54 protein-coding genes and 1 pseudogene (1 of these 55 only partly in view) are annotated in these 57671 nt (G+C 48.2%); 4 read left to right on the top strand and 51 right to left on the bottom strand.

Features of this window, described 5'->3' with window-relative positions:
- From JJQ88_RS04040 to essC, 5 genes are all read right to left on the bottom strand, one after another.
- Positions 1-1452 carry a Tle-like phospholipase domain-containing protein gene (locus tag JJQ88_RS04040; RefSeq protein ID WP_210364453.1) on the bottom strand — a complete coding sequence of 484 codons (1452 nt, stop codon included), beginning with the start codon at positions 1450-1452 and terminating at the stop codon, positions 1-3.
- A gap of 5 nt (positions 1453-1457) precedes the next feature.
- On the bottom strand, positions 1458-2234 hold the full coding sequence (locus JJQ88_RS04035) for a hypothetical protein (protein ID WP_210364452.1): 777 nt from the start codon (positions 2232-2234) through the stop codon (positions 1458-1460).
- A gap of 53 nt (positions 2235-2287) precedes the next feature.
- On the bottom strand, positions 2288-2662 hold the full coding sequence (locus JJQ88_RS04030; protein ID WP_210364451.1) for a hypothetical protein: 375 nt from the start codon (positions 2660-2662) through the stop codon (positions 2288-2290).
- Positions 2663-2731: 69 nt separating this feature from the next.
- On the bottom strand, positions 2732-2983 hold the full coding sequence (locus tag JJQ88_RS04025; RefSeq protein ID WP_210364450.1) for a methyltransferase: 252 nt from the start codon (positions 2981-2983) through the stop codon (positions 2732-2734).
- A complete protein-coding gene (gene essC, locus JJQ88_RS04020) occupies positions 2976-7595 on the bottom strand; it encodes a type VII secretion protein EssC (RefSeq protein ID WP_210364449.1) in 4620 nt (1539 codons plus the stop codon). The genes JJQ88_RS04025 and essC overlap by 8 nt, the downstream gene beginning before the upstream one ends.
- A gap of 461 nt (positions 7596-8056) precedes the next feature.
- Here essC and JJQ88_RS04015 point away from each other — a divergent pair, with 461 nt between their 5' ends.
- Complete coding sequence (locus tag JJQ88_RS04015) at positions 8057-8395, top strand: hypothetical protein (protein ID WP_210364448.1); 339 nt, start codon at positions 8057-8059, stop codon at positions 8393-8395.
- Between the two features lie 188 nt (positions 8396-8583).
- On the opposite strand, the gene spoIIID is transcribed toward JJQ88_RS04015, so the two are convergent.
- Positions 8584-8856: a sporulation transcriptional regulator SpoIIID gene (gene spoIIID / locus JJQ88_RS04010; protein WP_079506386.1), complete on the bottom strand. Its 273-nt coding sequence runs from the start codon at positions 8854-8856 to the stop codon at positions 8584-8586.
- A 396-nt stretch (positions 8857-9252) separates the two neighbouring features.
- Here spoIIID and JJQ88_RS04005 point away from each other — a divergent pair, with 396 nt between their 5' ends.
- Positions 9253-10047, top strand: coding sequence for a LysM peptidoglycan-binding domain-containing protein (locus JJQ88_RS04005; protein ID WP_210364447.1), 795 nt, complete (start codon positions 9253-9255; stop codon positions 10045-10047).
- A 449-nt stretch (positions 10048-10496) separates the two neighbouring features.
- On the opposite strand, the gene JJQ88_RS04000 is transcribed toward JJQ88_RS04005, so the two are convergent.
- The 7 genes from JJQ88_RS04000 to spoIIQ all read right to left on the bottom strand — a co-directional run bounded on the left by JJQ88_RS04000 (position 10497) and on the right by spoIIQ (position 19475).
- The gene (locus JJQ88_RS04000; RefSeq protein ID WP_210364446.1) at positions 10497-11162 is read right to left on the bottom strand and encodes a 3'-5' exonuclease; all 666 of its coding nucleotides are present in this window, start codon (positions 11160-11162) and stop codon (positions 10497-10499) included.
- Positions 11163-11175: 13 nt separating this feature from the next.
- Positions 11176-13056, bottom strand: coding sequence for a DUF294 nucleotidyltransferase-like domain-containing protein (locus tag JJQ88_RS03995; protein WP_210364445.1), 1881 nt, complete (start codon positions 13054-13056; stop codon positions 11176-11178).
- Entirely contained in the window at positions 13037-14707 is a 1671-nt protein-coding gene (locus JJQ88_RS03990) for a sodium:solute symporter family protein (protein ID WP_210364444.1), read from the bottom strand. The genes JJQ88_RS03995 and JJQ88_RS03990 overlap by 20 nt, the downstream gene beginning before the upstream one ends.
- Positions 14708-14788: 81 nt before the next feature.
- Positions 14789-15091, bottom strand: coding sequence for a DUF4212 domain-containing protein (locus tag JJQ88_RS03985; RefSeq protein WP_210364443.1), 303 nt, complete (start codon positions 15089-15091; stop codon positions 14789-14791).
- Between the two features lie 217 nt (positions 15092-15308).
- Entirely contained in the window at positions 15309-15491 is a 183-nt protein-coding gene (locus JJQ88_RS03980) for a hypothetical protein (RefSeq protein ID WP_246860918.1), read from the bottom strand.
- 584 nt (positions 15492-16075) lie between these two features.
- A complete protein-coding gene (locus JJQ88_RS03975; protein ID WP_210364441.1) occupies positions 16076-18073 on the bottom strand; it encodes a penicillin-binding transpeptidase domain-containing protein in 1998 nt (665 codons plus the stop codon).
- A gap of 469 nt (positions 18074-18542) precedes the next feature.
- Positions 18543-19475: a stage II sporulation protein SpoIIQ gene (spoIIQ, locus tag JJQ88_RS03970; RefSeq protein ID WP_210364440.1), complete on the bottom strand. Its 933-nt coding sequence runs from the start codon at positions 19473-19475 to the stop codon at positions 18543-18545.
- 241 nt (positions 19476-19716) lie between these two features.
- On the opposite strand from spoIIQ, the gene JJQ88_RS03965 reads away from it, so the two are divergent.
- Positions 19717-20151 carry a VanZ family protein gene (locus tag JJQ88_RS03965; protein ID WP_349237093.1) on the top strand — a complete coding sequence of 145 codons (435 nt, stop codon included), beginning with the start codon at positions 19717-19719 and terminating at the stop codon, positions 20149-20151.
- 1238 nt (positions 20152-21389) lie between these two features.
- Positions 21390-22379: a nuclease-related domain-containing protein gene (locus tag JJQ88_RS03960; RefSeq protein ID WP_210364439.1), complete on the top strand. Its 990-nt coding sequence runs from the start codon at positions 21390-21392 to the stop codon at positions 22377-22379.
- Positions 22380-22572: 193 nt separating this feature from the next.
- On the opposite strand, the gene spoIID is transcribed toward JJQ88_RS03960, so the two are convergent.
- From spoIID to JJQ88_RS03780, 38 genes and pseudogenes are all read right to left on the bottom strand, one after another.
- A complete protein-coding gene (gene spoIID / locus JJQ88_RS03955; RefSeq protein ID WP_210364438.1) occupies positions 22573-23601 on the bottom strand; it encodes a stage II sporulation protein D in 1029 nt (342 codons plus the stop codon).
- Positions 23602-23783: 182 nt separating this feature from the next.
- Entirely contained in the window at positions 23784-25091 is a 1308-nt protein-coding gene (murA, locus tag JJQ88_RS03950) for a UDP-N-acetylglucosamine 1-carboxyvinyltransferase (RefSeq protein ID WP_210364437.1), read from the bottom strand.
- 32 nt (positions 25092-25123) lie between these two features.
- Positions 25124-25855, bottom strand: coding sequence for a YwmB family TATA-box binding protein (locus tag JJQ88_RS03945; RefSeq protein WP_210364436.1), 732 nt, complete (start codon positions 25853-25855; stop codon positions 25124-25126).
- Between the two features lie 213 nt (positions 25856-26068).
- Positions 26069-26305 carry a DUF1146 family protein gene (locus JJQ88_RS03940; protein ID WP_210364435.1) on the bottom strand — a complete coding sequence of 79 codons (237 nt, stop codon included), beginning with the start codon at positions 26303-26305 and terminating at the stop codon, positions 26069-26071.
- Positions 26306-26668: 363 nt separating this feature from the next.
- Complete coding sequence (gene nuoN / locus JJQ88_RS03935) at positions 26669-28165, bottom strand: NADH-quinone oxidoreductase subunit NuoN (protein WP_210364434.1); 1497 nt, start codon at positions 28163-28165, stop codon at positions 26669-26671.
- A 6-nt stretch (positions 28166-28171) separates the two neighbouring features.
- Positions 28172-29692: an NADH-quinone oxidoreductase subunit M gene (locus JJQ88_RS03930; protein WP_210364433.1), complete on the bottom strand. Its 1521-nt coding sequence runs from the start codon at positions 29690-29692 to the stop codon at positions 28172-28174.
- Positions 29692-31554, bottom strand: coding sequence for an NADH-quinone oxidoreductase subunit L (nuoL, locus tag JJQ88_RS03925; protein ID WP_210364432.1), 1863 nt, complete (start codon positions 31552-31554; stop codon positions 29692-29694). Before nuoL ends, JJQ88_RS03930 begins: the two co-directional genes overlap by 1 nt.
- 139 nt (positions 31555-31693) lie before the next feature.
- Entirely contained in the window at positions 31694-32008 is a 315-nt protein-coding gene (gene nuoK, locus JJQ88_RS03920) for an NADH-quinone oxidoreductase subunit NuoK (protein WP_210364431.1), read from the bottom strand.
- Positions 32005-32532: an NADH-quinone oxidoreductase subunit J gene (locus tag JJQ88_RS03915; protein WP_210364430.1), complete on the bottom strand. Its 528-nt coding sequence runs from the start codon at positions 32530-32532 to the stop codon at positions 32005-32007. The genes nuoK and JJQ88_RS03915 overlap by 4 nt, the downstream gene beginning before the upstream one ends.
- A complete protein-coding gene (gene nuoI, locus JJQ88_RS03910) occupies positions 32529-32948 on the bottom strand; it encodes an NADH-quinone oxidoreductase subunit NuoI (protein ID WP_210364429.1) in 420 nt (139 codons plus the stop codon). Before nuoI ends, JJQ88_RS03915 begins: the two co-directional genes overlap by 4 nt.
- Before the next feature lie 67 nt (positions 32949-33015).
- Entirely contained in the window at positions 33016-34026 is a 1011-nt protein-coding gene (gene nuoH, locus JJQ88_RS03905) for an NADH-quinone oxidoreductase subunit NuoH (RefSeq protein ID WP_210364428.1), read from the bottom strand.
- Positions 34026-35126: an NADH-quinone oxidoreductase subunit D gene (locus JJQ88_RS03900; RefSeq protein ID WP_210364427.1), complete on the bottom strand. Its 1101-nt coding sequence runs from the start codon at positions 35124-35126 to the stop codon at positions 34026-34028. Before JJQ88_RS03900 ends, nuoH begins: the two co-directional genes overlap by 1 nt.
- A 3-nt stretch (positions 35127-35129) precedes the next feature.
- Positions 35130-36338: an NADH-quinone oxidoreductase subunit C gene (locus tag JJQ88_RS03895; protein WP_210364426.1), complete on the bottom strand. Its 1209-nt coding sequence runs from the start codon at positions 36336-36338 to the stop codon at positions 35130-35132.
- Between the two features lie 3 nt (positions 36339-36341).
- On the bottom strand, positions 36342-36854 hold the full coding sequence (locus JJQ88_RS03890) for a NuoB/complex I 20 kDa subunit family protein (RefSeq protein ID WP_210364425.1): 513 nt from the start codon (positions 36852-36854) through the stop codon (positions 36342-36344).
- The gene (locus JJQ88_RS03885; protein ID WP_210364424.1) at positions 36845-37222 is read right to left on the bottom strand and encodes an NADH-quinone oxidoreductase subunit A; all 378 of its coding nucleotides are present in this window, start codon (positions 37220-37222) and stop codon (positions 36845-36847) included. The genes JJQ88_RS03890 and JJQ88_RS03885 overlap by 10 nt, the downstream gene beginning before the upstream one ends.
- Positions 37223-38575: 1353 nt before the next feature.
- Complete coding sequence (locus JJQ88_RS03880) at positions 38576-38983, bottom strand: F0F1 ATP synthase subunit epsilon (RefSeq protein ID WP_210364423.1); 408 nt, start codon at positions 38981-38983, stop codon at positions 38576-38578.
- A 22-nt stretch (positions 38984-39005) separates the two neighbouring features.
- Positions 39006-40427 (bottom strand): F0F1 ATP synthase subunit beta, encoded by a 1422-nt coding sequence (gene atpD / locus JJQ88_RS03875; protein WP_210364422.1) that lies wholly within the window; start codon positions 40425-40427, stop codon positions 39006-39008.
- 119 nt (positions 40428-40546) lie between these two features.
- A complete protein-coding gene (locus JJQ88_RS03870) occupies positions 40547-41404 on the bottom strand; it encodes a F0F1 ATP synthase subunit gamma (RefSeq protein WP_210364421.1) in 858 nt (285 codons plus the stop codon).
- A 136-nt stretch (positions 41405-41540) separates the two neighbouring features.
- Positions 41541-43049 (bottom strand): F0F1 ATP synthase subunit alpha, encoded by a 1509-nt coding sequence (gene atpA / locus JJQ88_RS03865; RefSeq protein ID WP_210364420.1) that lies wholly within the window; start codon positions 43047-43049, stop codon positions 41541-41543.
- 24 nt (positions 43050-43073) lie between these two features.
- Positions 43074-43610, bottom strand: a complete 537-nt coding sequence (locus JJQ88_RS03860) for a F0F1 ATP synthase subunit delta (protein WP_210364419.1) — start codon at positions 43608-43610, stop codon at positions 43074-43076.
- On the bottom strand, positions 43607-44128 hold the full coding sequence (locus JJQ88_RS03855; RefSeq protein WP_210364418.1) for a F0F1 ATP synthase subunit B: 522 nt from the start codon (positions 44126-44128) through the stop codon (positions 43607-43609). The genes JJQ88_RS03860 and JJQ88_RS03855 overlap by 4 nt, the downstream gene beginning before the upstream one ends.
- Before the next feature lie 436 nt (positions 44129-44564).
- Complete coding sequence (gene atpE, locus JJQ88_RS03850) at positions 44565-44777, bottom strand: F0F1 ATP synthase subunit C (RefSeq protein ID WP_210364417.1); 213 nt, start codon at positions 44775-44777, stop codon at positions 44565-44567.
- A gap of 70 nt (positions 44778-44847) precedes the next feature.
- Positions 44848-45558 (bottom strand): F0F1 ATP synthase subunit A, encoded by a 711-nt coding sequence (gene atpB / locus JJQ88_RS03845; RefSeq protein ID WP_210364416.1) that lies wholly within the window; start codon positions 45556-45558, stop codon positions 44848-44850.
- A 22-nt stretch (positions 45559-45580) separates the two neighbouring features.
- Positions 45581-45952 (bottom strand): ATP synthase subunit I, encoded by a 372-nt coding sequence (locus JJQ88_RS03840; protein ID WP_210364415.1) that lies wholly within the window; start codon positions 45950-45952, stop codon positions 45581-45583.
- 6 nt (positions 45953-45958) lie between these two features.
- A complete protein-coding gene (locus JJQ88_RS03835) occupies positions 45959-46180 on the bottom strand; it encodes an AtpZ/AtpI family protein (RefSeq protein WP_210364414.1) in 222 nt (73 codons plus the stop codon).
- A 252-nt stretch (positions 46181-46432) separates the two neighbouring features.
- Positions 46433-48802 (bottom strand): S8 family serine peptidase, encoded by a 2370-nt coding sequence (locus tag JJQ88_RS03830; protein WP_349237092.1) that lies wholly within the window; start codon positions 48800-48802, stop codon positions 46433-46435.
- A 235-nt stretch (positions 48803-49037) separates the two neighbouring features.
- The gene (upp, locus tag JJQ88_RS03825) at positions 49038-49667 is read right to left on the bottom strand and encodes a uracil phosphoribosyltransferase (RefSeq protein WP_210364413.1); all 630 of its coding nucleotides are present in this window, start codon (positions 49665-49667) and stop codon (positions 49038-49040) included.
- 201 nt (positions 49668-49868) lie between these two features.
- Positions 49869-51110, bottom strand: a complete 1242-nt coding sequence (locus tag JJQ88_RS03820; protein WP_210364412.1) for a serine hydroxymethyltransferase — start codon at positions 51108-51110, stop codon at positions 49869-49871.
- Between the two features lie 215 nt (positions 51111-51325).
- Positions 51326-51892 (bottom strand): TIGR01440 family protein, encoded by a 567-nt coding sequence (locus tag JJQ88_RS03815; RefSeq protein ID WP_210364411.1) that lies wholly within the window; start codon positions 51890-51892, stop codon positions 51326-51328.
- A 44-nt stretch (positions 51893-51936) separates the two neighbouring features.
- Complete coding sequence (rpiB, locus tag JJQ88_RS03810; protein ID WP_210364410.1) at positions 51937-52380, bottom strand: ribose 5-phosphate isomerase B; 444 nt, start codon at positions 52378-52380, stop codon at positions 51937-51939.
- 231 nt (positions 52381-52611) lie between these two features.
- A complete protein-coding gene (locus JJQ88_RS03805; protein ID WP_481748279.1) occupies positions 52612-53538 on the bottom strand; it encodes a methyl-accepting chemotaxis protein in 927 nt (308 codons plus the stop codon).
- Between the two features lie 12 nt (positions 53539-53550).
- A pseudogene (locus JJQ88_RS21795) lies at positions 53551-53700 on the bottom strand (HAMP domain-containing protein); the annotation flags it as partial.
- A gap of 248 nt (positions 53701-53948) precedes the next feature.
- On the bottom strand, positions 53949-54386 hold the full coding sequence (locus JJQ88_RS03800) for a low molecular weight protein arginine phosphatase (RefSeq protein WP_210364408.1): 438 nt from the start codon (positions 54384-54386) through the stop codon (positions 53949-53951).
- A 67-nt stretch (positions 54387-54453) separates the two neighbouring features.
- Positions 54454-54582, bottom strand: coding sequence for a hypothetical protein (locus JJQ88_RS21440; protein WP_282597657.1), 129 nt, complete (start codon positions 54580-54582; stop codon positions 54454-54456).
- A gap of 85 nt (positions 54583-54667) precedes the next feature.
- The gene (locus JJQ88_RS03795; protein ID WP_210364407.1) at positions 54668-55222 is read right to left on the bottom strand and encodes a manganese efflux pump MntP; all 555 of its coding nucleotides are present in this window, start codon (positions 55220-55222) and stop codon (positions 54668-54670) included.
- Positions 55223-55562: 340 nt separating this feature from the next.
- A complete protein-coding gene (locus JJQ88_RS03790; RefSeq protein ID WP_210364406.1) occupies positions 55563-56606 on the bottom strand; it encodes an L-threonylcarbamoyladenylate synthase in 1044 nt (347 codons plus the stop codon).
- A 177-nt stretch (positions 56607-56783) separates the two neighbouring features.
- Positions 56784-57227 (bottom strand): GNAT family N-acetyltransferase, encoded by a 444-nt coding sequence (locus tag JJQ88_RS03785; protein WP_210364405.1) that lies wholly within the window; start codon positions 57225-57227, stop codon positions 56784-56786.
- Between the two features lie 162 nt (positions 57228-57389).
- Positions 57390-57671, bottom strand: the 3' portion of a protein-coding gene (locus tag JJQ88_RS03780) for a KGG domain-containing protein (RefSeq protein WP_210364404.1). Its footprint extends 96 nt past the window's final position; the window shows 282 of its 378 coding nt (coding positions 97-378); its start codon lies off the right edge, out of view — the gene reads right to left on this strand; the stop codon is at positions 57390-57392.

Raw genomic sequence — 57671 nt, 5'->3', positions numbered from 1 at the left:
CTACTTTAGCGTATTGGCCATTCCAGCCAGGTACCTTTCATTACGGTCGAGGAGCTCGGCTGTACGGTTAAGGTAGGCAATGCTATCCGGGATTCTTCCATCAAATGAAAGACTGATATCCGCTTTGAGCACATTATCAAGACCCAGTATGCCTGCCTCCAAGTACAAATCATCAATCATGTCTCTAAGCTGTTGGGTGCGGCGCTGCAGCGCGCGAAGCCGATTCGAGTAGTAATATAGGCGCGAAACGTCAACTCTAATAAATGGCTCGACTGGATTGCTGCCACCTGTTATGAACTTGATGGCTCTTGAAATAATGGATCTGGTGCTCTGGGCAACGGTGTCAAAGAATCTTCTTGCATCCGCCACCAGGTCGCGGCCGAAATTTTGCAGCCTGGATATGAATTGCAGCGCCTGGTCCCTCACATAGTTGGCTGCATTCACCATTCCCTGGTAGGTGTTATAGACAATATTCAGTGCAGCGCTGCTGACTACCATCGCTGCCTCCCTTGCCCAGTTGATCGCGGTTACAGCCGTATCTCTCCCCCAATCAACGAGTGTATTTCCAATATAGGCGACTGTGCTGCCGATCGAGTAGTAAAGGTCGCGAGCAATGTCGGTGATCATCCATTCATCCGCGCCGCGTGTACTGACAAAGCTGCCATCAGGATTGAAATCGACGCTTGTTTCATAATGCGGATAAAATGGATTAGCATAGTCTCCATGATTTTTATTGAGTTTCACAATCTTATCGACATAGGGGGCATATCCAAGGTGCGATACGAAATCTCCTTCGTATGTGATGAAGGTGAAACTGTCGCCCTTCAATGCCTCTTTCTGGTCATCGGTTAGGCTGAACCACCATAAGGGTGCACCGTTGACCACGTAGGCATCCACTTTCTCCCCATAGTTATTCACATAGACATGTGAGCTGATATTGCCGCCTTTGGAGTGGCCATATATCGTGATGTGACCCGACACATCGGCCATATGGGCATCATAGAATTTCATCGCTTCCTTATGCTGCTGCGTTTCAATTCCAATCCCTGCGATAACATTCCCTGTCCAGTCTGTCTTTATATGGTCCCAATCCCCCATCGACTCACTCCCTCTGAACAGGACAGCGCCATTGCCATCACTGTCCTTGATGGAATATGCTACAAGCCCTGATTCAGACTTCCCGTTTGAATTGTTCGCTTCATTGGGGTTGTTGTTATCATAGCCTGTCACTTTAATGGAATGAAGCGGGGAGTTCTTGTTTTCTTCCAGATATGCCTGGATGTTGGCCATCCGCTCATTATCAACATCAATCCCGCTTTCTTCAATTTCATTCAGGATTACATGGATATTACGCGGCTTTGTTTCACTCACTTCAAATTTTGGAGGAATATCCAAATAGGACAGCTGCATGAGAATGTTCTTTTCCTTTTCAGTCAAGTTTTTTAAAGACATTCAAGTCACTCCTCTATCGGGACGTAGTGCTTGGAAACATCTTCAGGACTCTGCAAAAGTAAATTCTCATCTGCTCCCGCACTCGGATTTTCGCCATCGAATTCCTCATCGATATTTACATAGCCATAGAGATTTGCTTCGAGGTTCCCCCAGGGGATGTTATTGATCAGGGAAGTCCTGATATAATCACTGACATCCTCCGACTGATCAACAAACCCTACTGAGATGGTATACCTCTTCGATCCCACGCTTTTTGCTACGCCAAATAAATCATAGAGATTCTGGCTGTATCGGCTGACTTGAGGTTCACCCTCCGTTTTGATAGCGGCAACGATGACGACCCTGAAATCCTTTTCGTCTTTCATATATTCATCGAATGGCATGCTGGCCATGGAAGCGTCGTATTTCCTTGGAGAAATTTGCAGCAGTACTTTGTACGGGCTTCCTTTAGGAAGTTTTTCCTCGATCTCAGGCTCCAGTTCCGCTTTTAACTCCTCCGCCCACTTGGCAACGACATAATTATCATTGATGACATCCTTATCCTTCGCATCCTCTTGTGCCAGGAAAACCAAATCTGGATTTCCTTCAGGATGAACAGTCAGCTTATCTTTGCCGTACATCTGCGCCAGCATCTTGCTGCCTTTCTTCACGCCCTCAACTGAGAATTTCTGGTTATACTTTTTTTCCAAATGCACAATAACCTTGTTCTCTGAATTCATGCAACCCGCTCCTCCCACGATTGTAAATGCTGCCATGATCGTCAGCATTAGCCTCCTAGACAATGTCTTCACTTCCTTTTTTGCTGTTTCCCGTAAACTTCCGGCAGTCAAGTCCATCAACCTTTTATCAAAACTTTGTTGCTTTGCAAATGGCAGTTGAATTCATCTGCAGCTGATCTCTTTCTGCGGGGCTGCTGTCGCCTTCCCCGCCGGATGAGAGCCTGCTGCTGGGCACCACCTGTCCTTCTGACCCGCCAGATTAGAGCCTGCTGGGCATCTTCTGTCCTTCTGACCCGCCGGATGAGAGCCTGCTGGGCATCACCTGTCCCTCTGACCCGCCAGATGAGAGCCTGCTGGGCACCCACCTGTCCTTCTGACCCCCCGGATGAGAGCCTGCTGGGCATCTCCTGTCCTTCTGACCCCCCGGATGAGAGCCTGCTGGGCATCTCCTGTCCCTCTGACCCGCTGGAGTTTCCTACTTTCTGTTCCACTCCACACATTTCCATCCTTGCGTATGTTTACCAAAAACTTTTTTAGCAAAGAGCCTGAAAAATGGTTTTCTAAATTAACATCAGCTTCGCTCCATTGGCCAGGCCGACTTCTTCAACTGTCTGGTTGATGTTGAGGATCGTGCCGGTTTTGCGGTCGCAGAGGATGGTATCCGCTGTCGCTTTGAAATACCCCTCTGATAGTTCTGTCATCGTGCCGGAAAGCAGGTAGATAACCTCATGAAGCTTGCTTTGGGGCGGCAGGAAGACATCGTATGCCTTTTCCGAGGCAGGAATGTATACCTCGACGAGTACTTTATCCATGGAACGCTACCTCCTCTTCCATGGTTTCGATGGAGGTCAGCAGCTTGGCGAGCGTTGGCTTTCCTTTTGTGACGACGTAGCCGAAGCCATGCGGGATTTCCTGGTACATGTCATTTGTCACTTTGCCGACTTTCATGACGTACTGGTCGGTAATCCCGTTGCCGACCCAGATAAAATCGCTGAGCGAGACTTGCTGTTTGAACCAAGGCTCAAAAGAAACGGAGCTTAACTTATCTATGCTGTCCGAAATGATCAGGTTGACATTCAGGCCATTTCCTCTTTCAAGGAAGACCTTCAGCTTATCCTGGCCATCCGGCGATAAATACATCATGACGTCCGTGAAAGAATCAATGATGCATGTAATGTTTCCATATACCGGCGGCTGTTCGCCGGCTTCGATTGCATCTTTTGTTGTGTTGTTCCTGTGGACAAGCTCGTTGAACAGGTAGATGATGGTTTCCTCAAGATCGGCTGCATCGGCTATATACTTATACTCCAGCCTGCTCCCAGCCTTGAAATGCCCGTTCGGGTCCATGACAATCAATTCTTTGCCTTCCCCGGCGCTGAATAATTCAGCGAGCCCTTGCATGAAGCTTGAGCACTGGTCATTTTGCATAGCCGTGACGATGTTGAAATAGGAGCTGAGGAAATCAAATCGTGCGATTTTCAGCGAATCCTTCTCGACACCCACTGGCACCCTGTTGCTGTTCATTTTCCTTGCTTCATCACGCAGGTAATCAAGATCGACTTTTTCAGGAAGGATCGGCACCCTTACTGCGGCAGGCTGTGTCCATTCATCGCGAATCCGTTTGCAATAATCCGTGATGAATGTATACATATTGTCAATCTTGTTTGTAATATGGGCGGTCTGGAATTCATATGTTGTATCTGCTTTGAAAATTCCGCGGCCCTTGGATTTAGAAGGATACACTCCATCGACATTCCCAAGTACTCCGGAGTATTCCGTCTGGTCATTCAACTGGAGGACATACAGCTGCTTGAAGTTCTGCAGCAGCCTGTAGCGGATCGCTCCCGTATTGATGGCCGAGACAATGAAGTAGATCCCATACTTCAAGCCTTCCCTGGTGAGGAATGACACGCCTTCTTCAAGATCTTCGTATATTTCGGAAAAAGCTGCGTAATTGTGGATCACGACAATCAAGGCAGGCAGGCTTTCGCCAGACATTTCATTGTAAGTGGTAAAATCACCGCCATAATTCGACGTGACTTTTTTCCGGCGTTCGACTTCACCCGCCAGCATTTTGAACAGGTTGTTAATCTTTTCGCTTTCATGCGACAGCATCACATCCCCGACATGCGGCGCTTCGCGGAACCATGTCAGTGTTTCAGACCCGAAATCGAGCATATAAAAGTTCACTTCGTTCGGTGTGTGCTCCTCCATCAGGGAATAAATCATCGTGGTCAGGAACGTTGTTTTCCCGCTGCCCGCGATACCATAAATGACGGCGTTGCCTTCCTGTGAAATCGGCATCCTCATCACCATCTGCCTCTGGTTCGCCGGATCATCATACTCTCCGATGACCGGGTTCAGTTCAAAGCTATGCTGCGCAGGATTGTATTTCTTTTTCAAATCGTCAAGGTAGATCAATTCAGGAATTGGCTCAAGCCATAGCTGGCGTACTTTGATGTTTTCCTGTTTGGCCAGCTTCGCCAGATACTCCGTAATTTCATCGATTTGCTTAGGCGGGTTCTTGATAGCGGTCTTTCGCTTGTCAATGCGAGCGTTCTTGATGACGCGGCCAAGATCGTCGATGACCACAACGCTGTCATCTTTGTGCTTCTCGACCTTATCTGATGGGTAGTAAGGGGCTCCGGCCCATGCCGATTGCCCAAGCTCGAACAGTTCATTGAATCCAACCTGGAGATAGAATCGGCCAGTCTGCTTCAGTTCTGCCGCGTCCGGTCGTTTGATGACTTCCATGCTGTCTGCTTTTTCCTGTACCTTCAAACTGATCCTGAATTTACTGTTGCTCCAAATCTGATCGTCCACGACCCCAGACGGCTTCTGTGTCGCCAGGATCAAGTGGACGCCAAGGCTCCGGCCGATACGCGCGGCACTGACGAGCTGATCCATGAATTCTGGCTGCTGGGCCTTCAGCTCGGCAAATTCATCGGAAATGATGAACAGGTGCTGGAGCGGTTCTTTGACCATGCCCTCGCGGTACAGCTTCTGGTATTTGTAGATATCAATATTGCTCTGGTCAACGATCCGGCTTGTTTCGCTAAAAATCGCCTGTCGCCGTTTCAGTTCACTTTGGATCGAGATGAGCGAGCGATTGACAGCGGCACCGTCAAGGTTCGTGATTGTCCCCGCAAGGTGCGGCAGCTCTTCAAAAGCATTTGCCATCCCGCCGCCCTTATAGTCAATCAGGATAAAAGCCACCTCATCCGGATGATAGTTGACAGCTAGCGACAAAATGAATGTCATGATGAATTCACTTTTACCGGAACCAGTCATCCCGGCGATCAATCCATGCGGGCCATGATATTTTTCGTGCAAGTCGATTTTGAATGGTTCTCCCATCGTATCGACACCGATCTGGGTTTCAATCGTGCGCACCGGATTGTTTTCCTTCCATCTTGTCAGAGCATTCAGGTGTTCGATTTTCCCTACGCCAAACATTTCAAGGAATGTCAGCATATCAGGAAGGGTATAGGCTTTCTGCGATGTATTCAGCTGGATGTTCGCCAATTTCACGGCAAGCTCTTCAGCATCCTCATGTAAATAGATATCTGCATTGAAGCCTACATATCTTCCGGAAATGTCATCCTTGTCATAGATCTTTGAATAACTCTTATCCAGTTCTATGACATTCGTACATTCCTTCGGCAGGTTCTTCAGCTCATCGTAAAGGGCGATCAGGCTGAAACCGATATTTTTCTTTTCTTTTAAAAGCAGGTTCAGCATCTCGGCTTTTGACGCCAGGCTCTTGCTCATGGAAAACACGACATATTGCTGGGTGAGCTCATCCAGTTCTTCATCATCCAGCTCCTGGCGATACGTGATTTCTTTTTCAAAATAAGCGGAGAGCTCTTTTATTTCATTGGCATCCGTGGCAACGAAGCGAATCGTCTTTCCTTCATCCCACACATGCGGCAGCCACTTCACGAAATTCCAGGTGTCATTTTCAAATTCATCATAAATGAAGACGAGCTTGAGTTCATCGTAGCTATGTAAAGCAGTCAGCTGGAAGATCAAACCCTGGACAAAGCTTTTCACTTCTTCCCTCTTGCCAATGATTCCGCTTACCCGTTCTTCAGTCAGGTCGACCGTGACCGGGACTTCCTTCAAAATCTGCGGCTTTTCGACGATTTCGTACAGGGCGTCCTGCAGGTCATCATCCTCAAGCATGAATCGTTTCTCTGGATACTTGATTTCCGCATTCAGCGGCAGATCCCCGATCCCGAGCCGGACCTTCAGGAAATCGTTCTGCCCGAGGCCGCGTTCCCACAGGTTCCGCTGGCGCCTCTTGATCCTGGTCAGGCAGTTCTCGAGCGTGACATGGTTTTCAAGCAGGATCTCGCTCTGGTGCTTGCATTCCTCCTGGATGACCACTTTCATTTCCTCAAGGTATTTCCGGTATTTTTCCTGGCGGATGCCTTCTAGCTTGATCCTCCGCTTTTTTTCATATTTTTTCGTGAGGATCGGCCAGAGGACGGTCCCAAGCAGCATGCTGAATGACATGACGAGCATCGGCATCGCATGCATGATGTTGCCGCCCTGCGACATGACGTTGTTCAACAAGAGCAGGCCGGTGAGCAGAGAGGCCATCCCCATCGTGATGGACGGGCCAAGAAGCAGCATGAGCGGCGTCTCCTCCATGTTGGGCTGCTGCGGCGGCGGGTCGATTTTAATTGTCGCTTTTTCGATGTCGCGCTTGAAGCGGGGAGAGCGGTAAAATAGATTCGTATTCTCTTCTTCTGTATGGAATTCGTCAAGATCGACTTCTTCTTCAATGATGGGTTTTTCTGCGATGAAAGGATTAAATGCGTTGCGGTCAAGGAAGACGGATTTATGCGGATTATTCAAGGACAGCAAGCGGCCGTTAAAAATGATCTTCAAGCCCATGATGAAGATGACATCCCCAACTGCAAGCTTCTTATCCCTGATTTTCTCACCATTCACATATGTGCCATTCGAACTGTTGTAATCTTTGATTGTCGCCCCATTGCTGCTGTCAAATTCAATGACGCAGTGTGAACCGGAGACAAGTTTGTTCGAAAAACAAATCTGGCTGTCCTGGGAACGGCCGATCTTGATTGTATTCGCAGTCGCGATATGCTTCGTGTACTCGTTCCTGTCCGTTGTCTGCGGCTCAACATACAGAAGGGCTGACTGGTCTTTGTCCCGATAGATCGTATAGGTCTTGAATGGCTCAAGAAGCACCTTCGATTCAATTTCATTATGATGATTTTTCAAGAAGGCATGTTTATTCGATTTCAAATACCACTGGCCCTCATCACCTTCAATGGCCATCATATCAATCTGGTTGCCATCCTGGTCTTCTGTGTTCAATATGTATCTGCCGGTAATTCGATCAGGTAGCACTAAATCCAGCGCCCGTTCTCTGTCAAAAAGCGTGAGGATCAACTAATTCCCCTCCCTTGTCCGCACCTGGTCCTGCAGGTACTTCATAATAGTAATATATTCATTGTATGTATACTGAAAAACAAATAGCTTTTACTATTTTAGCGTGGAAGAGCTGCCGTTTCTTCCAACGTTCGAAACAGCACTAAATATATAAATATCTTACAATATCAGGCATTCACGTCAACCAGTTACCCCCTTAATTGGAAAAATAGGGAACATTGTCCTATTTTGGCTGCCGATGATTATGCGTAAAATGGTTTTAAGGTATAGGTCAATTTGAAAAAAAAGAAAAATCTGGTTCTTTTTACCCTTATTACTTCTTCCCAAACCCTGTTACCTATGTAAAATTTTTATTATTTTTTCATTAATTCTCCATTAAAAGATTGTGTGTTTTTCTGGAAATAATTACAATTCATTCATATAATCAAAGAATCTTATTTTTTCATAAGCAGGTGATCCGTATGAAAGTTGACGTAGGAGCAGCCATTTCCCAGGCAAACAGACTCAGCCAATACGCTTCCTCCCTGGATTCGATCAAAGGCAGGATGCTTGATTTCAAGGGAGATCTGAATCACGGGTGGAAAGCCAAGGAAATCACTCTTATAAACAACGCAATCGATAACATCAACAGGGAGATCTCCCAACTCCATGCTCTCCTTCTGAGGATTAGTCCCGATATTATCGAGGCCGCGTATGAAATCCGGAAAGAAGAGGAAGCAAGGGAAGCGGCGGAGCGTGCAGCCGCAGAGAAAGCGGCCGCTGAGAGGGAAGCAAGGCTGCAGAATATGAATTTGAGGTAAGGGCCAAGCGAAGTCTTGTCCCTCTTTCCATATGAAAAAGGCGGCAATCTCCGCTGATGACAAAGCAGAATTTTACCCCCTTTATTGGCGCTGCCCAGCTGTCTGATTCCTAGCTGGGCCTATTCACTTTTTGCTATTGGCCTTGATATCCTTTCCGCATTTTTAAGCGTTTTCAATGATCTTTCTCTTCATTTAACAGGTTCTTCTTCCCTTTCCTCTTTCCGATACTTCAGTTTTGTCGCTTCCCCGCCCCTTAAATGGCGGATCGATTTATGGTAATCAAGGATTTCTTTTACTTCATTTGCAAGGTCAGGGTTGATTTCAGGCAATCTTTCTGTCAGGTCTTTATGGACTGTACTTTTGGACACGCCAAACTCCTTCGCAATGACGCGAACTGTTTTCCTCGTCTCCACGATATACTTTCCAATCTTGATCGTTCTCTCTTTGATGTAATCGTGCACACCACTCGCCCTCCCTAAATTGGATGTGAGAAGTGTGAAATGAGACTCGCTTTTCAACATCGGCAAATACTGCATTCCGCAAACAAATCTCTATTGCGGCAGAAGGATGCCCTTCTGGGATTTACAAAGAATAATCATGTCCCCGGCTAAATCTCCATAGTCCTCAAACGACTCCTCACCTCAAACACTCTCTTTGTCAGGTTTGTAACATTTTATTAGCTTGGTTGAGGATATATGCACGAAAAGCATAATAGGGACAAGGTTCGGCAAAGATTTTCTGGAAAAAGCCATCAAATAGAGGAAAAACTTTCCTCTATATCCATTTCAAGGACATAAAACCAAACTTCCCTTCGAATCTATATTGGGGAGTTTATATTTTTTTTGGGGGAGATTGTTGTGACGTACAGACAGACAAGAAAACAGCGAATCCGTGAACAAAAACGGAGGGCAGCACTAAAGCGGAAAAGGCAGTTGCTTGGAGCCGTTCTGGCTGGTTCTGCTGCCACGGCTTTGCTGCTGGGGACAGGTACAAAAAAAGCGGGAGCCTGCAGTGCCATTTACACTGTACAAAAAGGCGATACGCTCTACAGCCTGGCGAAAAAATATGAGACAACCGTGGAAAAGCTGCAGATGGTCAATATGCTTACCTCTGATCGGATCAAAGTCGGCCAGCAGCTAGAGGTACCGGCCAGCGTAAATCAGCATGAAGCTGGGATCCACATTGTCCAGAAAGGCGATACTTTGTTCTCGCTAGCCAGGAAATACGGTATTTCAGTCAAGGAATTGAAAAAAGAGAACAAGCTTGTAAGCGATTCCATCTATATTGGACAGTCGTTGGAAGTCCCTGTCCACGGGCAAGACTTAAAGGTGGACCAATACACAGTCAAGCCTGGCGATACGCTATGGAGCCTAGCAAAACGCTTTGATGTAAAGGTGAAGGATCTGAAGGATGCAAACAAATTAACCAAAGATCTCGTCCTCATCGGCCAGCAGCTGACCATACCAGGCAAGATAAAATCGATGGAAGCCGTTATTTCAGGGGCTGCAGATAACTTCACAGTAGAATTCATCAACAATGGACAAGCAATCCCCTTAAAGGTTGCCTACGGTACCGCCAAAAATTACCAGGAAATGAAAGGTTCACAAGTACTGGTTTCTTATAAAAACGGCGCAGTCGTGAATATACATTAAAAAAGAACCCATCAGGGTTCTTTTTCTATGGGTAAGAATCATAGTGTTGTGCTGTTCCTTCCAATTCCAGGAATAAAGTTTAAGTTGGCAGCTGGATGATCAATCAGCGCAGCTGTCAATTTTAGGGATAAAGTATAAGGGTAACTACACCTCTGTCTTCGCCTTGCGGCTCGCCAATCGGCGAGTTTTCTTTATACTTTAAAAAATCACAAATTGGCAGCAGGGGGATCAGTCGGCGTAGCTGCCAATTTTAGGGATAAAGTATAAGGGCAACTACACCTCTGTCTTCGCCTTACGGCTCGCCAATCGGCGAGTTTTCTTTATACTTTAAAAAATCACAAATTGGCAGCAGGGGGATCAATCCGCGCAGCTGCCAATTTTAGGGATAAAGTATAAGGGCAACTACCCCTCTGTCTTCGCCTTGCGGCTCGCCAATCGGCGAGTTTTCTTTAAAATTGCAGGGCTCTGCTTTGGCTGTCGGTTGCTTTGATGAGTTCGCCCCAGGTTGTGAATCCTCTCGCTTTGAACTGCTGGAGAAGCTCGGTGAACAGATAAGCGGTGGTCAGGGCATCGCCGATCGCGCGGTGCCGGTCATAGATCCTCGTGCCGAAAGCCATTGCGTAACGTTCGAGGTCGCGCATATCGTAAGAGGGGGCAATGAAGCCGATCAGATCGAGTGTGTCAATCGTGAATAGCTTTTTCAATGACCTTTTTTCTCGTTTCAATTCACTTTTCAATACAAGCGTATCGAAGCTGACATAATGGCCGACAAGACAGACCGCTTCGCGCGATTCCACATAATCAAAGAAACTTGAAATGGCATCGGCTGCCTTTGGGGCTTCGGCTACCTGCTCGTTTGTAATCGAAGTAAGTTCGATTATTTCCCGAGAAATTTGTCGTTCCGGATTGACGTATGTCTGGAAACGATCGGATTCGATCACATGGTGGCCGTTGACCGGAACCGCGCCAATTTCGATCAGCCGGTCTGTTGCCGCCACCTGGAAGCCGGTCGTCTCGGTGTCGAACACGATGAAACATAACTCATCAATTGGCGTCGATAATGGAACTGTGTCGTATTTCAGTGAGCAGGAAATATTCTTGCGCTGGAAAAACATGCCCTCATCCTTTCTACATCGAGAACCTTGCAAATACTTGTCCCTGCAGTTCACGCATTGTCCGGAGGCTGAGAATCAATTCTTCCTTCTGCCTCGTTGACATCGTCGTGAAAATCAATACCGTGCTGCCATGATGCCACCTTTGCCGGATGTAGAGTTCAAGGACATGGCTGAATGCTTCCTTCAAATCCTCGGAGAATCCTTCGGTAAGAATCCCTTTTTCCTTTAACGCGTTAACTTTTTCAAGTGGGGTTCCATTTATCATACCGTAATAGAGCGATAGGATCTGGAGGCTATGATGGAATGGGAACAAGATTTCTTTTTTCATATCGATGCTTTTGCGGCCGAGCTTGAACAGCGCTTTGATCGGCTGGTCCAGGGACGGGATTTCCTGCTCCTTTTCCGCCTGTGCCATCCTGTATAAAAAAATCCGCGAACGATCAAGCAACTCGGCGATGCCCTCCTCGAACTCCCTGTGCAAGGAGGTGTCGCCCGAAACAAATCGATACGAGAAAAAATTCTGGGCAAGCAGCAGGTTATCGTTTGTCGATTGGAGCATCCATGATCGGACTCTGTCCTGCCACTGAAGCACGCTTCCCCTCCACCGCTGTTCGCTCGACATCATCAGCCCTTTGCAGCGTGCGTACCCTGCATGTTCCAGCTTGTTCGTGATTTCGGTTCCCAGCTTTTCAAAATACACATGATTCTCTGTCCCCCCATAGACGAGGAAATGATCCTGGTCAGTCAGCATGAATTGCTCGCCACGGCCGCTTGAGCCCATCAGGTAGAACGCGAACGGGGCTGGCTGCGTGAGTCCATTTTTCCGCAATGCCTCCACGGAAAGTTCCACAGCCCGGTTGATCAGGCGATCATACAGCCTGGTGATGATGCCCAGCAAGGTGATCACCGGCACCTGCTCCTTCAGAAGCGTCTCCGTTATGTCGTAAATGGCAGCTTTTACATCAGGCAGGGTTTCTTCATCAGCCTGCTCGATTTTCTTGATTGTCTTCATGACACTATCATTCTTTTTCCTGAGAAGATCTGTCAGGGTAACAATTCCATGGATTTCGCCATTGTCGACAACAGGCAGGTGCTTGATTCCTTTTAAAAGGATCTCGGAAAAAGCATCATAATAGTAGGCGAACCGCGAAATCGTGACGGGGTTTTTTGTCATCACCGCCTTTGATGCCTCCTGGTAGGTGAGGCCGCTCGCGACGACCCTCTCGACGATATCGCGTTCAGTGATGATGCCCATGAGTTCTTTCCCCTCAACTACAAGGACAGAGCTCGACCGGTTCTCTGCCATTATCTGGGCTGTTTCCTGGATTTTCGTTCCCGGATGGACGGATACTATTTTTTCCGTCATCAAATCCTGTACCCTTGTAAGGATCGTTTCACTCTGGCCCATCCCCTTTGCCATTTTCACCTGCTCTGCCAGCGATCCGTATACGTCCTTCAGGCGGATGGCGACCTGGGTCAGCAAATAATCATGGACACCCTGGTCATCCCATCTTTTCGCCAGGACGGAAAAAGGGATGAGCAGCGCTTTGACTTCTTCGATTGCCCTCACATCGACGGTCGACTGTGACTTCTCCATTTTCGATAAGCCCAGGAATTCAGCCAGACTGGAAAAACCAACGATTTCCCCTTTTTGGATGACCTCGAGAACCTCTTCGTATCCATCTCCATTTTTAACAAAGACTTCCGCGATTCCTTCCATTATCAGCAAAAGTCCCTGGCGTGGCGTGTCTGCCCGGAGCATCATTTCTTTTCCTGAATAGGTGAGGATTTCACATTCCTCGACAAGGGAAAGGGCTGTGCTTTCGCCCACCCCCTGGAAAATCGGGTGGTACTGCACAGCCTGGATGATTTCCTTAAATTGCTTTTGTTCCATCTTCATTCATCCACACTTCGCCATTCTTATACACCATTTGTTCAGGATAGCGAAGGTCGAGTACTTCCTCCTGAATTTTTTGCGATGGTGCTTTCGTCGCCAGCGAAACAATGACGTTGGCGAGGATGGCGGCTGTTGCGCCAAACACTCCCGCTCCGGTATCGATGATGCCAAGGATTGTGAAGCCGCCGTATTTTGCGGCGAAGATGTAGCCGAGCGTAACGGCAAGGCCGACCAGCAGGCCTGCAATGACCCCCTGGGAATTCGATCGTTTCCACCAGACACCGAGTACGAGCGCCGGGAAGAAAGTTCCGGTCGCAAGCGCGAATGCCCAGGCAACGATTTGCGTGATCGCTCCTGGAGGATTAAGGGCGATGATCCCAGCAAGCAATGTTGCGACGACAATAGATATCCGCGCGACATTCAGGCGCGTTTTTTCCGTGGCATCAGGCTTCAGGACGCGGTAGTATATGTCATGCGCAAAAGAGGAAGAAATCGCGATCATCAATCCGCCAGCCGTGGACAGGGCAGCCGCCATCGCACCTGCGGCGACAAGCCCGATGACAAAAATGCCAAGATTGGCGATTTCCGGTGTAGCCATGACAACGATATCGTTGGAAATGATCAATTCATTCCATTGCAGCACGCCATCGCCATTGCCATCAGCCAGCTGAAGCTTCCCGGTATCGACCCATGTTTTTGTCCAGGAAGGAAGCTCGGTTATTTTGCTGCCGGCAACCTTCGTCATCAAGATGAAACGGGAAAACGCCGCATAAGCCGGTGCCGAAAGGTAAAGCAAACCAATGAACAGGAGCGCCCATGCACCAGACCAGCGGGCAGCCTTCATCGTTGAAACCGTGTAAAAACGGACGATGACATGCGGAAGGCCCGCGGTCCCTGCCATCAAGGTGAACATCAAGGCAAGGAACTGCCACTTTGTCCCGTTCGTGAATGGAGCGAAGTATTCAGAGATCCCGAGTTCGCGGTCAAGCTCACCCATTTTTCCGACAAGCTCGCCATACGAAAGCCATGGCAGAGGGTTGTTCGTGATCTGCAGGGACATGAAGATCACCGGTATCAAGTAGGCAAGGATCAAGATGATATACTGGGCAACCTGTGTCCAGGTAATGCCCTTCATGCCGCCGAACGCAGCGTAGAATGCGATCAGCACGACGCCGATCATCGTGCCGAGCTTCGCATCGATCTCGAACAGACGGCCGATGACAACCCCTGACCCGGACAGCTGGCCAATCGAATAGGTAAAGCTGATGATGATCGTGCAGACTGCGGCGATGATGCGTGCGGTATGGCTGTTGAAACGGTCGCCGATGAATTCAGGCACCGTGTAGCGCCCATACTTCCTCAGCTGCGGTGCAAGCAGGAACGTCAATAGCAGATAACCGCCTGTCCATCCCATAATATAGGCAAGTCCATCATAACCGAGCAGCATGATCGTACCCGCCATCCCGATGAACGATGCCGCGCTCATCCAGTCAGCACCGATGGCCATTCCATTGAATATTGGCGGAACGCCGCGGCCCGCAACATAGAAATCCGAAGTCGCTTTCGCTTTATTATAGAGAGCTATTCCAATATACAAAGCGAATGTCGCTAAAATGATAGATAATGAGACCAAGAATTGTGTATCCAAAGTTCTCCCCCTTTATTTAACTGCTCCTTTTGACCCCTCGTTGGCGCTTTTGCGCCTTTTTTTACATTTTCTTTACGTCCTTTAATGGTCGACTGTTTTCCCCTCGCTCAGTCTGATATTCGCCGTTTCATCGATGCCGTACTTTTTGTCAATTCCATCGCTGACTTTCGCATTGACAAACAGCAGGATGATGAAGGTAATGACCGCCCCCTGTGCCCCCATGAAATAGTGGAACGGGAAACCGCCAATCGACAATTTGCTGAACGGCTTAGCGAGCAGGACTACCCCGAACGAAACGAGGAACCAGATAGCCAGGTAAATGAACATGTAGCGTGTTTTTTCCCGGAAATATGAATCTGCGACTGCCTTATCAATTTTCTTCAAACATTACACCCCTTTGTGAATTGCTTATCCCCTTTGGAATTCCCGACACGGCATTTTTAAAGTCCTATATTGTAAAACTTCCACTCCCTTTATGAGAATTTGTATTATATGAACTTTGCCAGGGCAAAGCCAATACCATTGCAGTCTTGATGGGAAAATCTTGGGTGAGGTGCGGATTATTCAAATGTGGACGCAAAGAACGTGACTATCAGGATAATCAGCCGAGGCTGAAGATGAATTTGACCGTATCAAAAAATGGAGCGGGCACCTTGATGATTTCGACGAGGAAATAAAGAAAAATGCTGATGAATGGAAGGGCGAGGAAGATCAGCTTGTTTCGCCTCAATCCGAGAAACAGACTGACTCCAGTAATAACCATCAAGCCTATAAGTATAATCAATGTCATTCCCCCATCTTTGGTTTGTATTATTGGCCGGTCCTAATTTAACTAAATCTTTAGAAAATTTTTAATTTCATTATCCATATAATGACCATGCAGGTCAAGATGTTAATTTAGCTAATTGTAATCGCTTTCTATGTCGATTTTTTTCCGGCAGGTGACTTTCGCATTAGAAAACTAGGAGGTTTTTGGCTTGTTCGAGGGGGAGGGGAGATGTCGAAAAAAAATTAAAATGAAACATTACTTTAGTTAGGAGTGGCAGGCACGAAGTCTCCGGCGGAAGGTAGGGGCATGGGTAGACCCCGGGACGCAGAGTGCCGAGGAGGCTAGCGAAAAAGGAAGTGTCTTGAGCGGAAAACCGACAATCAAAATCAACACAGCCATAACGAAAAAGGAACGCAGGTGAATTCCATGCGCTCCTTCTTTTATAAAGTGTATAAGCGGCCGACGGACCTGCCCGCAGCCTGCGATATCCTATAGACCGGGCTAAAGCTTCTTTGATGGAGAGAGCCTCCGGCTTCCTTCAGCTGGCACTCCAAGCATCACTTCGAGTGCCAGGATTCCACCCTGGCCGGACTTTCATCTCAATCCTGTTTGTTCATCTTGTAAAAACCCTTCACCCGGTCAACGACTTCCTTCGAGCCGGAGTCTTCTACCATCATCGAGACGATCATATCGGGCGACTCTGGATTGTAGGCGACGAACCAGCCAAGGTCCTTCCCTTTTTCGCCCTGCTTTTCCTTGATTTCTGCTGTTCCGGTTTTACCCGCAAGCGGCAGTTCAGCCATCTGGGCGTTATGGGCAGTGCCTTTTGGGTCGGTGACGACTTTCCTCAGCATGCTGTTGAGTGCTGCGGCATTTTCCTTGCTGACGACGCCTTCCTTCCATACCTGGCCTTGTTTATCATCCTTTTTGAGGACCGGCTTGATCAGGTTGCCATTATTGACTAAAGGTGTATAGGCTGCGGCTAAATGCAAGATGTTCATCTCCACCTGTCCCTGTCCATAGCCTGAATCCGCCACCCGCATTTCGCTGTCAAGCTTGCCGATTTGGGATGCTTCCATTGGATACAGGTATTCGGGCTGGTCTTCGAAACCGAACTTTTTCAAGCCTTCGGCAAATGTATTCGTCCCCATTTGCAGCGCTGCCATCGCAAAGTAAATATTATCCGAATAAACAAGCGCTTTTTCCAGGTCAATGTTCCCGACGACATTGGAATATCTTGTGACCTTGTATTCCCCCCACGATGCATCCTTTTGCCACTGTTTATCAATAATTTTATACGCTGTATCGAGCTTGAGTTTGCCGCTTTCCAGGCCGATTGCCGCGGTGATCGGCTTGATTACTGAACCTGGGACATACGTAAGCTTGAACCTGTTCAGGAACGGCTGAAGCGGATTCTTTTCCAATTCCTCACGCTTGTTTTGCGAGATCCCAAGCGCCATGGCGTTCGGGTCAAAACCTGGCGCGCTGACTAATGCCAGCGTTTCGCCTGTTGTCGGATGAAGTGCTGCCGCCATGCCAGCTTCTCCCTTCAGCTGGTCATACAGCTGCTGCTGGGCAACTACGTCGATTGTCAGCTGGACATCCTGTCCATCCTCTACCGGTTTTTCAGCAAGGATTTTTTCGGTTCCGTCCTTCTTGACGATGGAAATCCTGACTCCATTGGTCCCTTTTAATTGATCTTCGAGAACCTGTTCGAGTCCGCGGCGCCCAATCATATCATTGGCCGTATAGCCTTTGCCCTCCAATTTTTCCAGATCATCCGCCGTTACCGGGCCGATATAGCCAATCAAATGGGAAAGGGCTTCCCCATATGGATATTCACGGGCATCGGCCTTTTTGTTCGTGACTCCGTCAAGCGCAAACAGCTTTTCATGAAGCGCTTTATCCGTGCTCGAAATCTTTTTCAGCGGCACGAAATACTCCGGTTTTACCCAGCTGGCATTCATTGCTTTATTGATCTGGTCTGCCGGCATGTCAAGCAGTTCAGCTAGTTTGGTGATTGTCTGCGCTTTTTGCCCGCCCAGTTGGCCCGGCACCACACCAATCTCCAGTGCGGTTCCGTTAATGGCAAGCCCGTTTCCAGCGCGGTCGAGTATTTGCCCCCGTTGGGCTTTCACGTTTTTAAAGTTGATTTTATCCCCCTTTTCAAGGTCGGGAAAAATATAAGTCGGATTCCAGTCAAGATACCAGTTGTCTTTGCCATCCCGCTCCTCTTTTATAAAAGCGGCTTTATGGTCAAATTCAATCGGGCCGCCCACACTGTCCATTTTTACCGAAAACGGCAGGCTGGCCTTTTCTTCTTTCCTCTTCTTCTCTTCATCAGGCTTTTTGTAGCTGACTTTCAGGTTTTGAATCTCCAAATCTTTGTAAATTTTATTATAACGGCTGACAAATTCATCTTTGGTGACAGAATCCTTCGCTTCCTTTGATAAATAACCATACATCTCTTCGAAATTCTGGTCGTTCCATAACTTTACATACTGCGCGAACCGTTCCTCAGGCGCCGGCTCCTTGCTGCAGCCTGCAATGCCGGCCGCAACCAGGGCGGACAATATAAAAAGCAATAGCTTTTTCATATGTAACCCCTCCTCCCGTTTGATTTTACCATAGATTTACTGCATCCCAAATGGAAAAGACCAGCTCCCGCGGTTCAGTTTTTTTATCAATTGTGCGCTTATCTGGAAAATTGAAGGACTGATTCGGAGTGGACCAAGTGTGGGTGCTTTGCACTCCGTTTGCCTTGATTCTGGTTTTGATCCGGAGCGAGGTGAACCCAGCGAGTAAAACGGTTATTTGGGGAGGGAGAAACTCAATGGGGGAAAGCGTGGATTCTAGAGGGTTGATCCCAGGGTTCCACCTATCACGTGGTATAGCGTTCGTTCGGAAAGGGCGGAACACCATCGAGGCAATGCGTTCTCATGCAATGTGGCAGAGCACCACCGAGGCAATGCGTTCTCATGCAATGCGGCAGAGCACCATCGGGGCAATGCGTTAAAATAAGAAAATCCGCGCTGGTTGCCAGGCGGATCGAACATTTAGATTGTATTATGAGTTGCTTGAAGTGTCGGAGTCAGTAGAAGTGTCTGTATCTTCGTCTGCTTCCTTGTCACCATCAGCATCTTTCTTGTTATCTGTGTCTTCTTTTTCTCCATTGTCTTCAGCAGGTTTGCTTTTTTCCGGTGCTGTTTTTTCAGCGCCTTCCTCGTTGGAGCCTTCTTCATCAGACGCTCCTTCTTCGGACTTTCCTGCATCTGAATCGGATGCTGGCTTTTCCTCGGTGATCTTAGCTTCTTGCAGTGCGCTCAATGGCTTGTTGAAGTACTCATGCGGGTTGACTGGGACATTGTCTTTCCGGATTTCAAAGTGTACATGATTGCCAGCTTTTTCATTGATCTGGCTTGTACCAGAAGTCGCGATGGCTTGTCCTTGCTCAACCTGGTCGCCAACCTTCACTTGGTAGTCTTTTACTGACTGATATTGTGTTACAATACCTTTGTCGTGTTCAATTTCGATGACATTTCCAAGCAATTCATCTTCCATGACATTTGTGACAGTTCCACTGAGTGACGCAACAACATCAAACTCCTTGCCGTCTTTTGAAGAGATGTCGATTCCAGTGTTCGGATGGTACGTATTATTATAGAACACTAGAGCGGCTTCCTGCTCTTCTGCTTTGCCGTCATTATCATAGAATCCCATTTGGATGACAGCTTCGTCTTCATTCGCAACTGGCATAACGAAGTTCTCCATCGCGCGGTTCACTTCAAGTGCTGGCTCATCGTTGAACTGTTTGCCAGGCATGTCAGACGCTTTATATTCAAGCTGGTCTGAACCGTTACTACCGCTATTTTGATACCAGAGAACACCAGTTAGAATGATTGCGGCACTAGCAATATAAACTGTTGGGTACACCCACCGCTTTTTGAAAAAGCGTTTCATACTTTTGTCTTGAGAAGATTTTTTTTCTTCCTCTCTCATTTTCATCACCTCAGCAATCAGTCTGAACAGATGCGAAAAAATATATACATAGAGTTGGAAAAATTTTTACTGCTTATTTTTCGACAATGAGGAAGATTTTATGCAAAAAAGTTTGGATAGGATCTTTTGGGTCCCGCCATTTCCTGCTTTTCGCTCTGGGAGATTGTTTTTGCGTCATCGATCATATCTTAGATGCCACTGCGGATGTGGCGCCAATTTTACCGTTAAGTGAGGGTTTATTGTGAAAAGATTATTGGTTTTCGTATTGCGTATTTTGCCTTTTGCCTACATGGCGGCAATCTGGATCATGTCCAGCCTGCCGGATACCGCTGTGATCGAGCTCCCGGACCGGGGTGTAGATCGTTTCCTGAAAGAGTCGCTTCATTTAGTAGAGTTCGGGATTTTATACGTGCTGTTCTTTCTGGGGGCGCTGACGGTGCGGGGCTTTATGCCGTTATGGAGTTTTGTGTTCATGGGCGTGTCGATCCTGTACGGCCTGCTTGATGAGGTCCACCAGAGCTTTGTCCCATACCGGTCGGCAACAGTTATTGATTTCGTGAAAGATGTCATTGGAGTGTTGGCGGCATCTCATTTCCTGCACCACGCTTACTTCAGCGGGAAATTCGCGCGGCTTGGGAGGGTGCTGCAGAGGATTGAGGAGCGGGTGAGAGAATAAGATTCCCTGGAAGCAGGGAAGCGAAGCATTTTTGAAGTAAGCGTTGGATTCGCTTGCTTTTTTGCGGTTTGAAGGAATGAATTTGGTGCCACAAGGATTAAATTGCTCCTAACTGGGATTATATGCGCTTCAACTGGGATTATATTACTCCTAACTGGGATTATATGCTCCTAACTGGGATTATATTCACTCCAACTGGGATTATCGTCACTCCAACTGGGATTATATGCGCTTCAACTGGGATTATATTACTCCTAACTGGGATTATACGCTCCTAACGGGGTTATCTTCACTCCAACTGGGATTATATGCGCTTCAACTGGGATTATCTCCACTCCAACTGGGATTATATGCGCTTCAACTGGGATTATATTACTCCTAACTGGGATTATACACTCCTAACGGGGTTATCTTCACTCCAACTGGGATTATATGCGCTTCAACTGGGGTTATATTCACTCCAACTGGGATTATATTCACTCCAACCGGGATTATATTCACTCCAACTGGGATTATCTCCACTCCAACTGGGATTATCTCCACTTCAACTGGGATTATATGCTCCTAACTGGGATTATCTCCACTTCAACTGGGATTATATGCTCCTAACTGGGATTATATTCACTCCAACTGGGATTATATGCGCTTCAACTGGGATTATATTACTCCTAACTGGGATTATACGCTCCTAACGGGGTTATCTTCACTCCAACTGGGATTATATGCGCTTCAACTGGGGTTATATTCACTCCAACTGGGATTATCTTCACTTCAACCGGGATTATATTCACTCCAACTGGGATTATCTTCACTTCAACTGGGATTATCTTCACTTCAACTGGGATTATATGCTCCTAACGGGATTATATTCACTCCAACCGGGATTATCTTCACTCCAACTGGGATTATCTTCACTCCAACTGGGATTATATTCACTCCAACCGGGATTATATTCACTCCAACTGGGATTATATTGCTCCTAACCGGGATAATACGCTCCTAACGGGATTACCGTCACTCCAACTGGGATTATCTTCACTCCAACTGGGATTATCTTCACTTCAACTGGGATTATATGCTCCTAACGGGATTATATTCACTCCAACTGGGATTATCGTCACTCTAATTAGGATTATCATTTTCATTTAAGAATTTAATTGCTATAAATATGTAAATCAGCAGGATTTTTTCTTCTTTTTGTCGAATTTTACTAGAATCATTAGAAAGGAAGTGATTGTTTGATTGCTAAAGAAAGAAACTATCCCATCCGGCTTCGAAAGTATGAAGCTCTGTTCAACCGTCTTGTTGAAAACCATCCTAAACTCTCTATTATTGAAGAGGATTACAAGGCTTGGCGTGCTGGTTACAAAGGCGAACTAAGCACCGATTACCGCCTAAGTTTTTTACCTGAAAAAGAGTACCTTATTTTCAGGGACCTGCGATTGGCAGATGATAAATGGTACTTTCAAATGGATACCCTCCTGTTGACTCCTCGTTACATCCTTCTTATTGAAACAAAAAACTACACAGGGACCCTTTATTTTGAAAATAACTCCAAACAAATGACCCAGACAAAAGATGAAAAGGATAAGGCTTATGATAATCCAATTCTCCAGGTGAAAATGCAAAAATGGCATTTGGAGAGATGGCTCGCAGAGAATAAATTTAAAATCCCTCCGATTTACTATCTCGTTACGATCAGTAACTCTTCAGCTATTATTAAAGTGAGCCACCCTAGCCTGCATAAGCTTGTGCTAAAAGGTGATACGTTGCTTGAACGAGTTCTTGAAACGAATGAAAGCAACAAGGAAGAAATCTTTTCTGAAAAAGATTTAAAGAAACTGCAAAAACTTTTTATTAAAAAGCAAGAACCTCTTTATCCAGACCTTCTGAAATTTTACTCACTCACTGAGGATGACATTCGGAATGGCGTACAATGTCCTGACTGTTCTTCGTTTGGCATGCAGCGAATGAAATGGAAATGGCAATGTCCTTCTTGTATGCACACATCTAAAAATGCCCATTATTCAGCAATCCTCGAATTCCTCCTTCTAATTAGTCCTACATTTACTAACCGCGAGTTAAGAAAATTCCTCCATGTGCCTTCTGTGAAGTCAACTTCCAGTATGGTTTCACATATGCACCTTCCGATGAAGGGCAACAAAAAAGGCCGCACCTACCACATGCCGCCCGATATCGAGGCTTTTTTCCAGCTCGCGAAAAAATAACAAATTACGCCCGCCACTCCAGACGCGCTAAAAAGCCAGGGCGGTTTTTGCCCTGGCCAACAATTCAGGTTTTGGGTTTGGATACTAATAAGTACAAATCTATGGCAGTTTCTGCTTCCAGCACTCCTGCTTTCAAGTATTCCCGTGCCCATGCTCGCCCAACGTTTCGTGCCAGCGCTCAAGCTCCCCGCCCCTATTTCCTCGCAGTGACCTTGGTCAGCATGTTCTCGGCGGAGCTGATTTGGACGCCTTTGTAGTAGTGCTGGACGATGTCTTTGTAGGTTTTGCCTTCGGTGGCCATGCCGTTTGCGCCGTATTGGCTCATGCCGACGCCGTGGCCGAAGCCTTTTGTGCTGATGATGATGTTCTTCCCTCTGGCTTCCCAGGAGAAATCGCTTGAGCGCAGTCCAAGTTTGTCACGGACTTCTTTTCCGCTGAGGACCTTGCCGCCGATCTCGATTTTGCCGACCCGGTTTCCGGCTGTCCGTGAGACGACCTTGCCGATAGCTGAAGAGCCTGAAAGCTTGACTCCAAGCTTCGACTCGAATTCACTGACCGGAACAACCATCTTGTTAGTGAATTTTGGAGACTTCCGGTCCCAGGGGCTTTCCACACTGCGAAGGTAGGGAAACGCATTGTCCCAGTATTCCTCTGAATTCTCCGTGAATCCATTGCTTGTTGAAAAAAATGTGGCATCGATTGGGGCTCCGTCATAGGTCAACACCTGGCCATCGGTCGCCTTTACCGCTTCTGCGACCTTTTTGATTTTCCATTTATAGTCCACGCCCCAGAGCTTTTTCAGCTCTTCTTTATTTTTGAATACCTGGTGGATTTCTGTATCATTCAGTTGCGCTCCTTCTGGAACGCCAACTTTGTTTGGACTCATCATTTGTTTCACATAATAGGTCCTTGCTGACAGGGCCTGCGCCTTCAGGGCTTCAAGTTCGAATTCAGCTGGCATTTCAGCTGCCACGACACCGATTAAATACTCATTAAGTGGAAGCTTCTCCGTTTTGGACAATGCTGTCCGGTATACAGCAACCTCCACTGCGGAATCTGCGGATGGGGCGGCAGCTGCTGGTTTTGTTTCTCCCTGAAGGTCTTCTCCCAGCTTTCCGCCTGCCTTCTCGTCCATGAATGGGAGGACCAGCATCGTCGGGATCAGGAGAGTGACTGTGAATAGAATGGCGCCTAGTACGATGAAAGGTTTAAATTTTAACATAGAAAAAGCCTCCAATATGAAATTGATACGGTCAATTCCATCTTATGGAGGCCGACAGGCATTTATGACTTGTATTTGAAAATGCACGCATTTCCCGGAAAATAATGTGCTTGAACATTTTTTCTCTAACAACCAAAAAACCGCAGAACCATACTAATAGCACAATTCTCCGGTTTTGGTATTCATGCATTTAGGTCAGAAACAAGTTTCTCTGCTGATGGCACTTCTTCCACTTCATTGACACGTTCAATGTCTGCTCCGAGTGCTCCCAGCTTCTGGTGGAAATTCACGTAACCGCGGTCAAGATGATACAATTCCGTTACGCGAGTCACTCCATCAGCGACAAGGCCAGTCAGGATCAAGGAAGCTGCAGCACGCAAGTCTGTAGCTGCCACTTCGGCTCCTTGAAGATCGGATGGTCCGTTCATGATGACGGAACGTCCATCGATTTTGATGCTGGCGTTCATGCGGCGGAATTCCTCGACATGCATAAAGCGGTTTTCGAAGACCGTTTCCGTGATCATACTTGTGCCTTCCGCGCGCAAAAGCAGTGCCATCATCTGGGATTGCATATCCGTTGGGAATCCAGGGTGCGGCATTGTCTTGATATCGACTGCTTTCAGCTTTTCAGGGCCAATGACACGCAGTCCTTCTTCTTCCTCGACGATAGTGACGCCCATTTCTTCCATTTTTGCGACCAATGAAGTCAGGTGCTCAGGGACTGCGCCTTTTACAAGTACATCTCCGCCAGTGATTGCAGCTGCAACCATGAAGGTTCCTGCTTCGATCCGGTCGGGGATGATGTTATGTTCAGCACCAAACAGCATTTCGACCCCATCGATCCGGATTGTGCCTGTACCCGCACCCCTTACTTTCGCTCCCATTTTGTTAAGGAAGTTGGCAAGGTCGACTATTTCAGGTTCTTTTGCGACGTTTTCAATGGTCGTTGTACCTTTAGCAAGTACTGCGGCCATCATGATATTTTCCGTAGCGCCTACACTCGGGAAATCAAGATAAATTTTTGCGCCGTGCAGGCCGTTTTCAGCTTCGGCTTCAATGAAGCCGTTGCCCACCTTCACTGTCGCACCCATTGCTTCAAAGCCTTTGAGGTGCTGGTCAATCGGACGGGAACCGATTGCGCAGCCGCCAGGCAATGCGACGCGCGCACGGCCATTCCTTGCAAGCAATGATCCCATTACTAATACAGAAGCTCGCATTTTACGTACATATTCAAATGGGGCTTCAATTTTTAACTCTCTGGATGCATCTACTGTTATTGTATTATTTTCAAACTCCACTGTGGCGTTTAATGATCGTAATACTTCATTGATGGTATATACATCGGAGAGAGTTGGCACATCACGAATTACGCTTTTTCCATCACTTGCTAATAATGATGCGGCAATAACAGGCAAAACGGCATTCTTAGCTCCTTCAACCTTAACAGAACCGCTCAGCCTTCGTCCGCCGCGGACAATGATTTTTTCCAAGAGTATTCCCCTCCGCGTCCAATTTCTCTATATTAATATTCAATCGTTATGATGGGTGTGCCAACTACCAGGGTAGTCTTTGCGCCCAATCGTTCAGTTTTCCGTAATCCAAGCTGCATATTCATTTCATGTTCTTTGCTTAATGATTTGTTGAATAAAGGCGAAAATGCGGATACGGAGATGAATGAATCTTCTTCCAATCCTTCAATTTCCTTCGCGTTAAAAGCCTTTAACAATTCCTCTTTGAAAACAAACAAAGCCGAATCTATCTTATCACTGAGATCGCCTTCAATACAAGAGAAAGTTTCCACATTTCCTCGAAAAATGTCAAAAATTCTGCTTGGCAAATTTTCTTTCAAAAAAGCTGCTGTATTTTTATTCCAGGACTGACCTCTGACCTCATACATGAGATACGTTAGAGAGCGGCCATTTGTGTCCGTCGTGGCAATTCTAATATTTTCCTGCAGCTCTGATGTGGATGAAGTAGCGGTAATATTCCCATTGCTGTGAGACCACTTCCAATCAGGGAACTGGGCTTTTAGATCGTTGATAAGATCCTCGGCATTTTCCCTTTCGTTAATATTTACCAATGATTTTTTTGCATATAAAGACCAGCCAGTGATTAAAATATTTTCGTCCTGCAATACTGAAGCCAGAGTTTCAAGGTCCTGTTGCACATCAGCTACAGTCGTTTTATTCCCAGCTTGGATTGCAATAAAACCAATGAGGCCTAAAATTGATATCAATAACGAAAGCTTTTTCATTTTTTTCACTCTCCCCTTATTACCATTGTTACCAGGAGAGTGAAACAAATACTTTGGAATTCTCGTCACATTTTGACATTATTTCTGGTCAACTTATCCGGGTGTTCACTCCTTGTGAAAAAATAAACAAGCATTTGCAAAATAAATGCACACAAAAAGCATTTTACTCAATTATCTTCATTTTGAAAACATGTATGAAGACCTAATTTTTGCTTATTGAAAAATCATGGGCAGCTGCAGTGACCACTGAAGGTAATCAAGGAAAAAGTTGCTGACTGTTGCCCCTAGCGCAATCGAAGTCATTATGTATAAAACCCTTGCCTGGAATACATGATTCCCCCGCAGCAGCTTATCAAATTGAAGTGACTGGAGCGCCCACCATGCCAATGCGATAAACGCAAGATGCGAAATGATGCTGGTCAGTGCATATGGGCCCATTGCTGAAATCATTTGATGCCCTCCTTTTCCCACCTCTATTTTAGCATAAACCTGCTTCCTCTACCCCTATTAGACGGCCAAAAACCAGGAAAGTTTCAAAGCCATGAGAAGTAGGCGGAAGCATGCTCTTTAATCATGCTTTTGCCGAATCCCAAATAGCAGCCGATTCCCTTTAAACGAACTGGCATCTGCTGCGGATCCACGAGCCTGTTTCGAAATTCGGCCTGACAATGAAAGAAGCCGGCCTGCAGACTGCAGGCCGGCTTTTGTATCCATTACCCCTTCGCCGGAGGTGTTCCGGCGTCCCTATCTGAATCCGGTTTCCCCCAAAACCGGATTTTCATCCGTGAAAAACTTCCCTGAAAAAGTAAACTCTTACTTCATTAGATCCATGAACACATCGATTGCCAGGTTTGGCATGATACCGAACAGGATGGTCGCAGCGGCAGTAATGATGATGACTGCGGCAATCCCGCCTGGCATTTTGATCTTTGTATCAACGGCTGCCGGACGGAAGAACAGCTGCGTCATGATGCCGAAGTAATAGAAATAGGAAATGACCGTCGTCGCAATCATGATCGATACGAGTACATAGTGTGCTTCATTCCCCATCAAGGCACCCATGAAAATGTTCAGCTTACCAATGAAGCCGGCTGTTCCCGGGATGCCCGCCAGTGACAGGAGGAAAATCCCCATTGCCACTGCGAGCAGCGGCGCCCGGCGGTATAGGCCGGCAAATTCACTAATATCCTCAGTGCCCGTTTTCATCGTAATCAGCTGGATGATCGCAAAAGCGCCAAGGTTCATCAATACATAAGCAAGCAGATAGAACCAGATGGCATCTAGCATTACCGGTGACAAGGCTGTCACAGCAACAAGGATATAACCGGCGTGGGCAATGCTTGAGTAAGCGAATAAGCGTTTTATGTTCCGCTGCCTCAATGCGACCACGTTTCCGATGATCATCGTTGCGCCAGCTAGGAAAGCGATAAAGTCCTGCAGTTCGAACAGCATGGAAATCTTCTGGCCATCAACTGTTACCGGCACGTTTCCGAAGACTGACAACACAATCCTGATCATGATGACAAAACCGGCTGTTTTCGATACGACACTCAAAAATGCCGTTACCGGGGTTGGTGCCCCCTGGTAAACATCTGGTGCCCACATATGGAATGGAGCAGTAGCGAGCTTGAAGCTCAAGCCGACAAAAATCATGAAGAAAGCAAGTCCAAGAATATAAATATGCTGTGGATTATCGATCCCCTGGAAGACCTGGGCGATTTCCATCAGATTCGTAGTTCCAGCCAGTCCGAATACATAGCTCATTCCGAACATTGTGACTGCTGTCGAAATGCCGCCATTGATCACATACTTCATTGCGGACTCGTTCGACTGAATGTTCCGTTTGCGCATGCCTGCCAGTATATAAGAAGAAATAGACAGCAGTTCAAGGCCGACGAACAAGGTGATCAAATCACCGCTTGACGCCATGATCATCGTTCCTAGCAAGGCCGCAAGGAACAGATAGAAAAATTCTCCTTTATATAGTTCAAGTCCATCATTATGATGGAAATCGATTGCGAGCAGCATCACAAGCGCTGCGCCGACAAGCAGGATCAGCTTAAAGGCGATTGCGAATGAATCCAGCATGAACGTATCGAATAAAATCGATGTTGCTTCCTTATCCATCAGCGTCACCAAGGAAACAAGCGCCGCTAGGATTCCGGCAAAGCCAAGCCAGCCAAGCACTTTCCTATCTATATGCTTTGGCATGAATAAATCCAGCAATGACAGGGCAGTCGCGACTCCGAGGATGATGAATTCCGGAGTCATCGCACCCCAATCAAATGAAAGAAGTGTATCTAGATCCATCCTTCATCACCCCCCTATTCCCATCAGGATAGTCTCTAACGTTGCCTGAAGCGGCTCACTGAGAACAGCCGGATATACCCCGATCAGGACAATCAGTCCAACTAGGATCAATACCGGAGCCCATTCGAAGGAACGGATATCGGAAATTCCGACAAATTCACGTTCTGCTTTGCCAAAAGTGATGGCAAGGACAGCCCGCAGCAGGTAGACAGCTGTCATGATGATACCTAGTGCACCAACTGCAGCTAGGATTGGCATTTCCTTGAACAGGCCAAGGAATGCCATGAACTCGCTGACGAAACCGGACATACCTGGCAATCCTAGTGATGCCATCGCAGCCGCAAGCAGGAAGCCTGCCGCGATTGGCATTCCCTTAGCCATTCCGCCAAGATTTGCAAGAGTAGTAGTATGGGTGCGCTCGTAAAGCACACCTACCAGGAAGAACAATAACGCTGATATCAAGCCGTGGGAGACCACCTGGAAAATGGCTCCCTGGATCCCTGCTTCATTGATCGCCCCAAGGCCGATTAACACGATTCCCATATGGGAAATGGAAGAATAGGCAAGGACCATTTTGAAATCAGTCTGGATAAATGCAAGGAATGCCCCATACAGAAGATTGATGACTCCAAGGACAGCGAGCAGGACAGCAATGTCTTCAAATTGTTGCGGAAAGATGCCCATCCCGAAGCGAATCAAACCGAAGGCACCGATTTTCAACAAGATCCCTGAGTGGATCATGACGATGGATGGCGGTGCCTCGACGTGAACACGCAGCATCCAGCTGTGCAGCGGGAAAATTGGCAGCTTCACGCCGAAAGCGATGAGCAGTGCGATCAGCAATCCGAATTTCAGCGATTCGGATATTGGCGCAAACGTCGGCGCGTTATCCGTGTTGATCATGAATTTGAGCGCTTCGATGTTGGAAGTCCCGGTGCGTGAAAAGAGCACCATGATAACAATCAACAATACCGCCGACCCAAGGCCGTTATAGATCAAAAAGCTGTAAGCCGCTTTTTCTTTTTCATAATAGCCCCATTTTCCGATCAGGAAGAACATCGGAATCAGGGTGATTTCAAAGAACAGGAAGAACAAAATCAGATTCTGTGCTGTGAATACGCCCAGCATCCCGATTTCAAGGAGCAGGAATAGCATGTAGTAGCCCTTCCATTCCCTTTTAATATGGAATGATGCTAGTGCCGCTAGTGCCGCGATCACAGCTGTCAACAGGACCATGACGAGCGCGAAGCCATCAAGGCCAAGCTCATAGTCGATTGTGAACAGGTTTGCCTGTTCGGCTCCAGGTCCGCCAAATTGGATCCAGCGGAATTTCTCCGAAAATCCGGCCAGGTCTTTGCCGCCAAGGTATGAAAAATAAGCAAGCAACGCCAGCGCCAGCGACGGCAGCGTCGCTAAAAACCCAAGCCATTTTATTCCTGATTCATTGGCCTTTGGCATGAAGGCGAGAAGCAGGATGCCTAGTAAAGGGGAGAATACCATCAAGGTAAGAAAGTAATTGAAATCCATTATAGATACCCCCCTGTTAACGCAAAGATGACCATTAGGACTGCCAAGCCGACAAAGGCGATCATGCCATATGTCTGTACCTGGCCGCTTTGGATTTTCGCGCCCGTTTTACCAAGAGCCTGGACGGAGGCGGTTGTCAGCTTGAGCAGGCCTTCGACAAGGAAAACCTCGATGAAGCGAAGGAAGAAGCTGACAGCTTTTGCTCCGTATACAAAAGTCTGGTTATAGATTTCGTCAATATAGTATTTGTTCTTAACGACGCTGTAAGTGATTGGCAGCCTGCTGCTAAGCCAGTCACGTGACAATGATTTCTTGCCATACATCATCCACGCAAGCAGGATGCCCAGCAAGGAAACGGCTGTGGCCACAATCATGATCCAGGCAGGGCCTTCGATGTGCCCATGGCCAAGTGCCTCGTTGCCTTTTGTCAGCCAATCGCCAAGATACGTTCCGAACCAAGGTGTATTCACATAGCCCGCTACTACTGCCAGGATAGCCAGCACGGCCATCGGCAGCGTCATCACGGAAGGTGATTCATGGACATTCTTCATGTCGCTGCGCGCTTCGCCAGTGAACACCATGAAGAACAATCGGAACATATAGAAAGCAGTGAAGAACGCCGCGATGACAGCCAGCCAGAACAAGGCAATGTTCCCATTTGCCCAGGCAGCAATCAAGATTTCATCTTTACTGAAAAACCCGGAAAACAATGGTACGCCGCTGATCGCCAATGTCCCGATCAGGAACAGCGGACCAGTGAACGTAAGCTTTTTCCAGAGCCCGCCCATCTTTTCGATATCCTGAGTATGTACCGCATGGATGACGCTACCTGCAGCAAGGAACAGCAGGGCTTTGAAGAAAGCATGTGTCATCAAATGGAATACTCCGGCAACATAACCGGCAGATCCAAGTGCCAGCATCATATAGCCAAGCTGACTGACCGTCGAATATGCCAGGACACGCTTGATGTCAGTCTGGACAAGGCCAATCGACGCTGCAAAGATTGCGGTGAAGGCGCCGATGATGGCTACTGTCAGCATCGCTGTTTCGCTTGCATTGAAAAGCGGGAACAGGGATGCGACGAGGTATACACCGGCCGCAACCATCGTTGCCGCGTGGATTAACGCGGATACAGGCGTTGGGCCTTCCATTGCGTCAGGAAGCCATGTATGGAGCGGGAATTGACCCGACTTGCCGACTGCCCCGATGAAAATCAGGATGGCAGTCAACGTGATCATCGTGCCTGAAACAGCTCCCTCTTCTACAGCTGCAAAAATTTCATCGTATTCGAAGCTGCCTGTTTGCCAGAATAATAAGATCATGCCGATCAGCAGTCCGACATCCCCGATCCTGGTCATAATGAAAGCTTTTTTGGCAGCCTTTTTGGCACTTTCTTTGTAAAAATAGAAACCGATCAGCAAGAAAGAGCCGACACCGACCAATTCCCAGAAAATATAAGTCTGCAAAAGGTTCGGCGAGATGACAAGTCCGAGCATCGCAAATGTAAAGAGTCCTAGATAAGCATAGAAAACCGGGAACCGTTCGTCACCGTGCATATATCCTTTTGAATAGGTATGTACAAGGAAGCTGACAAGGGATACGATTACCAGCATCAATGCGTTTAATTGGTTTACTTCAAAGCCCGCAGTCAGTTGTAAATCCCCTATTTCCAGCCATACGGTTTCAGCTTTATAGGTAGCCTCCGTCAAGCGCTCGAACAGCACAAGGATGGAGTATACAAGCGAGGCAAGTGTCAGCAGGATGCCGACAAGTGCACTTGCTTCTTTCAGCCTTTTCCCGAACAGAAGAAGGAATAGGAAGGATACAAGCGGGAACAGCGGAATGAGCCAAGCATTCTCCATTAATATCACAATCCCCTTTTTTGAACGCGTATGATCTTCCTTTATACACGCGTCAGATTGAGGCCCGCATGGTGCGGGGCAGTCCAGCTACAAGATTTCTCTATACTTTTCCAACAGTATATGCTGCTGGATCGGTAAGTTAATTTTTCAATTGGTTGATTTCCTCGATATTGACCGTCTTGCGATTGCGGTAAAGGGCGAACAGGATAGCAAGCCCGATTGCGGCTTCTGCCGCGGCAATCGCGATGGTAAAGATCGCAAACACCTGGCCAGTGATCGATGGGTTCATTCCATATTTGCTGAAGGTCACCAGATTGATATTGACGGCATTCAGCATCAACTCAATCGAAATCAGGACGATGATGGTATTTTTCTTTGTCAAGGCACCATAAAGCCCTATGCAAAATAGGATCAGAGCCAGGGCAAGATAGGCCGAAACTGGAACTGAGCTCATTCCTTGTCCCCCTCCTTCTCTTCATCCTTGCGCGCAAGCACGATGGCGCCAATCAGGGAAACTAGCAGGACAACGGAAATCAGCTCGAATGGAATGATATAGTGCGAGTATAGAGCTACACCAATCTGTCCTGTATTGTTTTCATGCAGCGCATTCGGCACAGCCTCGAAATCAAGGTCATAAATGCCCAAATACACGGAAGCGCCAAAGCCCAATACACCGAGGAACAGCAGAAGCCTGCGCCAGGTTCCTGTTTTCGATTCCGACTCTGATTCTTCGCTGTGCCTGGTAAGCATGATTCCGAACAGCATGATGATCGTGATTGCGCCGGAATAAATCAATACTTGGACAACAGCCACGAATTCAGCGGCCAGCAATACATAGATACCTGCGATACTGACGAATGTAAAGACGAGTGCAACGACCATGTGGATGACCTTGTTCAGGTTCAATAAAAGCACGCCGCCGATTACCGCCACTAAAGCAAGTGACATAAACGCAAGAAATTCACCTGTTAACGTCATGCTTTATTCACCTTCCGTATATTCTCGTCATTTTCATCAAGCCATTCCAGGTTCTTGAACAGTTCATCCCGACTGTACTCAGCAAGCTCGAAGTTGTTCGTCATGATAATCGCTTCAGTCGGGCAAACTTCTGTGCAAAGGTCACAGAGGATACAAAGTTCGAAATTGATATCATACGTATCAATGATTTTGCCTTTCTTAGTTGGATCCGGATGCTTTTTGCCTGTCAAATTAATGCAGTTTGTCGGGCAAATGTTCGCGCACTGATTGCAGACGATGCATTTTTCCGGATAGAACTTCTGGATTCCCCGGAATCGGTCAGGAAGCGGGATCGATTCGTTCGGATAATCATATGTGAGCTTTTCGCGGCTCATTTGTTTAAGGGTATAAGCTAATCCTTTTGTCCATCCAAGCACGTTTTTCACCCCTTTTATCGCGGGAATCTCGAGCGCGTCTCACAGCGCTGCGGATTCCTTTGCTATTTTAGAAGACATTCAAAAATTCCTTGATCAGCGCAGTCAGGAAAATGTTCGCAAGCGCGATTGGCAGCAGTACCTTCCAGGCAAACTCCATCAGCTGGTCAGCACGGATCCTCGGGAATGTCGCCCGGAACCAGATGAGGATGAACACGACCAGGCTGAATTTCAGCGAGAACCAGACAGCTCCCGGGATGAATTCCAGGAATGGCAGCGGAAGCCAGCCCCCAAGGAAGATAAGGGTAATCAAAGCAGCCATCGCGAACATATAGACATATTCGGCAAGCATGAACATCGCCCAGCGGAAGCCGGAATACTCTGTATGGAAGCCAGCGACAAGTTCGTTCTCGGCTTCTGCAAGGTCGAATGGCACCCTGTTCAGCTCAGCTGTTGCCGCAATGAAAAAGACAATGAACGCAATCGGCTGCCATAGGATGAACCAGCCATGATTGCTCTGCGTTTCGACAATTTGATTCAAGTTAAGGCTGCCAGAAAGCAAGATGACGCCAAGCACACTCATGACAAGCGGTATTTCATAGGAAATCATCTGTGCTGCGGCACGCATGCCGCCTAGCAATGAATATTTATTGTTTGATGCCCATCCTGCCATCAGCATCCCGATGATTGTCAGGCCGGAAATCGCAACATAATACAGGATGCCGATATTCAGGTCAGCAAATTGCAGCCGGTCTGTCAGCGGGATCGTTGCCATGACCGTGAAGGATGGGGCAAACGCGATGACAGGAGCGATAATGAATAACGGCCTGTCAGCCGCTTTCGGGATCAAGTCTTCTTTCACCAAAAGCTTCAGGACGTCGGCAACGGATTGAAGCAGCCCCCATTTCCCGCCGACATAGTTTGGCCCATAACGGCCCTGCATGAAACCAAGCACCTTACGTTCGGCAAGGATGGCCATTGTGACAAAACCAAGGATCACAAACAGCAGGAGGACCGCAAGGCCAAAGAAAATCCCGAAGTTGACTATTCCAGGGCTTGAACCAAGTAGTTTATCAACCATTATCCGTCTACCTCCCCAAGAACGATATCCACCGCTCCTAAAATCGCGATCAGGTTCGAGATGTTCTGGCCTTCCAGAAGCTTAGGAAGGATTTGCAGGTTGTAGAAGGACGGTCTCCGGAACTTGAGGCGATAAGGTTCTTTTTTTCCATCGCTTGATATGTAACAGCCAATTTCGCCTCTGGACCCTTCGATCCGGACAAATGCTTCTCCTTTTGGGGCCTTGATTATTTTCGGAACCTTGGCCATGATTTCTCCCTCTTTCGGGAATTGTTCCACAGCCTGTTCAATGATTTTCAGCGATTCTTCGATTTCCCCGAGCCTGCAATAATAGCGGGCCAGCACGTCGCCCTCTTCCCGGGTGACGATATCGAAGTCAAAGCGGTCATAGATCGAATATGGCTCATCCTTGCGCAGATCCCACTTAACGCCAGTGCTGCGAAGGTTTGGGCCGCTTAATGAATAATTGATGGCATCTTCCTTCGTGTATTTGCCGATGCCTTTTGTCCTGTTAAGGAATATTTCATTTCCGGATACAAGCTGGTGGTAGCCCTTGATTTGTCCCCTTAAGTAAGTGACAAAGTCAGAAACCTTTTCAAGCCAGCCTTCAGGGGCATCCCATTTGACGCCGCCAACGCGCATATAGTTGAACGTCAGGCGGGCACCGGACAGTTCATTCAGCAGGTTCAGGATCATTTCGCGGTCGCGGAATGCGTAAAGCAATGGGCTGGTGGCGCCGAAATCCAGGATGAATGTTCCCCACCACAGCAGGTGGCTCGCAACCCTGTTCAGTTCCATCGCCAGCACCCTTAGGTATTCTGCGCGTTCCGGAATTTCGATTCCCATCATCGTTTCCACAGCATGGACGATGACATAGTTATTGGTCATCGCTGATACATAATCCAACCGGTCTGTATAAGGGATGATCTGGGTATATTGAAGATTTTCGGCGATTTTTTCAGTCCCGCGATGCAAATAACCGATTACAGGTTTTGCTTCAACGATGACTTCCCCATCGATTTTCAGGACGAGGCGGAATACACCGTGCGTACTAGGGTGCTGCGGACCAACGTTCAAGAGCATTTCTTCTGTGCGTATCACGGGCTACACCTCCACATCATACGGTTCATAATCTTTTCTCAGCGGATGGCCGACCCAGTCTTCACCTAGCATGATGCGATGGAGGTCAGGATGGCCTTCGAATTTGATCCCGAGCAGGTCGTATGTCTCGCATTCAGGCCAATCCGCACCTGCCCAAAGCGGCTGTACCGATTCGATGACAGGATTGTCGCGGTCAAGCTTGACCTTCAAGGCAACGGATTGTCTGTTCTTGTATGAGTACAAATGCACATAAACTTCCATATGTGTCTGGAAATCTGTGCCGTGAAGCTCTGAAAGATAATCAAATCCGAGAAGTTCATTGTATTTCAGGAATGCCGCAATGCGGTGGTATGATTCCTTCTTTGCTACTAATGTAGGTACGTCCTTCGATAAAGGATTGATATAGGCATCCTCAAGGACATCGCCAAGGTTATCTGTAATGACTTTCACATATTTATCGAGATAAGGCTGGTTCGGTGATGGTTTCTTCTCCTCCGCGGGTTCTGCAGCTGCGGCTTTTCCACCGGCGGCTGCTTTTGCCTTCGCGGCTGCCGCGGCTTTTGCTTTTGCGGCTGCAATCGCTTTTGCTTTTTCATCATCCGCTGAAGCGCCGCCCTGGGCCGCTGCTTTCGCTTTCGCAGCTGCTGCCGCCTTCGCTTTTGCTACTGCGGCTGATTTCTTCTTCGCGAGGTCATCATCACCTGCTGATGCTTCGGAACCTTCCTGGCCTTTCGCTTTCAATTTCGCGGCTGCGGCTGCTTTTGCCTTTGCTACTGCAGCTGCCTTCTTTTTCGCAAGGTCGGCGTCTTCTTCACCTGCTGGCGCTTCGGCCGTTTCCTCTGCCTGGCCTGATGCTTTCATCTTTGCCAGTGCCGCCGCTTTCGCCTTTGCGGCTGCCTTCTTTTTCGCAAGGTCGGCGTCTTCTTCACCTGCTGGCGTTTCAGCCGTTTCCTCTGCCTGGCCTGACGCTTTCATCTTTGCCAGTGCCGCCGCTTTCGCCTTTGCGGCTGCAGCTGCCTTCTTTTTCGCGAGGTCGGCGTCTTCGCCTCCTGCAGATTCCGCTTTCACTTGCGTTTCAGCGGATGTTTCCCGGTTCGGTTTCTGGTCTGTTCCTTCTCCCGTTTGCTTTGCAGCAAGGCGCTGTTTTGCCAGCTCCTTAGCCTTTTCCGCTGCTTCTCTCTTTATTTGCTCTAAATCCTTTTCCCCGCTCATCGGTTAGATCACCTTCTTCCCGGTTTTCGCCTCATAACGGATCTTCTCTTTTAATTTATTAATCCCGTAAATTAGTGCTGCTGGATTAGGCGGGCATCCAGGAATGTATACATCGACAGGCACAATCTGGTCGACTCCCTTAACCACTGAATAAGAATTGATGTATGGGCCTCCCGCTGTCGCACACGAGCCCATAGCGATCACCCATTTCGGCTCTGCAAGCTGGTCATAAAGTCTGCGGACCGTTGGCGCCATTTTTTTCGTCACAGTTCCTGAAACGATCATGACATCGGATTGACGCGGCGAGTTCCGGTAGAATGTCCCGAAACGGTCGAGGTCATAGTGCGCGGAGCTGGACGCCATCATTTCAATCGCACAGCAGGCAAGACCGAATGTCATTGGCCACAGAGAGTTGCTGCGGGCCCATCCTTTCACCTGTTCAAGGGTTGTGACAAAAACATTCCTTTGGAGTTCTGCCATTTCCTCAGGTGTGATATCTTCCAATTTCAAGTCCATTTTAGCACCTTCTTTTTCCATGCGTAGATGAGTCCGATGAGAAGCATCACGACAAAGATAAACATTTCAATCAGCGCGAAGATTCCCAAATTGTCATAGGCAACTGCCCATGGATACAAAAACACTGTTTCAACATCAAAAATAACGAACATAAGGGCGAAAACGTAATAACGGACGTTGAATTGAACCCGTGCGTCACTGAATGGCTCCATTCCGCTCTCATAGGTGGTGTATTTGCGCTCGTCCGCCTTGTATTTCGGCCGAAGAAGCTTCGCTGCGAACAAAGCCACGATTGGCAGCAATACCCCGAGACATAGGAACACAAAAACGATCAAATAGTTATTTTGATATAAATTCAGCTGCTCCATGCCCATCCCTCCAATGTTGTAAAATTTTCATACTTTTTAATCTTGTAACCGATAACAATTATACCATTGTTACAAATGTGTGTCGATAAAGCTTTGTACAATCTGGCAGTGATTTGCCATCCTTTCAGAAAGGCCATCCGTCCGCAAATTATATCCGAAAATATAATAGGAAGAACCAGGCAGCAGGGGGTGGAAAAAGACTCGCCCCCTGCATGTTTACTAACCATTTAAGTTTTTATTCTCATTCTTTTTAATTATGTCAAAAATCGGTTACATCCTATATTAAAACGGAATTCAGTATGCATGTCAGTGACGTTTATCAACAATTCGGAATCTATTCCATTTTGCTTGAATCCTCGAAATTGGATGGGCTCGCACCGGTACGTTTCATGAATCCGGAATCAGTGTGCAATTGGCTATCAATTTAGGTTGGTCAGGATTTCTCTTTGGCCGAAAAGGGGTTCTGTCATCATAAGGATGCTTATGTAAGTACTTTCATTAGGGGGTTAGATATGATTCCACTTTTTTTGTTTTTCAGCATATTTCTTCATTATATATTGCTTCTCTTCATGGATTAAGGGCCTGCGCAATTTTATTCAGGGCTTTCCCTTCTTTAATTATTACTCTATGCGGTTGATTCAGTACTTTCCCTTTTTATTTGGCTCTATTAAACCTTGGTGTTAATTTCCACTCCAGGGACATGCTTTCCGCTGGGCGTCAGTGGAGCTGGTCCAGCTTAAGCGCTTAGCCCCTCGAGTCGCTTCGATCCTGCCAATGAAGCCATAGCTATCGACCATTGATGAAAAAGGGCTCCCTGGCGGAGTCGCTTCGCTCCGCCAATGAAGTCAAAGAGCGACTTCACTGTCAGGCCCTTCGGCGGACAGGACGTCCTAGTGCCGACGTTGCCGCAGGACGCGGCGGTCTTAGTCGGCCAGCGCTTGTCGGGGCTGACCAAAGCGCTTCAGCTTCCCTATCTCCCCGGCCCTTTGCGCCTGCGGGGGCTCCACCTTGCCGCTGTATCCCGCTGGAGTCAGTCCCTTCCGTTCCAATCAACTCTTTAAAAACAACATTCAGCTTTTACACAGCCTTCTATATAGCACTCACCGCAGTTATTCTAACTTTCTCCATCTTGGTTTCGGGCTACTTGCAGTTAATTCAGGATTAATTCAGTGCTCATCGCGGTAAATTCGGCGCGTTTCCCTCTTTATTGAGCGCTCACCGCGATTAATTGAGCGCTATTCCCAATCAATTCGGCGAATGGCCAATCTTAAACTATTTCTTCCTAATAAATGCAATAACTGAACCTGACATAAAAAAGCATCCTCCGCTTTTCGGAGGATGCTGGTCTTCTCATTATATTCTGCGCTGGGCAACCGAAATACGATTGATGGCACGCTGGAGTGCTAGTTCTGCGCGTTTGAAATCAATGTTTTCCTGCTGTCTTTCACGCAGACGCTGTTCAGCGCGTTCTTTCGCTCTCATCGCGCGTTCCACATCGATTTCGGATGATTTTTCAGCGGATTGAGCCAGGATGGTTACCTGCTCGGGACGGACTTCCAGGAAGCCGCCGCTGACCGCTACGAATTCCGTATTGTTGCCATTTTTCAAGCGGACAGCACCTATTTGTAGCGGTGCAACCATTGGAATGTGTCCTGGCAAGATTCCAAGCTCGCCTGTCTGAGCTTTTGTGCTTACCATTTCGACATCTGACTCATACACCGGCCCATCGGGAGTAACAACACTGACTTTAATCGTCTTCATTTTTTACCCTCCTGGTCCGTAATTAGACCTCTACGCCCATACGTTTTGCATTCTCGATTACCTCTTCGATCCGGCCGACTAGGCGGAATGCATCTTCTGGAAGATGGTCATATTTCCCGTCAAGGATTTCAGCGAATCCTTTAACAGTTTCTTTAACTGGCACGTATGAGCCTGGCTGCCCTGTGAACTGCTCGGCTACGTGGAAGTTTTGCGATAAGAAGAACTGGACGCGGCGAGCGCGGTGTACCACAAGCTTATCATCGTCGGAAAGTTCGTCCATACCAAGGATCGCAATGATATCCTGAAGTTCACGGTAGCGCTGCAGTGTCTGCTGTACGCGGCGAGCGACTGAATAGTGCTCTTCGCCAACGATTTCAGGTGTCAGGGCACGTGAAGTCGAAGCAAGCGGATCCACCGCAGGATAGATACCCATTTCAGAAAGCTTACGCTCAAGGTTTGTTGTTGCATCCAAGTGAGCGAAAGTTGTCGCTGGAGCTGGGTCAGTATAGTCATCGGCTGGTACATAGATCGCCTGGATCGATGTTACGGAACCGACGTTAGTTGAAGTGATACGCTCTTGCAATTTACCCATCTCGGTAGCTAGCGTAGGCTGGTAACCAACCGCAGAAGGCATGCGGCCCAATAGCGCGGAAACCTCGGAACCTGCCTGTGTGAAACGGAAAATGTTGTCCATGAAGAAAAGAACGTCCTGCCCTTGTTCATCACGGAAATATTCAGCCATTGTCAAACCAGTCAGGGCAACACGCATACGAGCTCCTGGCGGTTCGTTCATCTGGCCGAATACCATCGCTGTTTGCTTGATAACGCCTGAATCGGTCATTTCATGATAAAGGTCGTTTCCTTCACGTGTACGCTCACCAACACCAGCGAATACGGAAATACCACTGTGTTCTTGAGCGATGTTGTTGATCAATTCCTGGATCAATACGGTCTTGCCGACACCGGCACCACCGAACAATCCAATCTTACCGCCCTTGATGTATGGAGCCAGCAGGTCAACGACCTTGATTCCTGTTTCAAGGATTTCAACCTCAGTGGAAAGCTGTTCAAAAGTTGGAGCTTCCCTGTGGATTGAGTCGCGGCGTGCATCAGCAGGGACCGGAGCGTCAAGGTCGATATGCTCACCCAATACGTTGAATACACGGCCAAGTGTCACATCACCGACTGGAACGGAGATTGGGGCACCCGTGTCAACCACTTCCACTCCGCGTGTCAAACCGTCTGTAGAAGACATCGCGATTGTACGTACAGTGTCATCACCTAAATGAAGGGCTACTTCAAGGGTTAAGTTGATGTCAACTTCTGATTCGTTGCGCGCTGCATTATTGATTTTCAAAGCGTTATAGATCTCTGGAAGGTTGCCGCTTTCGAACTGCACGTCAACAACCGGACCCATAACCTGGAGAACGCGTCCTTTGTTCATCATGTTCCCTCCTATCGTACTTGTTCAAATATATACATCATGATGGGATGCGGCACACATGCCACATCCCCAATTGTCATAAAAAATAATCCGTTCAGTCTTTCCCCAAGGGAATGGACCTATTCGAGGGCTGCGGCTCCGCCGACAATCTCGGTGATTTCCTGGGTAATGGCAGCCTGGCGCGCGCGGTTGTAGCTTAAGCTTAGTGAATTGATCAGCTCTTTCGCGTTATCCGTCGCATTTCTCATGGCTGTCATACGAGCAGCGTGTTCACTTGCTTTGCTGTCGAGCAGCGCTCCGTAAATCAAGCTTTCTGCGTACTGCGGCAAGAGAACTTCGAGGATTTCTTCAGCGTTTGGTTCGAATTCATAGGCGGTCAGCTTCGTGGAAGCAGCAATGTTCGTTAACGGCAACAGCTTCTTCTCCTTCACTTCCTGTGAAATCGCGCTGATATAATGGCTGTAGTAAACATATAATTCATCAAATGTTCCATCTGAGAACATGCCAACTGTATTGCTGGCGATATCCTGGATCTCGACGAAGGACGGCTGGTCCGCAATGCCAACGATATCGAGGACAACGTTCATGCCGCGTTTTTGGAAAAAGTCACGGCCGACCCTTCCGATCGCGATGATGGCAAACTCTTCATTTGATTTATGGCGATTCTGGATCGTCTGGTAAACCTGGCGGAGGACGTTACTATTGTATGCCCCTGCAAGTCCGCGATCAGATGTTATCACTAGATATCCCGTTTTCTTCACCGGACGTGACGTCAGCATTGGATGGTTCACATCCTTGCTGCCCATGGCGATGGACGCAGTCACTTCCTGGATTTTTTCCATGTAAGGCACGAATGCTTTCGCGTTCATGACCCCGCGGTTCCATTTCGCGGCGGATACCATTTCCATTGCTTTGGTAATCTGGCTCGTCTTTTTGGTAGAAGTAATCCGGGATTTTATATCACGTAAAGATGCCATTTCGGTTCTCACCACCCTTTTTTCAAAGATTGTTCAAGTAATCGTTCAAATTCAAGCCGGGCGGCCCTGGCAAAAGGGCGGCACAGCTGAATTTTCCAGACCGGGCTGCGTCTAAGGGACACAGCCGCTATGCTAATTACTCGGAAACTGCGAAAGTCTTTTTGAAGTCGTTGATCGCAGCAGCCATATCATCATCTGAAGGAAGTTCCTTCGTTGTGCGGATATGGTCTAACACATCTTTGCGGTTGTGGTCTAACCATGTATGGAACTCGGCTTCGAAGCGGCGGATATCCTGCAATGGAATATCGTCAAGGAAGCCGCGTGTAAGTGCATATAGGATCGCTACTTGTTTTTCAACAGGAAGCGGCTTGTTCAAATCCTGCTTCAGCACTTCAACCGTACGGGCACCGCGGTTCAATTTCGCCTGGGTTGCTTTGTCTAGGTCGGAACCGAACTGTGCGAATGCTTCAAGTTCACGGTATGATGCAAGGTCAAGACGAAGTGTACCGGATACCTTCTTCATCGCTTTGATCTGAGCGGATCCGCCTACGCGGGATACAGAAAGACCTGCGTTGATCGCCGGGCGTACGCCTGAGAAGAACAGGTCGGACTGCAAGAAGATCTGTCCGTCTGTGATGGAAATAACGTTCGTTGGAATGTAAGCAGATACGTCGCCTGCCTGTGTTTCAATGAACGGAAGTGCTGTGATCGAGCCAGCGCCTTTGGCGTCGCTCAATTTAGCAGCGCGCTCCAATAACCGTGAGTGCAAGTAGAAGACATCCCCTGGATATGCTTCACGGCCTGGAGGACGGCGAAGCAGCAAGGAAAGCTCACGATATGCAGCAGCTTGCTTGGAAAGGTCATCATATACGACAAGGACGTGCTTGCCTTCGTACATGAATTCTTCCGCCATCGATACACCTGCGTATGGAGCAAGGTATAACAGCGGAGCAGGCTGTGAAGCGGATGCTGTAACAACGATGGAATATTCCAGCGCGCCGTGCTTGCGGAGAGTTTCAACTGCGTTACGTACAGTTGATTCCTTCTGTCCGATTGCAACGTAGATACAGATCATGTCCTGGCCTTTTTGGTTCAGGATTGTATCGATGGCGACAGATGTCTTACCAGTCTGGCGGTCACCGATGATCAATTCACGCTGTCCGCGTCCGATTGGAACGAGGGCGTCGATTGCCTTGATCCCAGTCTGCAGCGGCTCATGAACGGATTTACGGTCCATGACACCCGGTGCAGGGTATTCGATCGGACGAGTTTTTGTTGTGTTGATTGGACCCATGCCATCAACTGGCTGTCCAAGAGGGTTCACTACGCGGCCAATCAATTGGTCCCCAACAGGAACCTCCATGATGCGGCCCGTACGGCGGATCTCGTCCCCTTCGCGGATGTCCGTGAATGGTCCAAGGATAATGATACCGACGTTATTTTCTTCAAGGTTTTGCGCCATACCCATGACGCCGTTTGAAAATTCAACAAGTTCTCCAGCCATGACATTGTCGAGGCCATGAGCACGGGCGATACCGTCACCAACCGAGATAACTGTACCCACATCACTCACTTGAATTTCCGACTGATAATTTTCTATTTGCGATTTTATCAGCGCACTGATTTCTTCAGCATTGATGCTCATGAGTTTCACCCCTATCTACGAATCTTAGCCTAACAATTTTCGTTCTAAACGATCGAGCTTGCCGCGCAAGCTGCCGTCAAAAATGCGGTTTCCAATGCGGAGCTTAACGCCTCCAAGCAAATTGGAGTCCACAATGTTTTCGATTTGAAGTGTCTGTTTGCCGACCTGCGGCGCGAATGCAGCTGAAATCGCTTCAGCCTGCTCAGCCGATAAAGGCTGGACACTGTATACTTTCGCTTCTGCAATGCCTCTTGCTTCATTTGCAAGGGCAATGAACTGGTCTGCCACTTCGGAAATCTGGTCTTCGCGGTGGCGGTCAACCAAAATCATCAACGTATTAAGGACATAAGTACTTGCTGACGCAAATGCCTGCTTCAAAACCTCTTTTTTCTTCTCGTTCGGAAGTTTAGGAGACTTCAGGAAAGCGGTAAGGTCTGGATTATTGGAGACAACTTCCTTTACCGTGCGAAGTTCCCCCTCAACTTGAGCAAGAACCTGCTTTTCAGAAGCAATCTGGAAAAGGGCCAGGGCATAGCGCTTTGCTACCGTCGAATTACTCATCGGGCATTCCCCGCCTCCTGGATGTATTCATTGATCAGCTTTTCCTGATCAGCTGCAGAAATTTCCTTTTCGATTACTTTAGAAGCAATCAGGACAGACAATGAAGCCACTTGTTCGCGGATTGCCGCAACAGCCTGCTCCTTCTGCTGCTCGATTTCAGCTTTCGCTGATTCTTTGATCCTTTCAGATTCAGTGCGTGCGAGCGCGATGATTTCCTCACGCTGGACATCGCCCTGTTTCTTTGCATTTTCAATCAATCCATGCGCTTCAGCGCGCGCCTGCTTTAGCATTTCACGCTGTTCTTCCAAAAGCTTATGCGCTTCGGCACGGCTCTTTTCAGCCGCTTCGATTTCGCCAGCAATATGCTGTTCACGTTGTTGCATGATGCCCATCAATGGACCCCAGGCGAACTTCTTAAGCAATGCTAACAAAACAAGGAACATCACAAGCTGGAATATGATGTCTCCACCGTTCAAGCCGCTATGTTCAGCAGCAGCTCCCAATACGAAAAAATTCATTGTTAACACCCTCGATTCACTCCCTTCAAGAGTTGTTCCGTGATTTAAAGCGCAAGCGCCCTGGCCAGCCCCGATAGGCATAAGATCAGCTGCGATGAGGCAGTTTCCCAGCCGGGCGTCCGCCACGAGTAAACTCCCTTGCTGCCTTACTGCGCGGCGTGAGCCGTGGGAGCAACTTACTCATGGGAATATGCTTCGGCTGGCTCATGACCCGGGGTGCCAGGCGCTGGAGCTAGGTATTCTTTGATATGAAGAAGGTATTTCAATTGGCCCGAAATTATCGGACAATAACTTTCATCAAGAATGGCCACCGGGCTCTTGTTCCAGGAACATAGGCTCGGGCCGTTTTTTTGTTTTCCAGGTACATAAATGAATGGCGAAGGTTCGCGCGGAATGATCTTCGCCATTGTCAGCTCAATTGCTTATTGTTGGTCGATTACTGTCCAATAACCATGAACGCGATAACAACCGCGATGATCGGAATCGCCTCAACCAACGCAACCCCGATGAACATAGTAGTTTGAAGCATGCCGCGAGCCTCTGGCTGACGAGCGATTCCTTCTACTGTGCGTGAAACGATCAAACCGTTACCGATACCGGCACCAAGTGCTGCTAAACCAATTGCGATTGCTGCTGCTAAAAGACCCATCTAAAATTTCCTCCTTTAATGTATGAAAAAAGATTTATATAGTTTTGTTCATTGAATGAACAGGTATATATTAATGGTCATGGCTCACTTTATGGGAGAGATAAACCATTGTTAACATTGTGAAGATAAACGCCTGGATTCCGCCGACAAAGAGGGAGAACCCTTGCCACGCAAGCATTGGGACGATTGCGGCTAAATGTCCGCCAATTCCATTTGCGAGCCCGGCTGCCAATAGGCCAAGCAGGATTTCACCTGCGTAGATGTTACCGTAAAGACGAAGGCCGAGAGTAAGCGTGTTGGCAAACTCTTCAATAATCTTGATCGGGAACATAAACCAGAATGGTTTAAAGAATTCCTTGCCGTATTCAGCAGTCCCTTTAAGCTTGACGCCATAATAGTGGGACAGCGCTACAACCATGACTGCAAGAGTCATCGTGATGACAGGGTCAGCCGTTGGCGATTTCCACCAAAGCACGCCATCATAAACAACTGAGAATGGAAGCCCCAGCATGTTGGAAACAAAGATGTACATGATCAATGTGATTCCAAGCACGTGAAATCTTCCTCCGTCCTTCCAATCCATCGCGCTGTTGATGATGCCCTTGACGAAATCCATCACCCATTCCATGAAGTTCTGGATGCCAGTCGGCTTCATCGCAAGGCTGCGAGTGGCAAGGACAGCAATGATGAAAACAATCGCACTTGCTATCGTAATCATCAGGATGTTAGCCAGATTAAAATTAAGCCCTAAAAAATCTACTATAGGAGCTCCATGTTCCATCAGTATTCACCTCTCTTCCCCGCTATCTACGTAAATGAAAAGAATGCAGAAAAAAATCTATCATAATGACAAGATAGGATGTCATTAATCCCAATATAGCAGAAATCAGGTTGACGCGGTCCGGATATTCCAGCGCAATGATCACTACGAGAGCCCCTGTCGCAAGCCTTGACATCGTTCCCAGCGACCTGACCTTCTTCCCTTCGACGACCGAATCCCCAAATCGCTCCATCTTCCTTGCCAGCAGCCATAAATTAAAAAGGCTCAGGCTTGTACCAAGGATCAATCCGGCAAAGACTGATTGATAGCTTGTAAAGCCGTAACCAAGGACATATATGGACAACAAGGTAAATATGTATTTGCGCTGGCGCTGATAAAGATCCTTAATTTCCATTGTGGCTTATTCTCCTGAAAAGAAGTGTTGGACCAGCCGGAGCATGGCAAAGACTCCTGCCGCCAATCCGATCAGCAATCCGAATATTAAGAAAAGTGGCTCTGTACCAAATGAACGGTCAAGCCATCTTCCGGAAAATATGCCAATTAAAATGGAACCTACCAGTTGGGATAGTATAGCGGACATGAGTGCCATCGCTTGAAATGGGTGGCGGTTGTTCTGGCGCATAAAAAACGCATCCTCACTATTCGAGAATGGAAATCAGGGGTGAAAAATATTTATGCAAAAAACCAATATTTTCACTCAAAAATGCTTGCAAATCTTCTTTGAAAACCTTATCATTTTATGCCCTTTGTAAGCATACAATAGCCCATTGTCAATGTCAATCCATTGGGGTGAAAAAATTCACAATCTTTTCATTAAGAGGAAACCGGTTTCCGTCATCCCAAAATCCTGTCTCAAAACAGGTCCAGGCTGGACTCATTTTCTTCCAGCCCGAATCTTTTGCTCCTGTTTTGAAATCGTGATCACCGCCTCGACCATATTTTCCCTTCCCGCTTTTTTCGCAAAAACCTTGGCAAGGTAAACTCCTTCCCTCGGAAGCTGATCGAGGGGGATTTCTTTTTCCGCCATTCCCTTCCCGAGTTCCCTTCCCCAATCAAGAAACTGGACGAAACGGAATGTATCCGGATCGAAAAGGGCAATGCCGAACTCCTCGGCGCCTCCCGGCAGATAAACTTCATAGCGGTAGGCTTCCCCATTGTCAGCCGGGGCAAAATCAAACCCCATCACCCGCGGGTAATCAGGCTCTTCAAGAACGTACAAAAACGGGACGCTTATTCTATTTTTCCCATCATCAAGCAGCAGCCTGCCATCATGGATTTTGTTTTCCAGGAACTTTGGGCTTACCCTCATGGCAATCTCGACATCTTTCTCTTCATCCGGACCAAGCGTGAAGGAAAGAGGCAGTTCCCACTCGATCCCGGCTGCTTTTTCGGGAATCGAAAAAGAATAATGCTTCGTCTTCATGCTTGTATTCCTTATTTCCAGCTTTGCTTTGTGACGATGCTTGTCGTCCGCAAGCTGGAATTTGCCGAACTGAAGCGACCCGGGCATTACCAGGGTTTCGGATCTGACTGCTTCATCAATCCGGACCCTGCCGGATCCCTGTTCAAAGGTGCGATACGGCTTTCCGCTGCGAGTCTTTATCTGCTTCGCGGTGTTCATGATCGCCGCCTTGATCTCTGCCGGGCCCCACTCCGGATGCGCCTGTTTGATCAGCGCGCATGCTCCTGAGATATGGGGAGCTGCCATGCTTGTCCCCTGCAGGCTCAGGTAACCGCCGGGAACCGTGCTGACAATCGCCACTCCTGGAGCGACAACATCCGGCTTGATTTCCCATGTCACGGTCACCGGGCCGCGGGAACTGAAATCAGCGAGCAGGTCGCGTTCCTCTTTTAACTCGATTCTCACAAGGGAAGTGGCATCCTCGATCCGTTTCCTCAATGCCAGCCCTTCCTCCTTGGAAATCGCGGCTGCCGGAATCGGCAGGCTTTCTTCAAGGTTCCCGAAAAAACGGCCTTTCGTGTTGTTGTGGATGATGATGCCAGCTGCCCCGGCCGCAGCTGCGTTTTTTGCCTTTTCAGTAAAGGTCAATGTACCCCGCTCGACGAGGACAAGTTTATTTTTAACGTTTTTCATTTCTTCTTTCGTGCCAAGGCCCGCGAACACAAGATCCTGGGTTTGGACAAGCTTCCAGGCAGCCGATCCTTGTAAAAGTTCAAGCCTGATTTTTTCTTGCTTGCCAGGCAAAGCAGCATAAGGAATTTTCATCGGCGGCGTGGAAGCACCGACAGAGATGGCTTTCGACGCTGTCCCCGGTGAGCCGACTGTCCAGCGATTCGGACCGGAGTTCCCTGATGAGGTGACTGCGACAATGCCTTTGTCGACAGCTTTGTTCAACGCCAGGCTGATGGGCAGGTCCGGTCCATTGACCTCGTTGCCGAGCGACAGGTTCAGGATATCCACTTTATCCGCGATCGCTTTGTCGATTGCCGCGAGCACCTGCTCGGTCGTTCCCCTTCCGCCCGGGCCGAGCGCCCTGTACGCTGCGATTTTTGCTTCGGGCGCAATCCCTCTCATCCTGCCGTCCGCGGCGATCACTCCCGCAACATGCGTCCCGTGGAGCGTATGGTCGAATCCCGAACCTTTTGATTCCATCGGGTCATTGTCTCCATCGACCAGATCTCTCCCGCCGGCATAATTTTTCCGAAGATCCGGGTGGCGATAATCAATGCCTGTATCAATAACCCCGATTGTCACGCCTTTCCCAGTCAGCCTCTCCCCGTTTTCATCCAGAATCCCGCGTACAGCATTGGAGCCGATCATTTCGAACGAATCAGTAAAGCTTTTACTCGGGCGGTACCGTTCAGGCTCGTGTCCTGCCTGCATTCGGTCGGTGCTGTCGTTGGACTGGTTTTGGCGGTCATGGCCAGGGGATATTTCAATTGGGTCGATCTTCACATCGATCTTGTCGGCCTTATAGGTCACTGCCTCGGAAACGTGCAAGATTTTGCTGCTCCCTTTCAGTTTCTTCAGTTCCGAAATCGGGCCTTCCACCGAGAACCCATTGATTGCATGCTCGAAAATCCGCCTTAATTTAATTCCTTTATATTTGCGGATCTTGCTGGCTGCCTCCCGCCGTGAAACTGGGTGCTCCGTCAGGATAATCGCCACTATAATGGTTCCAGGCGGTTCAACTGGAATAGGCGGATGCTGGAGGCGGTCCGGAGTGGAAGCAGCTAACAAGAAAAACGCCAAGAGAATGAAGCAGAATGGATGTTTTCCCACGAATGTTGGCCTCCCTTTTTTCAGTTAGCGTTTGAAATAAAGGAAGCATGTATTCTGATCCGGGGCAAAAACTTCTTCAAAGATGGTGATAGAGTATCTATTCCGAGCCCTATTTTTTCCGCATTCCGCGATTCAAAATCATAAAAAGCACCCCGTTAAGACTGCGAACCCAACCATCAGTCGTTCCTGACAATCTGAGCCCGTCCATAAAGGGTGCTTCTTAAAATCCACCATATTATTTTGTCCCGAATAGACGGTCCCCTGCATCACCTAATCCAGGCACGATGTAACCATGGTCATTCAGTTTCTCGTCAAGAGCGGCAATGTATATGTCAACGTCAGGGTGTGCTTTTTTTACAGATTCCACCCCTTCAGGCGCTGCAATCAAACACATGAACTTGATATGCTTCGCGCCGCGTTTCTTCAGCGAATTGATCGCTTCGACAGCGGAACCGCCAGTCGCGAGCATTGGGTCGACGACGATGAAATCGCGCTCTTCCACGTCACTAGGAAGCTTCAAATAATATTCAACCGGCATCAATGTTTCCGGGTCACGGTAAAGTCCGATGTGGCCCACCTTCGCAGCCGGGATCAATTTGAGGATGCCATCGACCATACCGATCCCTGCCCGGAGAATCGGGATGACTCCAATCTTTTTGCCAGAAAGCACTTTTGATTTTGTCTTCCTGACGGGTGTTTCAATTTCAATTTCCTCGAGCGGCATGTCGCGGGTGATCTCGAACGCCATCAGCGTCGCGACTTCATCGACAAGCTCGCGGAATTCCTTCGTACCGGTTTTTTTATCGCGGATATAGGTGAGTTTATGTTGGATCAAAGGATGGTCAAACACATATACTTTTGCCATTTGTATCTCTCCTTTAGGGGTAGTCGGGTGGTGCGCACCTGTCTTGTCTATGTAATCACACTTCGTTTAATTTTACAGAAAAATAAAAAGACAAGCAACCATCGAAGCCGAACGATTTTTTTGTAAAAATGCCCATAAAAAGCGGCCCTCTATTGTCAATAAGGGCCGCTGCTTTTTTCCAGGCTGACGAACTGCCTCATCCTAGCGGTCTGGATACAACTCGAACTTGCTTGTCAAATCTTCGACGCGATTCCTTGCCTCTTCAAGCTTCGCTTCATCCTCATGATTCTTCAGCGTGAAGGCGATCAGCGAGGCAATTTCGTCCATCTCCTCCGCGCCGAATCCCCGTGATGTCACTGCTGCGGTCCCAATTCGGATTCCACTTGTGACGAATGGGCTTTCCGGATCGAAAGGAATCGTATTTTTATTGACTGTGATGCCGATATCATCGAGGACCTTTTCGGCTGTTTTTCCTGTCAGGCCGAGCGAACGAAGGTCGACTAGGAGCAAATGGTTGTCCGTTCCGCCGGAAACCAGGTCGATGCCTTCCTTCTTCAGGCCGTCTGCAAGACGGCTTGCATTGGAAATGATGTTTTTCGCATATTGCTTGAAATCTTCCTGCAGCGCTTCGCCGAAAGCGACTGCCTTGGCAGCGATGACGTGCATTAGCGGTCCGCCCTGGATACCAGGGAAAATCGATTTGTCGATTTTCTTGGCGAACTCTTCCTTGCAAAGGATCATGCCGCCGCGTGGTCCGCGCAATGTTTTATGCGTGGTAGTGGTCACGAAGTCAGCATATGGAACAGGGTTTTGGTGAAGGCCTGCCGCAACCAGGCCGGCGATATGGGCCATGTCCACCATGAGATAGGCACCGACTTCATCGGCGATTTCACGGAATCGCTTGAAATCGATTTCCCTTGGGTAGGCGCTCGCGCCTGCTACGATCATCTTCGGCTTGTGCTCGCGCGCTTTTTCAAGCACGACATCATAATCGATCATGTGGGTCTTCTCATCCACTCCATACTCAACGAATTTGTACTGGATCCCGCTGAAGTTGACTGGACTACCATGCGTCAGGTGGCCACCGTGCGACAAATTCATGCCGAGCACTGTATCGCCGTGCTCAAGTACGGTGAAATAAACCGCCATATTCGCCTGGGCGCCAGAGTGCGGCTGCACATTGGCATGCTCAGCGCCAAAGATTTCCTTTGCACGGTCGCGGGCGATGTTCTCGGCAACGTCAACATGTTCACAGCCGCCATAATAACGCTTGCCCGGGTAGCCTTCTGCGTACTTGTTGGTCAGAACCGAACCTTGTGCCTCCATGACGGCCTCGCTTACAAAGTTTTCGGACGCGATCAATTCGATTTTCGTCCGCTGGCGCTTCAATTCATCCTGGATCGCTGCATAAACCTGATTGTCCTGCTGTGACAAATGCTTCACTTGATTTCCCCCTTATTATGTATCACGAACAACTTATTGAAAATTCATTATTATTTTAGCTGAAATAACCATGAAAAGAAAGGCAGAAAGATAAAGGGAAAAAATGGAGCAAGGTTACAGCGCGTTCCTTCACCCTGCTCCTCAGCCTTCTGGAATCCTTTGCCGATAAGGATCCGCCGCCCATCACGATCCTCTTTCAGACAGGGGCCGGCTCCTCAGCATGATTCATTCTCGACTGTCCGTTCATAGACCGCCCTCGCTCCGCCAATCAGCTTCGGCCGCGTCTTTGCCATGGTGACATGGGCATGGCCCACGCTTTTATACCTGGTGCGGACCGGGACCGCTACATGCTTCATATGCATCCCGATCAGCGTGTCGCCGATATCGATGCCTGCATCGGCCTGGATGAATTCAACAACCACAGCATCCCGGAAGTTCTGATAAGCATAGGCAGCCATTGCCCCTCCTGCATTCCTGACCGGAATGACCGTCACTTCGTCCAGCAGCTTCTGTTCGGCCGTTTCACGCTCGACCACAATGGCGCGATTCAGATGCTCGCAGCACTGGAAGGCAAGCTGGACTCCTGTTCTCTCCTGAAGCTTGCGGAGCTGCCTGAACACCATTTCCGCCACTTCTTCTGTTCCCGCTGTACCAATCCTTTTGCCGTTGATTTCGCTTGTGCTGCAGCCTATCACCAGGATCTGGCCACTCTTCAGCTGCGCTTGCCCGTTAAAATCATCAAGGATTTCCTTCAGTTCCGATTCCCATTGTTCGACTGCCATCGCCGCCGCCCCCTTTGAATTTTCTTCTGGCAGGAAAGCTCAAATCACGCCTTGTTTTCGTAGCTTTTGATTTTGCCGACACGATTTTCATGGCGGCCGCCTTCGAATTCAGCCGTCAGCCATGCTGCCGCTATTTCCCGGGCAAGTCCAGGGCCGATGACACGTTCCCCCATCGCAAGGATGTTGCTGTCATTGTGCTGGCGTGTCGCTTTCGCGCTGAACACGTCATGCACCAATGCACAGCGGATGCCCTTTACCTTGTTGGCGGCAATGCTCATGCCGATGCCTGTCCCGCAAATCAGGATTCCCTTATCGAATTCACCGTTTGCTACCTTTTCAGCAACTGGAAGCGCATAATCCGGATAGTCGACTGAAGTCCCGCATTCACAGCCGAAATCTTCATATTCGATTCCCATTTCGTCCATCAGGCTTTTGATTTCTTCGCGGATATTCACTCCGCCATGGTCTGAAGCGATTGCAACTTTCATCTTTACATCCTCCTAGTGATTCCCGATTCCGGGCTAAAAATTCTATCGTTATTTTCTCATATTCTTTTTAAAAGATAAAGAAAACCTGACAGCAAGACCGCAGATCGATTCCTAAGCAAAAATCGCAACCTTTTGGATTGCCCTTGGCAAAGCTTGAGGTTTCAGATAAATCGATCCCAGCCAGGGATTGGGCTGAAATTCAGAAGAACCGCAGCTCCCACTGCGGTTCTTCTATAATACGAATTTGGTGATCGTCCTTTTTAGTTTTTCTGCCTGTCCCTGGAGATCGACGGCAAGTTTCTTGACGTTTTCGATTACTTCTGCCTGATGCTCGGCTGCCGAGGCGACACTTACTGCTCCTGCAGATGTCTCTTCGGCGATGGCGGCCATTTCCTGTGATTGCATTGCGGTATTCTGGATTGTTCCCATCTGCTTTTCGACCAGCCCGGTAATCGTCTGGATGACTTCGGCCATTTGGTGGATGGTCTGGGTCATTTCGTCAATGACTGCATTTGTTTTCTCGCCCTTTTTCGCTTCGTTGTTCGCCGTCTCCACTTGCTTGCTGATCTGGCTGACGACATTCTGGACCTCTGCCTGGATGTTCTGGATCAATTCCGAGATCCCCTGGACCGCATGGGCGCTTTCGTCCGCGAGCTTCCTTACCTCTTCAGCTACGACCGCGAAACCTTTGCCGTGCTCCCCTGCTCTTGCGGCCTCAATGGAAGCGTTCAAAGCAAGCAGGTTCGTCTGGGCAGCAATATCTCCAACAAGCTGGATGATTTGCTCTACCTTCACTGCGTTCTCCTCAAGCCTTTTGACCGTTTCCAATGACTCACGGTTGCCATTCGCAAGTCGCTCGATGCCATTAATGAGCGAATGGATCGCTTTCTTTGATTCCTGCAAATCCTTTACCATCTCAGCTGAAATCGATTCCGATGCCATTGCCTTCTCCTGGACGTCCTCCGCAATCCGGATGATTTCATCTACTGACTCTGCTGTGCTCTGGGTTGATAAGGCGGATGAATCAGCGCCTGCCGAAATTTCCTTGATCGTCGTCGAAATGATGGCGGCCTGTTCGGAAGCTGTCGCCGATTGGCCGGAAATCTGGATGACCTTCTCATTCGTCTGCCTGAAATTCGACTCAATCTGGCTGACCATTTCCCTCAGATTGCCAAGCATATTATTGTACGCCAGCCCCAGCGAACGGATTTCGTCATCTGATTTTGACAGTTCGGCATCTTCGCCAATCTCACCCCTGGCAGCCTTCATTGCGGATTGTTCCAGTTTCTGCAGCGGCTTGGTGATCAAACCAGCCGCCATGTATGCCAGCAGGCCTGACCAGAAGATCCCTAGTGACAGGACGGCAATATTGTACACCGCTCCGCTGATATCGATGAATTTTTGGACATAAGGATAGAGAACATAAATGAAAATGACACTCGTTGAATAAGTGATGATCGCCAATACCGTTGTGAACAGTACCAGTTTCTTCCGCAACCCGAATTTATAGCCTTTTTTAGCCTCCACTGAAAATCCTCCTGAAAAATAATCATATCCCTTCTGGATTATTATCGGAGTTTTTCCAGGATTCTTTCGATATTTTCCTTCATTTCCAAAAAAGCTTTTCGATAGATTTGTTCATTCCCGCCATAAGGGTCTGCAATATCGGGGTTTCCTGTCCCATCAGCGAATTCCTTCAGCGTGAAAATTTTATCGGCAGCCGCTGGATGTTGGCTGAGGATCAATGATTTGTGGCTCGCTGTCATCGTTAAAATCAGGGTCGCCCAGTCAATATCTTCTTTTCTCAATATCGAGGACCGATGGTCATGAAAAATTTTGTTCTCTTCAAGCACAAGCTTTGCGTTCGCTGATGCCTCCGCGCCTTCCATTGCGTACACCCCTGCCGATTTCACTTCGACACCAGGAATGTTCTTGCTTTTTAAAATCGCCTCTGCCATCGGGCTCCTGCATGTGTTGCCGGTACAGACAAATAAGACTCGTGCCATGGTTTCCCTCCTGAGATTGTTTGTCCCTAGACTGTTTTTTATATTATATGATACTTTTCAGCCAATTTCATGCCATTGAAATAGACTCGCCGATTGGCGAGCCTTGAGGCAACACAGCTCCTTGCAGGATATCGATGGCTGAAGAGATATGTCCTTGCTTCCCTCTCCTGTCCGTCCCGCCCTTCTGGAACTTCAAAGATGCGCCCTGTTCCTTCCGGAGAGTACGAGTGAACCTTCATCAGCTGGCAAAGCCACAAACAATAGAACACTGCTGACAGGCCTTAGAATGGCAGTAGCAATTTGATCCCGAATGCCAGCAGGATGCTGCCGCCAAGAACTTCACTATAAGTACCGAGCCAGCCCTGTACCTTCCGGCCGACAATCAGCCCGGCCCAGGTGAGAGCCATCGCCGCTGCGCCGAAGCATACAAGGACAAGGAGTGTTCTCGCGCCGTAAATGCCAAGTGTTAGACCGACAGAGAAGCTGTCAAGGCTGACACTCAAAGCAAAAATGAATAAGCCCTTTCCCATTGGCGTGATCAAGCTTGTTTCTTCCTTTTTGAAGCTTGACCAAATCATCTGAATGCCTAGCAAGACAAGCAGCAGCCCGCCGATATAGCCTGCAACCGCACCGAATTTTTCGGAAAGGAACCTGCCGGCAACCATACCAAGCAGCGGCATCCACACATGGAAAATGCCAATTGTGATGCCAATTTTAAAAATATGCCTTTTCGTCAGCTTGAACATTCCCATCCCAAGCCCAACTGAAAATGCATCCATTCCCAAGGCAAATGCCATCAGGATCAGTGTTAGTAATTCGCCGGCGAATGCTGCCATATCTTCTCCCCCTCGGACTTGCTAATTCAGCATATGCACGTCCAACAGGTTTTAGAAGCATGGCCGTTTCCCAAATACGGAAAAAGGCACTCCGTCTGGCGGAGCGCCTTTTTTATAAAAGTAGCTGCTGGGAAATGATTGTTTATTTACCGGGAAATCAAGCACCTGTATCAGGATAATAACTGCACTTGCCGGGAACATCGTTGCCTTTACGAGAAAAAACAGCAGTTGTGGCAATGAATCGCCTTTACTAAGGAAAAAGTTAGCGGGAATTCAGTCGCTTCCCCTAAAAAACACTTCCCAGCTTCGCAAAGGCTGCGGCGCAATACACCGGTTTCGATCATTTTTCGATGATTGGCAGCCCGGATGCCTTTGACAGCCGGTTCATGATTGCCTGTCCAACACCATGCTCGGGGAAAACTTCGCCAAAAATGATGTCCAGGTCCTCCTGGTTAAAGGAGCGGAGCGTATCATAAAGCGCTGCGGCGACCGTTTCAAGCCGGCTTCTTTCCCCGCAGGCAATGACCTTATCCGCCTCATAAAACTCCTTGTTCTCTTGTGTTGTCATGACGCCAACTTTCAAGCCCTCTTCCTGTTTTTCCTGGACGAGCTGCTGGACTTGCTCCCTTGTCCCATTTACAAGGTAAAAGGGGGCATCTGGAGCATAATGGCGATACTTCATACCCGGCGCCCTAGGTGCCTGATCCGCATCCACCAGGGCCGGATCGGTCCCGACCTCCCCGACAACCTCCTTGAGCTGTTCCCTTGTCACCCCGCCCGGCCTGAGGATGACTGGAATCTTGCCAGTGCAGTCCACGACAGTCGATTCGACGCCAACGCCGGTTGGCCCGCCATCAACAATTCCGGCAATCCTCCCTGTTAAATCCTCTAGGACGTGCGCTGCCGTTGTCGGGCTCGGCCTGCCCGATAAATTGGCGCTCGGCGCAGCAAGCGGCAGGCCTGAGGCTTCAATCAGCGCAAGGGCGACCGGGTGGTCCGGCATTCTTACTGCCACTGTCTTCAACCCGGCGGTTGCTTTTTCTGATAGAACTCCCTTTTCATTTTCAAGGATGAGCGTCAACGCTCCCGGCCAGAAGGCATCCATCAACCGCTTTGCTTTTTCCGGGACTGATTTGACAAACGAATGAATTTGCTTGCGATCAGAGATATGGATGATCAGCGGATTGTCCGCCGGCCTTCCCTTTGCTTCGAATATTTTCACGACAGCTGCATCAGATTGGGCATTGCCGCCGAGGCCATATACGGTTTCAGTCGGGAACGCGACTACTTCGTTTTCCTGCAATTTTTGTGCTGCTTCTATTATTTGTGAATAAGTTTTTAAATTATCCACATTCTTATCCACTGCCCACATTCTAGTTTCCATGTTCATCCACCTTTTGCTCATGGGTCCTTTTTCCCTGTTTGTAGTCCATTTATCCCTATTGGATAACGATATTTCTATGAAAGTATAAAAGAAGAAGGAGGCGAACACAAGTTTTTATCCACAAATTGTGTATAAAAAAGAGAGAATAGTGGATAAGTTTGTGGATATATCCACAATTTACAGAATTATTTTCATTATCGCGGAGTTATCCACAGTTACTACTTGTTTTAGATGGCTTTTTCCCAGCAAAGCATCGGGAAGGTCCAATCTGCCGACAATCTCAAAACCCATCCGGCTGAAAAAAGACACAGCACTCATTTTATTTGTAACCAGATAAAGCTCTCTCAGTTCATTGATCTTTGCGGCTGAAAATGCACTGTCAAACAGGAGCATGACTTCCTGTTCGGACATCTTCGGTGACACAACGAACGAACGGAGCAGCCCTGCTTGTCCTGCACATTCAACTCCAAGGCAGGCCTTCAGTTCCCCGGCATCGGTTTCCATGACTGAAAAATGACTGATCGATCCTTCCACGCCTTCCGAGCTTATCCCCGCCTCTGTTAAAAATGCCTCCAGCTTCCCTAGATCTCCATGATCCGCCTGCCTGATTTGCCATTCCATGTCTATCACCCCATAAAGTATGATTCTACTCCATGGATATGATAGAATTGAAAAAGTAGAACCTAAAAGATACGAGAAGGCTATAGAACAAAACACGGCAGCCTTCATACAAAGATGAAGGCTGCCGTATTCCTTTGGTTCTTGCTTTTTTATGCCACTTGATTAATCGTTGTTGCGGGCGTTGCCGCCTTTTTCACCGATTTTTCGATAGAAATCTTTGTCATGATTTTCAGAGGTTGCTTCGCCGCCTTTTTGGCCGATTTCCTGATAGAAATCCTTGTCATGGCTTTCAGCGGTTGCTTCCCCGCCTTTTTGCCCGATCTCCTGGTAGAAGTCTTTGTCATGGCTCTCAGCAGTAGCCTCTCCGCCTTTGCGGCCGATTTCTTGGTAGAATTCCTGGTCATGGCTTTCAGCGGTTGCTTCCCCGCCTTTGCGGCCGATCTC

The sequence above is a fragment of the Bacillus sp. REN3 genome, from assembly GCF_017912555.1.
Taxonomy (GTDB): domain Bacteria; phylum Bacillota; class Bacilli; order Bacillales; family Cytobacillaceae; genus Mesobacillus.
Note: the sequence above shows the minus strand (reverse complement) of the source record. Positions and strands in the feature narration are given on the sequence as shown.

What these genes read in the sequence shown, in the direction of transcription:
- JJQ88_RS04040 (WP_210364453.1), bottom strand. Translation starts at nt 1,452, where the DNA reads ATGTCTTTAAAAAACTTGACTGAAAAGGAAAAGAACATTCTCATGCAG.
- JJQ88_RS04025 (WP_210364450.1), bottom strand. Translation starts at nt 2,983, where the DNA reads ATGGATAAAGTACTCGTCGAGGTATACATTCCTGCCTCGGAAAAGGCA.
- JJQ88_RS04015 (WP_210364448.1), top strand. Translation starts at nt 8,057, where the DNA reads ATGAAAGTTGACGTAGGAGCAGCCATTTCCCAGGCAAACAGACTCAGC.
- JJQ88_RS04000 (WP_210364446.1), bottom strand. Translation starts at nt 11,162, where the DNA reads ATGTTTTTCCAGCGCAAGAATATTTCCTGCTCACTGAAATACGACACA.
- JJQ88_RS03995 (WP_210364445.1), bottom strand. Translation starts at nt 13,056, where the DNA reads ATGGAACAAAAGCAATTTAAGGAAATCATCCAGGCTGTGCAGTACCAC.
- JJQ88_RS03975 (WP_210364441.1), bottom strand. Translation starts at nt 18,073, where the DNA reads ATGAAAAAGCTATTGCTTTTTATATTGTCCGCCCTGGTTGCGGCCGGC.
- spoIIQ (WP_210364440.1), bottom strand. Translation starts at nt 19,475, where the DNA reads ATGAGAGAGGAAGAAAAAAAATCTTCTCAAGACAAAAGTATGAAACGC.
- spoIID (WP_210364438.1), bottom strand. Translation starts at nt 23,601, where the DNA reads ATGTTAAAATTTAAACCTTTCATCGTACTAGGCGCCATTCTATTCACA.
- JJQ88_RS03945 (WP_210364436.1), bottom strand. Translation starts at nt 25,855, where the DNA reads ATGAAAAAGCTTTCGTTATTGATATCAATTTTAGGCCTCATTGGTTTT.
- JJQ88_RS03940 (WP_210364435.1), bottom strand. Translation starts at nt 26,305, where the DNA reads ATGATTTCAGCAATGGGCCCATATGCACTGACCAGCATCATTTCGCAT.
- nuoN (WP_210364434.1), bottom strand. Translation starts at nt 28,165, where the DNA reads ATGGATCTAGATACACTTCTTTCATTTGATTGGGGTGCGATGACTCCG.
- JJQ88_RS03930 (WP_210364433.1), bottom strand. Translation starts at nt 29,692, where the DNA reads ATGGATTTCAATTACTTTCTTACCTTGATGGTATTCTCCCCTTTACTA.
- nuoL (WP_210364432.1), bottom strand. Translation starts at nt 31,554, where the DNA reads ATGGAGAATGCTTGGCTCATTCCGCTGTTCCCGCTTGTATCCTTCCTA.
- nuoK (WP_210364431.1), bottom strand. Translation starts at nt 32,008, where the DNA reads ATGAGCTCAGTTCCAGTTTCGGCCTATCTTGCCCTGGCTCTGATCCTA.
- JJQ88_RS03915 (WP_210364430.1), bottom strand. Translation starts at nt 32,532, where the DNA reads ATGACGTTAACAGGTGAATTTCTTGCGTTTATGTCACTTGCTTTAGTG.
- nuoH (WP_210364428.1), bottom strand. Translation starts at nt 34,026, where the DNA reads ATGGTTGATAAACTACTTGGTTCAAGCCCTGGAATAGTCAACTTCGGG.
- JJQ88_RS03895 (WP_210364426.1), bottom strand. Translation starts at nt 36,338, where the DNA reads ATGAGCGGGGAAAAGGATTTAGAGCAAATAAAGAGAGAAGCAGCGGAA.
- JJQ88_RS03890 (WP_210364425.1), bottom strand. Translation starts at nt 36,854, where the DNA reads ATGGACTTGAAATTGGAAGATATCACACCTGAGGAAATGGCAGAACTC.
- JJQ88_RS03885 (WP_210364424.1), bottom strand. Translation starts at nt 37,222, where the DNA reads ATGGAGCAGCTGAATTTATATCAAAATAACTATTTGATCGTTTTTGTG.
- JJQ88_RS03880 (WP_210364423.1), bottom strand. Translation starts at nt 38,983, where the DNA reads ATGAAGACGATTAAAGTCAGTGTTGTTACTCCCGATGGGCCGGTGTAT.
- atpD (WP_210364422.1), bottom strand. Translation starts at nt 40,427, where the DNA reads ATGAACAAAGGACGCGTTCTCCAGGTTATGGGTCCGGTTGTTGACGTG.
- JJQ88_RS03870 (WP_210364421.1), bottom strand. Translation starts at nt 41,404, where the DNA reads ATGGCATCTTTACGTGATATAAAATCCCGGATTACTTCTACCAAAAAG.
- atpA (WP_210364420.1), bottom strand. Translation starts at nt 43,049, where the DNA reads ATGAGCATCAATGCTGAAGAAATCAGTGCGCTGATAAAATCGCAAATA.
- JJQ88_RS03860 (WP_210364419.1), bottom strand. Translation starts at nt 43,610, where the DNA reads ATGAGTAATTCGACGGTAGCAAAGCGCTATGCCCTGGCCCTTTTCCAG.
- JJQ88_RS03855 (WP_210364418.1), bottom strand. Translation starts at nt 44,128, where the DNA reads ATGAATTTTTTCGTATTGGGAGCTGCTGCTGAACATAGCGGCTTGAAC.
- atpE (WP_210364417.1), bottom strand. Translation starts at nt 44,777, where the DNA reads ATGGGTCTTTTAGCAGCAGCAATCGCAATTGGTTTAGCAGCACTTGGT.
- atpB (WP_210364416.1), bottom strand. Translation starts at nt 45,558, where the DNA reads ATGGAACATGGAGCTCCTATAGTAGATTTTTTAGGGCTTAATTTTAAT.
- JJQ88_RS03840 (WP_210364415.1), bottom strand. Translation starts at nt 45,952, where the DNA reads ATGGAAATTAAGGATCTTTATCAGCGCCAGCGCAAATACATATTTACC.
- JJQ88_RS03835 (WP_210364414.1), bottom strand. Translation starts at nt 46,180, where the DNA reads ATGCGCCAGAACAACCGCCACCCATTTCAAGCGATGGCACTCATGTCC.
- upp (WP_210364413.1), bottom strand. Translation starts at nt 49,667, where the DNA reads ATGGCAAAAGTATATGTGTTTGACCATCCTTTGATCCAACATAAACTC.
- JJQ88_RS03815 (WP_210364411.1), bottom strand. Translation starts at nt 51,892, where the DNA reads ATGGCAGTCGAACAATGGGAATCGGAACTGAAGGAAATCCTTGATGAT.
- rpiB (WP_210364410.1), bottom strand. Translation starts at nt 52,380, where the DNA reads ATGAAAGTTGCAATCGCTTCAGACCATGGCGGAGTGAATATCCGCGAA.
- JJQ88_RS03805 (WP_481748279.1), bottom strand. Translation starts at nt 53,538, where the DNA reads ATGGTCAGCCAGATTGAGTCGAATTTCAGGCAGACGAATGAGAAGGTC.
- JJQ88_RS03800 (WP_210364408.1), bottom strand. Translation starts at nt 54,386, where the DNA reads ATGGCACGAGTCTTATTTGTCTGTACCGGCAACACATGCAGGAGCCCG.
- JJQ88_RS03795 (WP_210364407.1), bottom strand. Translation starts at nt 55,222, where the DNA reads ATGGCAGCATTCGCCGGCGAATTACTAACACTGATCCTGATGGCATTT.
- JJQ88_RS03790 (WP_210364406.1), bottom strand. Translation starts at nt 56,606, where the DNA reads ATGGAAACTAGAATGTGGGCAGTGGATAAGAATGTGGATAATTTAAAA.
- JJQ88_RS03785 (WP_210364405.1), bottom strand. Translation starts at nt 57,227, where the DNA reads ATGGAATGGCAAATCAGGCAGGCGGATCATGGAGATCTAGGGAAGCTG.